This window comes from Arthrobacter oryzae (genome assembly GCF_003634095.1).
Lineage (GTDB): Bacteria > Actinomycetota > Actinomycetes > Actinomycetales > Micrococcaceae > Arthrobacter > Arthrobacter oryzae.
Genome location: NZ_RBIR01000009.1, coordinates 113,488 through 171,158, shown reverse-complemented (window position 1 = coordinate 171,158; position 57,671 = coordinate 113,488). Strand labels below are relative to the sequence as shown.

Sequence of the window (57,671 nt, the reverse complement as noted above, 5' to 3'; positions counted from 1 at the left end):
TCAGCTGGTCATTGGAGAAGTGGTCCGACCAGGTGAGCCAGTTGACCGTCCCGCCGGCTGAACCGGAGCTGCTGGCGCCGGAGGCGCATCCGCTCAGCACGAACGGGCTCACGCCCAGGGCCAACGACCCGAGGAGCAATGAGCGGCGATTGATGTTTACGTTATTCAGATTTGCCATTGGGGTCTTCCTTCTTCTCAAGCTGTTCTACGAGTGGGTGGGCGGCCTTGATGGACCATGCGAGCGACACCATCTGGCCAATCTCAAGCCCGGTTCGGTCATGGTCCTCGAGCGCGTGATCGCTAAGCGATGAGACGACAAGTTGTTCACTGCCGGAAAGTCGCATCACGATCCGCGTGGTTGCCCCGAGGTAGGCGCGCGAAACGATCTCGGCGTCGAGGAAGCCGTTCGCGGTTATCCGGAGGGATTCGGGCCGGATGACCAGCGACGTCGTGTCCTCGGGTGCGTTGGCGGTAATGGGCACGTGTGCACCGTTTTCAAGGTGAAAGACTTCGCCTTGCTTCCGGCCCCCCAGGATGTTGGATTCGCCGATGAACTCCGCAACATAGCGGCTGCAGGGCCTGCGGTATATTTCCTCCGGCGTCCCGATCTGCTCGATCCGCCCGCCGTTGAGGATCGCGATGCGGTCCGCGAGACCCATTGCCTCCTCCTGGTCGTGGGTGACGAACACGAAGGTGGTCCCGACCTGGCGCTGGATTATGGAGAGCTCGGTCTGAAGCCGCTTCCGGAGCTTAAGATCCAGTGCACCGAGGGGCTCGTCCAGGAGCAGAACCTTGGGTTTGTTGACCAGGGCTCTGGCAACGGCCACGCGCTGGGCCTGTCCGCCGGACAGCTTGGTGACCGCGCGGTCGGAGAAGGTGCCAAGACCGACCAGGTCCAGTGCCTCCTGCGCCCTCTTGAGACGCTCGGGTTTTGGCACCTTCGCCATCCGCATTCCAAACGCAACGTTTTCTATGACGCTCAAGTGGGGGAAGAGTGCGTAGGACTGAAACACGGTGTTGATCGGTCGGCGGTTGGGCGGAAGTTTCGTCACGTTCACCCCCGCAACGCTGACGGCCCCTGCCGTGGCTCCTACAAAACCGCCGATGATGTTCAAAGTGGTGGTCTTGCCGCACCCGGACGGGCCCAGCAGGCAGAAGAATTCGCCGTCAAGGATGTCGAGGTCAAGCTCATGGAGAGCGACTTCGTCCCCGTAACTCTTCCGGATTCCCCTTAACTCAATGGCATTTTTTGCTGTCCCGCTGACTGTTGGCTGGGAGCTGGCCGGGCTGTCTTCTACGAGGAGATTAGTCAATGTCGATCGCCTTTCGGGTTTGAGCGCTTTCTTGGATTGCGTGGACTACCGAGACAAGCCGTCGGCCGTCGGCGAAGGTGGGATAGGCCACCGGGTCGCCTCCAATAGCCGCGTACACGTCCCGGATGAGGTTTCTAAACGCGTCACCAAATCCCTCGGCGTGCCCGGCCGGAGTGAACGCGATTCGTCCGGCATCGGCCGAGAGCCGCTCGGGATCCCTGGCGATCGTCAGGATCGAGGCATCGGCACGCCGGTGCCGAAGCACATTCGGATCATCGGCCTGCCAGTGGAAGCCGCCATCCATACCGTCCACGTCGATGAAACAGGCGTTTGGTTCCCCGGCGCATACACCGGAGAAGACTGCGGACCCGGGGGTGCCGTCCGAAAGCTGAAGGAACACTCTGACGTAGTCTTCGGCCTGAACATCGACTTCCCGTCCGTCCTTGACGCGTGTGGGCCGCAGGGTCGAGAACCGAGCGTCCACCTGGCTGATTCGCGAGCCCGTGACGTGCTCGACAAGATCCAGCCAGTGGACACCGAGGTCTGCTGTTGCGTAGGACGTGCCGGCGATCGCCGGGTCAAATCCCCATCCCCAGTTCTCGTGGCTGGAGTCCCAGGACAGGAACCCGCCACGCACCGCCTGAAGCTTCCCGATCTCTCCGGAAAGAATCCGGCCCCGCAACTCGGCGACCATCGGGTAGGAGCGCTGAGTCAGACACACGGCGGCGTGTATTCCCGCAGCTTCGCTCGCGTCCAGCAGACGCTGAGCGTCTTCAACGGTGGTGGTCATCGGTTTTTCACAGATCACATGGATGCCCCGCTTGATAGCTTCCAGTGCATGAGCCGCGTGGAAACCATGAGGGGAACACACATGAAGAACATCCGGCCCGGTCTCATCAAGCATCCGGCCCAGGTCTGCGAACGGTTCGATACCGTCCCGCCTGCGGAACCCGCCCCTGCGACCGGCGGGCTGTAGCTCGGCAGCAAGAGCCTGAGCCTTTGACAGATCCCGGCCGCAAACCCCGACCACACGCGACCCCAGGTCCTGGATCCGCTGGCCATGGATCCGGGCGATACCGCCGGTCCCTACGATGGCGGCCCGAAGCTCGGGCGGGTAGTACGTCTTTGCAACTTCATTCCTGTCCCCGGGCCGGGGCACACGAAGCCGCTCAATCGTTGTTTTTTGCACGCAATTCTCCATTGAATTGATGGGGGTGTGGACCATGGCGCGAATAGCCGGCTTTCCAGCCTGGGTTCGCCTTCAGTGATCCGTATGTCGACCAAGTCTGGACATGGTCTGATTCTTTGTCAAGACATGCTGACAACCGCATTTTTTGGATTGGGCCGATCCTGACGCAGGTTCGCAATTTGTGGAATTACGAGGATTTGTTAGTAAAAGTATGGACTTGTGGGCACGCCAAGTCAAGGGATTTATATGACCGGCATCACATCACCGATCTTGCGGGCAAGTCGAGTCCAGCCTCCCGCCACCCCTCCCTGCAGGAAGATCCAAGGGGCGCTTCGGGGGCCACCACCACGCGGAAGGTTGCTGCAATGTTGTGTTTTTTTGTGCAATCTCCGTATGATCTGAAGCGCAGGGTTGGCAGCTTCTCGCTGATGGGCCGTCAAAGCCGCAGGCTTGCTCAGTTGTCCAGCCATAGATTTGCCAGCCGTTAGGGTGTGGAGAACATGATCCATCCGATGAAGCAGCCGGCCGCAGTGCGGCGCCGCAGGATTGTCGAGCTCGTCGGCCAGGGCGAATATCTCCGGCCGGCCGACATTGCCGCGCAGATGTCCGTGTCCGGGGAAACGGTCCGACGTGACCTCATGGCATTGGAACGTTCCGGCGAGCTCAAGCGGATCCATGGAGGCGCAATGGCCCCCGCGCGGTTGGTCGACAGGGAACCGGACCGCGCAATCCGCTCCACGGAGAACCGGGCGGAGAAGGAAGAAATCGCAGCCGTTGTCGCATCCATGATTTCAGACACGGACACGATCTTTCTCGACGTCGGAACAACTGTCGAGGCCGTCGCGATGGCCCTGCCCGTGACCTTTCACGGGATCGTCATTACGAACAGCCTCTCCGTCGGCTCGATCCTGGGAGTCCGGCCAGGTGTTGAACTCTACGTACTCGGCGGAAGGGTCCGGACAGGCGAAATGACGACCTACGGGCCCGAAGTTCTGGCCCAGGTGCGAAGCTTCAACGCGAACTGGGCCTTCCTGGGCGCCGGCGGCGTTGATGTGACTGCCGGGTTCACCGACTATGCGAGCGAAGACGTACCGACCAAGCAGCTGATGATTCAACAGTCGGCGAAAGCCTATGCCCTCGCAGTCGGCGAAAAACTCGGCCGCACCGCCTTTCGCCACGTATGCGGGCTGGACAAGCTGTCGGGCATCATCACCGACAGCAAAACCAGCCGTACAGACATTGAGGCGCTCCAGGAGGCCGGAATCGAAGTGCTCCAACCCGAGTCCAAAGCACGTGCGAGCTGGCGGGCGGATGAGGAGCCTGCAGTTCGAAACCACAAAACCTGACCGGAAGTTCGGCCGCGCCCGGTCAGAAAGCTGGTTAAAAGACGAAGGCGAATTCCCTGTCTTGGTCGCCATCTTTCTCGATAAAGACAACTGCCAGCGGTTTGTCAGGACGAAGGTGGGTTCATCGGTACTGAGGGTCCGAAAGTGGTGGGCGAAGCCGATGCGGCTGTGGAGCTGGGGGTAGCGGGGGAGTCAAGATCTGTTCTGACATTCTTACAAACTCCGCGCCGGTTCATGGAATCGGACGGCACGCCTCCCCGGCACCGCCGGTGACTCTTCATCGAAATTCTCGGTCGGGCGCCCCGGCGCGCCTTGACATCATTGCCCGCATGCGACGGTTGAGGCTCGAGCCGACCTTCCGGTCCCGATAGTTGAGAGGTTCTGCCAATTGTACGAACTTGCTCACAGCATGGTGTGGGACGAATTAGCTGCCGAATCCATGCCCCTTAGGGACGGACCGACCGGAACGGCCGGCGCCGGTGCAGTCATTGACCGTGAACCAGGGTCATTTTGAATGCGTATGAATCGGCCACGTAGGCATGGCGACCGATTTCTAATCTGCGTCCGGATTCGTCTATTGCGGTGCGTTCCATGGTCACGAGTGCTGAGCCCGCGTCGGCCTGTAGAACGTTTGCCTGATAGTCATTTGCGACCGTGGCACCGATTCGTTGGTTGACCACGCGGATGTCGACTCCCCATGAACGGAGAATCTGGTACAGGCCCCGGGATTCAAGGCTGACTTCGTCCAGGTTCACGATATCGTCCCGGACCCAGTTCTCCATCAGGGCCTGAGGCCTGCCCCCAACCTTGCGCAGTCGCATGAAGTGGTAAACGCGCGCGTTGACAGGAAGATTCAACGATTCCCGGGTCTCGCTGTCTGCTTCCAGATGCGAAAAACTCAGCACCTCCGACGTCGGATCGTTCCCGAGGCGGTGCATATCGTCAAAATGACTCAAAATCCCGCGGGCGGGAGCAGCGTGGGTGGCGATCACCTGAGCTCCTACCCCTCGCTTTCGAACCACGAGTCCGGACTGGACCAGTTCCTCGATGGCTTTATGCAACGTCGGGCGGGAGAGGTTCAGCCTGGTGGCCAGATCCAATTCGCTGTCCAGGCGTGATCCGCCCGGAAGCGCTCCAGCGCGGATCGCGGCCTCTATGCCCTGAGCCACTTGATGGTAAAGGGGGACAGGCGATGCTTTATCAATGACAATGTTCAACGAGGATGCCACCGGCTTCTCCTCCTGTATTGGTCGGTTTGAGCTTGATCGACACGCACCTCGCCTTTGACGCGGATGCCGATCGATATAGCAAGGAATTCCCGCGACTCTTTAACAGCGGAAGCCAAGACGGCGACTCCGCTTTGAGGTGAATTTCGTCCTTCGTCGGGGACGTCTCTTATCTCGTACGTGTTGCCAGCTGCCATTTCGTCGTCCGTGAAGGCCTCAGGGAGAGGCAGCGCATTTATGGGATCCCCTGCATAGGCTCCGGGAATTCGACGGGACCTGGACTGTTGGCACCCGTGACCAAGCACGGCCGCAGGCGTGCCGGTAGGTGTGACTCCTCTGTGGACGTCCCGCCCCTACGGCATCACCGGGTGCCGCTGTTCGCGAACGTTCATCGGCGCGGCAATGTCGGCTGGCCGGAGATATTCGCACTGGCCGACAAGCTTGACAATCCTGCGTCGCCGTACTGCGGCCGGCCGGCTGCTTCATCGGACGGATCATGGTCTCCACACCCTAACGGCTGGCAATCTATGGCTGGCACACCTGAGTAAACCTGCGGCTTTGACGGCCGGTCAGCGAGAAGCTGCGAGCCCTGCGCTTCAGATCATACGGAGATTGCACAAAAAAACACAACTTTCCAACCAAATTTCGTGTGGTGGGAACCTGCGATGCACCCCTGGATCTTCATGCAGGGAAGGGCGGCGGGAGGCTGGACTGGCCCGCACGATTGGCAATGTGATGACAGCCACAGAAACCCCTTGACTTCGCGCGCCCACAAGCCCATGCTTTTACTAACAAATCCTCGTAATTCCACAAATTGCGTCATTCCTATATACGAGGACCAGTGCACCTTCAGGCGCCAGATGATCATCGCGGCTTGCACTGAGGGCTCCCGCCAACACCGCGAGCCGCAGTCTTAGTCCTTTCCAGGGGAATACATCGAAGGAGATTCGTCCCCATGACACACAACTCATTGCCGGGAACTCCGGCCGGGGCGGCCGATGACATAGCCGTCCTCGAGTTCGGCTACGAGCAGGAAATGAAACGCGGCACGGGCCGCTTCGCCTCCTTTGCGGTGGCCTTTGCCTTCGTGTCGATCGCCACGGGCATCTTCACCACCTACGGTGCGGTGCTGAACAGTTCCGGCCCCGCGGGCATTTGGACCTGGCCCATTGTCGTGGTGGGGCAGCTCGCCGTGGCGTTGATCTTCGGTTCGCTGGCAGCCCGCATTCCCGTAACCGGGTACTCCTACCAGTGGATGTCCCGCCTCGCCAACCCCGTGCTGGGGTGGATCATGGGCTGGATCTCCTTCACCTTCCTCGCCGTCGTGGTCGTCGCCGTCGACTACACGATCGCTTCCACCGTCTTGCCCGCGCTCCTCGGCTATGGAGGCACACCGGCCAATGCCTGGGTGATCACGAGTATTGTGCTGGTGCTGCAGGCCTTACTGGTTGCCTTCTCTACCCGCTGGACCGAACGGGTCAACAACTTTGCCGTCTCGGCCGAGCTGATCGGCATGATCCTGCTGGTTGTCCTCCTGATCGTTGTCGGGGCCGTGGCTAAGGAACTGAACTTCGGGAATCTCTTTTCCACCGGTGCGATCCCGTCGGAAAACTATTTTGGTGTGGGAAGCCTGCTGCATGTCGGCCCGTGGATGATGGGCACGCTGCTGGGCGGCTTCACGATCGTCGGTTTTGAGTCCGCTGCGAACCTGGCCGAAGAAACGAAGGATCCGGCGCGGGTTGTGCCCCGTGCCATGTGGCAGGCGGTTCTGGCCTCGGGCATCCTGGGATTCCTGTTTCTCCTGGCCATTACGCTTCTCGCCGGTGACCCGGTGGCGCTGGCCGCGTCCGGCACTCCGGTGGCTGACGTCATCGACCGGGTGCTCGGGCCGGTCGTCGGGACCGCGCTGCTCGTTATGGTCGTCGTGTCAATCTTTGCCTGCGGCATGGTGATCCTGATGACCGGTGTCCGCCTGGTTTGGGCCATGTCACGGGACCGGCGCTTCCCGGGTTACGCGCTCTGGCACTACGTGTCACCGCGGTTTGGAACCCCTGCCGCGGCGACCGGGCTGATGTTCGTACTCGCCCAACTCATTCTCGGGGTCTTCGCCCTTCGGCCCGACGCCCTGTTCAGCCTTTTTGGTGCCGCAACCCTGCTGCCGGCGGTCATTTATGCAGCGACGGTCCTGCTCTACATCATCAAGCGAAAGCACTTGCCCGCCAGTCAAGGCTTCAGCCTGGGCAGGTTCGAGGTTCCGGTGATCATCGTCGCCTCCGCGTGGCTGGTCTTCATGCTGATGATCTTCCGGGACGCATCCTTTATCAGCTCATGGGTGTACGTGGCGATCATGGCGGCCATCGGCGCGGTCTACCTCGCGTTCCTCCTCATCAAGCGCGGGGGACCCTCCGGGATGGCCATGCCCGGCCTGCACTCCATCGATGCGGAACTGGACACGAATGTCCGCCACAAGGAAAGGAACCACCGGAAGTGACCACCGTCCTTGCCATCGACCAGGGAACATCCGGGACCAAAGCCGTCGTCGTCGCGGCCGACGGGAAAATCCTAAGCCTGGCGGAACAGCCGGTCCGCCCGCACTATCTGGACGGCAGCGGCGTGGAACAAGACCCGCAGGAGCTGTTGGACTCCGTCCTGGCCACCGGCCGGGCCGCAGTTGCACGGTCCGGCGCCCTGGTCGACATTGTCACCATCGCCAACCAGGGCGAGACCGTCCTGGCCTGGGACCCGGACACGGGAAAACCCCTGTCCAACATGATCGTCTGGCAGGACCGCCGGGCCGAGGCCATCTGCGCCTCGCTCGCCGGCTTCAAAGAGGACTTCGCCAAACGCACGGGATTGGTCCTTGACCCCTACTTCTCAGCACCGAAGCAGGCCTGGATCCGCAAGAACGTCACGCGGGAAGGCGTTGTCACCACATCGGACAGCTGGCTGGTCCACCACCTGACCGGCGAGTTCGTCACGGACGTCTCAACCGCGAGCCGGTCCTTGACGACCGACTTGGACAGTACCGAATGGGACCGTGAGCTCCTGGAGCGCTTTGGACTAGGAGGTGAGCGCCTTCCGCGCATTCTCCCATCGGACGCCATCGCCGGGACCACCACCGCGTTCGGCGGGATGATGGCGGTCGGCGGACTCATCGTGGACCAGCAAGCAGCACTGCTGGCCGAGGACTGCCTGCAGCCCGGAGAAGCCAAGTGCACATTCGGCACCGGGGCCTTCCTGCTGGCCAACACCGGCAGCAGCGCCGCACGCTCCACGGCCGGGCTCGCAGCTTCGGTGGCATGGACCGTCCGGGGCCAACCGACCTACTGCTTCGACGGACAGGTCTACACCGCAGCCTCGGCGGTCCGCTGGCTCCAGGACATGGGCTTCATTAATCACGCCGCCGAATTGGACGTCATCGCAGCGGCAGATTCAGGCGGAGTCCTCAGCGTTCCCGCGTTCGCCGGTCTGGCCGCTCCCTGGTGGCGGCCGGAAGCCAAGGCCTCGCTGACGGGAATGAGCCTGTCCACCGGACCGGCACACGTGGTCCTCGCCGTCCTTCAAGGCATCGCCGCCCAGGTAGCCGAACTCGGAACCCTCATAGCCACCGACACCGGCCGGCCCCTGCAGCGGTTGCGGGTCGACGGAGGCCTGACACAGAGCCGGGTGCTCATGCAGGCCGTCGCCGATCTCATGCAGATCGAAATCGACGTCTACCCGTCCCAACACGCCACGGCCCTGGGAGCAGCGGCATTGGCCAGAATGGCGCTGGAACCATCACGGACGCTGCAGGACGCCATCGTCCCCTGGAAGCCAAACACAGTTTATGAACCGAAGTGGTCGGGAGACCAGGCAACCGAGTTCCGGACCCGGTGGACCTCCGCCGTCCACGCAACCCGGTGAACAAGGAGAAACTAGGACATGTCTAATACCCAGACCAGAACTTACGACGTAGCAGTGATCGGCGCCGGGATCGTCGGCTCCGCCATCGCACGGAAACTTGCCGGCTATCAGCTCAGCATCGCCCTCGTGGACGCACGCGACGATGTCGGAGACGGCACTAGCAAGGCCAACACCGCCATCCTCCACACCGGCTTCGACGCCAAGCCCGGAACCCTCGAATCCCGCATGGTCCGGGAGGGCTACCGCCTCCTCTCCGAGTACGCGAAAGCCACCGGTATCCCGGTGGAACACACCGGCGCTGTCCTGGTCGCCTGGGATCAGGAACAGGTCAACGCCCTGCCGGGGCTAAAGGACAAGGCCGAAGAAAACGGGTACGACAAAACCGAAATCATGGACGCGGCCGAGGTCTACCGGCTCCTGCCCCACCTCGGCAAAGGCGCCCTTGCCGGGCTCAGCGTTCCCGATGAGTCGATCATCTGCACCTGGACAACCAACCTCGCCCTGGCCACCGACGCCGTGCAGCGAGGAACCGAGCTCCTGCTGGGACGCTGGGTCTCCGGCATAGAGACCGACAAGGCCAACCGCATCACCCATCTAAAGACCGGCATCGACCGTGTCAGCGCCCACTGGGTGATCAACGCCGCCGGACTGGGCGGGGACACCATCGACCAGCTGTTCGGCTACGACAGGTTCCACATCACGCCCCGGCGCGGCGAGCTGCTCGTCTACGACAAGCAGGCACGCCCGCTCGTGGACAAGATCGTCCTTCCCGTCCCGACCGCGCTCGGCAAGGGCGTACTCGTCAGCCCGACCATCTACGGGAACGTCATGCTTGGGCCCACCGCGGAAGACCTCACCGACCGCACCGACACCGGAACCTCAGAAAGCGGATTTTCCTTCCTGCGCGGCAAGGGCGAGAAGATCATGCCCCGACTCCTCGAGGAGGAAATCACAGCCACGTACGCGGGGCTGCGCGCGGCCAGTGACTACCCCGACTACCTCATCGAGGTCGACACCGAACAGCAGTACGTGCTCGTCGGAGGTATCCGCTCCACCGGCCTGACCTCGGGGATCGCCGTGGCCGAATACGTGGACGGGCTGCTGAAACATTCCGGAGCCATCAAGCTCGTCGAACGCGTTGACATGCCGGAAGCGCCGCACATGCCCAACATCGGAGAAGCGTTCCTGCGCCCCTACCAGGACGCCGCACGGATCGCGAAAGATCCCGCCTACGGCAAGATCGTGTGCTTCTGCGAACGTGTCACCGCCGGCGAAATCCGCGACACCTTCACCTCACCCATCCCGCCGCGGACCCTCGACGGGCTCCGGCGCAGGACACGCGCCCAGAACGGCCGCTGCCAAGGCTTCTTCTGCGGTGCAGAAGTCGCCGAACTCCTTGAGACCCGAGGTCAAAGCCTCACCCCGGCAAACACCGCCGCCACACGCCTTTCCACCCCGGGGACCGCAAAATGACAACGAACGGAAGCACCGCGACCCCGCCAGTCCTCACCCCGGCCGTTCTCACCCCTACCGTCCTCATCATCGGAGGGGGTCCCTCAGGGCTGCGCGCCGCCGCAGAACTGGCACCCCGGGTGCCGGGCGAGGTCCTGGTCCTCGAACGCGAGAGCACAGCCGGAGGGATACCCCGGCACAGTGACCACCCCGGATACGGCATCCGCGACATGGGAACGTTCATGGGCGGTCCGAAGTATGCCGGGATCCTGCGCGACCGGGCCCTCAAAGCAGGTGCGCGGATCCTCACCAACGCCACGGTCACAGACTGGGCCGGCGACCGGTCGGTCAACGTCACCATGCCCGAAGGGCGCGTCCGGGTCGACGCCGACGTCGTCGTTCTCGCCACCGGAGCCAGGGAACGGCCGCGGACCGCCCGGCTGATCCCCGGAGACCGGGGCCAAGGCGTCTACACCACCGGACAGCTGCAAAACATCGTCCACCTCAAACACGGCACCGTCGGCAAACGCGCCGTCATCGTCGGCGCGGAACTGGTCAGCTGGTCCGCGGCGATGACGCTTCAGCACGTCAAGTGCAAGACGGTGCTGATGACCACCGAATACCCAAAACCGGACGCCTACCGCCTGTTCAGCGGCCCCGGAAAGTTCTTCTTCAAGACCAGAGTCTCCACACGCACCCGGGTCACCCGCATCATCGGCAAACCCCAAGTCCAAGCGGTCGAAATCGAGAACATCGACACCGGCCAACGACGGACCGTTGCCTGTGACACCGTCATCCTTACCGGCGACTGGATCCCGGACCACGAACTGGCCCGCGCCGCAGGAATCGACATCGATGCCGCCAGCAAGGCGCCGGTAGTCGATGCCGCGCTGCGCACCAACCGGCCGGGCATCTTTGCCATCGGCAACGCCCTCCACCCGGTCGACACCGCCGACGTCGCAGCGCTGGACGGCGCAGCCGTGGCCGACCACGTGATCGCCCACCTTAGCGGAAGACGTCCCTCCGGCACCGCGATCAGCCTCAAGGCCGAAGCCCCATTCCGATGGGTCGCCCCGGCGATCCTCCGCCAGGATGACCCCGCCCCGCCGCGGCGCCGGCTGCTGCTCTGGACCGACACATATGTTCCGTTCCCCACGGTCGTGCTGCACCAGAACGGCCGGGTCATTGCCCGCAAACGCCTGTGGTGGCCCGCAGCGCCCGGGCGTGTCTTCCGAGTCCCATCCAGCATCCTCCAACACATCAACTGGGAAGCCGGACCCGTAACCATCGGCCTCGCCAACTAAACCAATCCCAACCACACCCGTCCGAGTCCCAAGGACTGCCCCGGGACTCCACCCGAATATGGGCGGCACCACCGGTCCTCACGCTGGCCATGCGTCGACTTAGATGGAAACGGACAGGGGCTTTTTGACCCCTTTGGACCACCCCCAGGGATTTGAAACGCCGATAAGGGAGCCTCTGTCCGCGGCGCGGGGCGCCTGTTGCTGCGGCCGTCCGGAATTCTGTTCCGGAAGGCTCCTCGCGCAGAATACAGAACAGCCGCACCCCGGTGTGGGGGAGTGGCGCCGCAATGCCCTGAACTGACCGATTTGGGCTGTGTACATTGTCCACACTTTGGGCGGCGGATCGGGTCGTACTGGTGCCGGACTGGCCCGGATTCCGCATGTTTCCGGGGGTGCCCAGTGTTCGCAAGGGGTGGAATGCAGTTCGAGTCCCACCTCGGGCACGTGTTTTCCCTGTTCAGGGGCTTGTGGGTCGCTGAGTGTGTACAAATCTCCTTTTATGGCCCCTGCGGGGGCCCATTTTTTGTTGGTGGCCGTTGCGGTGTGGCGGCTCCTTCTCTTGTGGACAGCGGTGTTGCTGTGTACTCCTTCATGGCCAGGAGCGCCTGGAACTGCATGACTTGCTGGGACTGGAGGTCAAATCGTCAGGATTGTCCCGGCAGCCCGAACTCCTGGGAAATTTTCGTCATGACCTCGGCGATGTTCGCCAGCATCGGGTAGGGGCAGCACGCGCAACGCGGGCGGCGATCACGATGGCCGTGACGGCCTCCTCATAGGGTGGTTCCCCGTCTTGCAGAATGCCGACATGCCTGGGGACTGGGGGTCCTAAAATTCCAGGGATCAAACGGGCCACACGAGACTGCCCGAAAACAGAAAACAACCGCCGACCGCAACCAACGGCCCTAACCTGAACTCATGAAAAATCGAGGCTGACTCCGTTTGGTTGCGCTCGGTCGTACCTTCCGTAATTTCGCGTCCATGTCGCAGGATGCGTTCGGGCGCGCCGCGACTTTTCCGGTATTACGGCCGAGGCTCGGCGGTCACCCCACCGGTGGTTCATTGGCAGGGGCTGGGCTAATCGGAACTGCGGAGGCAGCGATCTTCGGGGTCAATGGCCCGCATAATACGCCGGCCAATGTCGGTCAGCTGGCGCGTTTGGACTTTAGTGAGGGGGTCGAAGACAAGGGTCCGCACTTCTTCTACATGCCCAGGAGCGGTCTGAACGAGTTTCTCCCAGCCGTCTGCAGTAAGCGTAGCCAGAGTGATGCGCCCGTCGGTGGGGTCGGAAGAACGACTTACCCAACCACGCTTCTCAAGGCGGCCGACGACCTGGGACAGACGAGGAAGTGCTGATTCCGCGAAGTTGGCCAGATCGCTCATCCGAAGCGTGTGGGTCGGGGCTTCCGAGAGGCCTGCGAGGACCTGGTATTCAAAGTGGCTGAGCCCGGCGTCGCGCTGAAGCTGCGCGTCCAGTGCCGAGGGCAGTCGAATCATCATCCCCACAAGGGCGAGCCAAGCCTGGCTCTCTTCGCTGTTCAACCATCGGGGTTCCAGAGGCGCTTCCATGGGTCAAGCGTAACCCAGATAACTTCATGCGTTAACTTTCGGTCGATCCGAATCACTTGCATCGTGAACTATAAAACTGTACGTTTAACTTCAAGCTTGAACTATAGCGGCGATATTACCCGTCGCTCGCCGGCACGTCCGCCCTACTCCTGAGGACCTGAGATGACTGTTCTACCTGAAGCCTTCGCCCCGTTGGTGGGAACCATGGCTCCGGTCGCCGTGCGTAGCCAGGTCACCGTGCCACTGCACTTCCCGGGCGGCCCCACCGCCACCGCCGAGGTGATGACTTTCCATGGCCTGGCTGACGGAAAGGAACACCTGTTGTTGGCTTTCGGCGAGTGGGAGGCCCTGCTGAACCCGGGACCGGAGGATCCGGCGCCGCTGGTCCGGCTGCACAGCGAATGCCTGACCGGCGACGTGTTCGGGAGCCAGCGCTGCGACTGCGGGCCCCAGCTACGAGAAGCCATCGAGAAGATTTCCGCCGCCGGCGGGTTCCTGCTCTATCTCCGTCAGGAAGGCCGCGGCATCGGCCTGTATTCCAAGCTCGATGCCTACGCGCTGCAGGACAACGGCCTAGACACCTACGAAGCCAACGTCGCGCTGGGCCACGGCGAAGACGAACGCGACTATACGCCCGCTGCGCAAATGCTCGGCGCCCTCGGCCTCAACTCTGTCCGCTTGCTCAGCAATAACCCCGATAAGGCCGTTCAACTGGCCGCGCTCGGCATCACCATCACCGAACAGCTTCCCACCGGCGTGCACCTAACCCCCGCCAACAACGCCTACTTGACCGCCAAACGCGACCGCACCGCGCACACCCTAACCTTCCCACCGGCCGAGTAACCCAACCACGCGACAGAGATAGAAAGCCAGGAGAACGCCAAACTCCGGGATCGCCACAGGGGCACCGCCCGGCGTGTCAGGCCAACCCTGAATCCACCGTTCTTCAGACACTCCCCAGCGCGACTCCCAGGACAGCAATCCCGGTCCTCGACCCGGAGCAGCTACAAGGGAGAGAAGTTGAGATAGAGCTGTATGGTCGCATCTGGGCCGCCTCGGAGTTCTCGGACAGTGGACCCCCTTAAAATCGGGGGACTACTGAAATGAGGAATGTGCAGAATGCCTGCATCACGTCGCCGGTTCAGCCAGGAGTTCAAGGACCAGTTGTGCGAGGAAGTCGTCTCGACGTCGAAAACGATCAAGTCCGTCGCCGACTCGTACGGGGTCGGTGCCGAGACGCTGCGTAACTGGCTGAAGAAGTACCGGCAGGAACACTACGCAGCCGCCACCGAGGCTCCGCTGACGGGCGCGGAGCGGGCCCGTCTGAAGGAGCTGGAGCGGGAGAAGCAGGAGCTGCGTGCGGAGACCGCGTTCTAAGAAAAAAGCCGCTGCATAATTCGCGCGGGAGCCACGGTAGTGGCGAAATATGAATTCATCGATTCCCAGACCCGGTCCCCGGACGCGCCGCCGTTGCTGAAGATGTGCCGCTGGCTCGGGTTGTCCCGCTCCGGGTTCTACCACTGGCGCTCCCGCCCCCCTTCGGCCACCGCGGCGCGCAGGGGCGTGCGGACCTTGCCGCGGACGGCACCGAATGCTCCCCGGAGCTGGTCCGCCGGATCATGCGTGCCAACAACCTGGTGCCGTGCCAGCCGCGCCCATTCCGCACCACCACGGAGGCGGATGCTGAAGCCGCGGCGAAGATCCCTGACCTGGTCCGCCGGGACTTCACCGCGGACCGTTTGGGGAGAAGTTCGTCGGCGACATCACCTACATCCACACCTGGCAGGGCTTCGTCTACTTGGCCACGGTCATCGACTGCTTTTCGAAGAAGGTCGTGGGCTGGGCCGTCGCCGACCACATGCGCGCCGAGCTGGTCGAATCCGCGCTCCGGAACGCCGCGGCATCCACGCTCATCCGCCCCGGCGCGATCTGGCACTCGGACCGGGGCAGCCAATACACCTCCGCATCCTTCCGGGCCCTCGTGGCGGGCCTGGCATGCGTTCCTCGATGGGCCGCACAGGGGTGTGCTGGGACAATGCGGCCGCGGAGACGTTCTTCTCGGCGCTGAAGAACGAGCGCGTCCACCGCACGGTCTACGCCACCAAGGCCCAGGCCAGGCGGGATGTCATCCGCTACATCGAGGGCTTCTACAACAGCCGGCGCCGGCACTCCGCCCTGGATTACCGCTACCCCAACGAGGTCCACTACATTTACCAGCAGCCGCCCGCGGCAGCGTAGAGAAAACCACTAATCCGCTGTTCGAAATCTCCTAAGCGGCCCAGTTCGATCCCTCGCGGGAGGCATCGGTCATAACGTGGGACGGCACGAACCCGTCCCTTGTCCCACTGTTGCCTGCGCAAAGACAAAACGTGTCCCCTCAGCGGGGGAGCGCGGTTGGTTTTGGGGTGTGCACAATGTGCACACCCTGGGCTTCGGATGGGGTCGTACTGGTGGCGGACTGGGCCGGATTCGGGATGTTTCCGGGACTTCCCAGTGTTCGCGCGGGTTGGAATGCAGTTCGAGTCCCACCTCGGGCACAGCATTCCCCCTCGTCAGAGGGGGTTTTTGCTTAACGTGTGTACATTGGCCCTGCTCGGGTCCCTCTGACGCTGTTCTTCGGCTTGGCCTGGCCGCCGCGGTGGCCTGTTCAGTTGTGTGGGGGGCGGGTTCAGGTGCCCTGGCTGTAGGCCCTCCGCCTGCTGGGATGTGCGGGCTCCGGGTCTCCTCTCTGGCTTGTTCTGGTGGCCGTGGTTGGTCTTGTACCTATTCATGCCTGGGGGTTGTGGGGGTGACATGACCTGAGGGAGATTTCTTCCAATTTTTCGCCTCGACTAGCTGTCTCCTGGCAGTATGGGAGAGAGCCTGGTGGGCGTTTGTCCGGTCAAAGGGAGTGCGTACAGTGTCCACACCAGGGTGTGTGTCCTGCCATTGCTGCATGGTGACTCCCTCCTTGCCTGCTTCTGCTGACACGAGTTCATGCGGCCGCGAGTTCTGTGTGACATGACTTTCCCGATGGTTCTAACGCCCTTATTGCCGCGGGCATCGTCGGGCCACCGATACGAAGTCAGGCCAGACTCCCGCCGTCGAATACTGGACTGCACCCAGGAGTGTCCGCTGCTGGGCTGTCAGCGGGACCGGAGTTCTGAGGCCACCGAGTCGGAAAACACAGAGACGTCCTCGCCGTCACCGACGGCCTCGCGTTGAGGGCGACGAGCTAAAGGGCGGGCAGGACGGGATGGCCCAGCCCGCCCCTGTTTTGGGTTGCGACTGGAGCGATTCGATCCCTTCTCGCAATCCTTCGTTCATGTGACACCAGCATCCGAAATTGTGGATGCCAGCAACGTGAATCGCGGAGCTATTTGGCGTGGTTTTGGCGTGCCCCTGGTGCACTCGCCGCGGCGTGCTGCCGGCCCGGGTGAGGGTGTTGTTGAAATCGGGCGGGCTAGTGTTTGGACCAGCGTGGACGGGACCGCTCGATGATGCTGGACGCGGCGGCTGCTGCTGTGAGGGCTATCGCCAGCATAAGCGGTGCCCAGAGAGTTGGTGCAATGGTTGCACCCGCGACGGCTGTTCCGGCCGATCCTGCAGCGATCTTGAGTGCGCCTACCCAGATGAAGACTTGGCCGCGAGCCTCGATAGGTGCGTATTCACTGCGCGCGGCGAGTGTTGCCGCGAAGAAAAGCGCGTTGGCAATCCCTGCCAGGCAGAACGCAACAAGGGCGGTCGGGAGTGTCGGAGTAAGCATCACCAGTATCAGCGTTGCCGCGACGAGTGCTGCGAGGGAGCTCATGAGTGGGTCGGCGTCGCGGCGTAGCGGCCGGAGCATGAGAGCTGCTGATCCGAGAAGGTTCCCTATCCCGTAGGCCGCGACCAGTGTTCCGGCGGCTGAGGCCCCGCCGAATGTGGGAGCTGTTGCGACGGCGTAGATCGGCAACGCGGCGACAGAGAATGCGACGGTCACGGTGAGTCCGAGGGTGCGGCGAAGCGGACCACGTTTCCAAATGAGGTTCAGTGTTCGTCCGGGTGATGGCACGTCAACTGCCTTGTCGAGGGGCTTCTGTCTGGGGAGTGCGAGGACCGCTCCCGCACCAACCACGGCGGCTCCGGCCAGAACCAGTGTCGCGGTGAGCGCGTCAGATGCTGCCGCGATCCATGCCACGGCTGCGGGGCCGAGGGTGCCGCTGAGCCCGTAGCTTGCGACGTCCCAGCTCTGTGCTCTGCGTTGGCTGCGCTGCTCGGGGCCGGCGATGGAGGGCAGGCGGCTGCTGATCCCGCCGGTGAGCATCGGCCCGAAGATGCCGGAGGCAAAGAGCAGCAGGGCTGGCCAGATCGGCCAGGCGATCGGCAGGAGGAGTGCAGCGGCACCGAGCAGCACGCCGTGGAGAACGGCGGAGCCCGCGATGACCTTGCGCCCGTCACGGGCTGTGTCGAGTCGTCGTGCGATGAACGGGCCGAGCAGGTGGGGTGCGGTGATCGATGCTCCCATGAGTCCGGCCAGCCAGCCCGGCAACCCGATGGCGTGCGCGAGCAGCACGATGGCGACCACTGCGCCCCCGTCTGCGCTGCGCACCAGCGTCGCGGCGAAGACGTAGCGGGCCAGTGCCCCGGCCCGGCGGTCCTTCCTGCGTGGAACGCCGAGCTCAGCGCTACGGGTTGAGCCCGAGCTCATCGACAACCGTGCCAACGCGGTCGCGCTGTTTCGCGGTCAAGCCCTGGATGGGAAGCGGCAGGCAGGATGTTGATGCCAGTCCGAATTGTTCCGCTATTGCCGCGACGACCCGGAGACTCCCGCCGAACTCGGCGAACAACTGCCACAACGGTGCAAGACGTTCGGACTCGGCGGACGCTTCGGAGAACCGCCCTTCCAGGGCGGCCCGGGTGATCCGCATCGCCAGGGCGGGCAAGGTGCCGCCGATGACCGAGTACCAGGCATCGCATCCGGCGGCCAGTCCGGCGGCGGCCGTGGCGTCGCCGGAAACTCCGATGGTGACGTGGGCAGGGACGGCCGCCCGGATTTCCTGGATCCGCGCCTGTGCCTGCTGGGGATCGGTCGGTACGCCGGGGATTTTGATGGACGCGATCCCGGGCAGTGCGGCGATGCGTCCGTAGAGTTCGGTCGTGAAGGTGATGTGGGTGGTGCCCGGGTTGTCATAGACGATGACGGGCAGCGACGAGTTCGCGGTGACGGTCCGGAAGAGTTCGAAGACATCGTCGTCGGTGAGGGGCTGATAGGTCATGGGGGCCAGCAGGAGCCCGGAAGCTCCCGCCTGTTCTGCCTTCTCGGCGTTCGCGAGGACGTGGGAGGTCCGCAAGGCCCCGACGCCAATGAACACGGGCGTCCCGCTGGCGTGCTCGACGGCAAGGTGGGCGACACGGCTTCGTTCCTCGGCGCTCAGGTACGCGTAGGAGCCGGTGGATCCGAGCACGGTGATGGAGTCAACTTTCGCCTCCGAGAGCCGTTCGATCAGGCGAACGAAGGCCTGCTCGTCAACGGCATCATCTGCTAGCGGGGTCAGGGGGAAGGCGCTCAAGCCGGTGAACATGGTCATAACTCCTTTGTTTGTATTACAGGGAAGCGAAGTCTGGGGCGTCGGCCGCTGCCTGGGGGCTGGGCTGCGCAGGCGCCTCAATCCCGCCGGCGGACGCGCCTGGCTGGACGACTGTCGCCTACTTCGGCCCTTGGTCGATGAGTGCGGGGTCCATTCGGGTACCGGTGTGTTCGCGGGAGCGCGGTTGCCGTCGGCCGCCGCGTTGCGCGGCGGCGCCAGCGAGGATGACGAGCGTGATGCCGCCGATTTGGAATAGTGAGGGTTGCTGGTGGAGCACGAGCAGCCCGAGGAGCACGCCGAAGGCGGGTTCGAGGGCCATCAGGGTGCCGAACGCGGTGGGCGTCATCCTGCGCAGGGCGAGCATTTCGAGCGCCATCGGCAGCACCGGCATCAGAAGGGCCAGTCCGAAGGCGGCTGCGAGGATACCGATGGTGAGGTGTCCGGCGGACTGCGGGATGCCGACGACCGCTGCCGTGGCAGCGGCGATGGGAACGGTGAGCGAGAGCGCGCCGATGCCCGTGAAGCGGTCGCCGATCCGTTGGGTGAGCAGGATGTAGGCGGCCCACCCGATGGCTGCGAGCCCTGCGAGTCCGATACCGGTGAGGTTGATGGCACCGGCCCAGGGTTCGGTCAGCAGGACGACGCCGGTTAGCGCCAGAGCTGGCCAGATAAGCGACCGTGCGCTGTGGCTCCGTACTGCGGCTACGGTCAGCGGACCGAGGAACTCGATCGCGACGGCGGTGCCGAGCGGGATGCGTTCGATGGAGGCCAGAAATGCGACGGTCATTAGTCCGGTGGCGACGCCCAGCCCCAGAAGCACGGGGACGTCGGGGCCGCGCAGTGTGCGCAACGGGGGTCGGGCGATGGCGAGGAAGATGAGTGCCCCCACACTGAGTCTGAGCCAGGCGGTTCCCGCCGGCCCCACCGCGGCAATGAGATTTACTGACAGGGCCGAGCTCAGCTGGACCGAGAGCATGGCGGCAACGGCCAGCCCCCACGGCGGCACCGGGACATTCTTGGGGACATGTTGGCTCACGGCTGGCCCCCTTGGGCCAGCCGGTCAGCGATTGCGCGTATCCGGGGGTGGATGAGCATGTCAGTCTCTTTCGTTAGCTGGCGAGCCGGCGGCTATCAGGCGGCGGGCGACGCGGACGTCGGGACCGAGCAGGGTCAGCCTGGCGGCCAGGTCCTCGGCTGCGGCGTGGAGCGCCTCGTCGGCTATGGGTTCGAGAGCGTCGAGGATGAACAGTGCGGCGGTGGTGTCCTCGCCGAGTTGGGTGCGGCGTGCCTGGCGCCAGTTCCAGCGCCGACAGGTCACCCCGGCATCGTCGCACCACACGACCTCGCCGGGTTCCGGGTGTTCGATCACGGCGGCGCCATCGGCGGAGGTATCGAAGGGTTCCGTGCCGGTGGCGCGGACCAGCCGGGGCGCACCACTGTAGCGGTTTAGGTCCTCCCCGCCCAGCGGGATCTGATGGAGCACCGAAACCGCGTTATAGAGGTCGGTGAGACGGTTCACCCGTGGCAACCCGGATACCGCACGGCGCAGGAGCGCCTCCAGGCTGTTGCGCGTTCGGCTGGGTTTGGCTCCGAAGCCCTGGTAAGCCTCGCGCCAGGCTGCGACGTGCGGGACCTGCTCGGCCGGCCCGTCAGTGAGCAGCTCGCGGGCCGCGGACTCCGCCGCCTGGAGCATCTCTTCACTGGCGTGGTCGCTCGGGCCCGGGACGAGTCCGTCAACGGCCAGCAGCAACGCCCGGTAGTCGGGTCGCAGCGCGAAAACGGCGGGGTCAACCTGGCCGCCGTCGAGGAATTCCTGAAGCATGTCCAGCTCAGGCATCGGACACCTCCGGCCGGTGTCCTGTCCCCACGCCCGGCTCGAAGACGGCCAGGGAGAACCTCGCCGGCTCCGTGCCCGGATTGGCATAAGAGTGGGCCACGTCGCCCGGGAACGTCACCGCATCCCCGGCGTCGAGGCTGACCGATTGGCCTGCGATCTCCACCGTGACCGTGCCCTGCTGGACCTGCAAAAGCTCCTTGGTGCCCGAAGTGTGGGCCTCGCTCACGTGACGGTCACCGGCACCCAGCGTCCAATCCCACAGTTCAACCACGTCCGGTGACTCGGTGCCGGCCACCAACACCCCGCGGCCGCCGGACTCCCCGATCCACAAAGCAGCGCCTTCACCACTGCGGGTGACCTTAACCGGCTTCGGCCGAGGTGACTCGACCAGCGCCGGCAGCCCCACGCCGAGCGCGTCGCTGATCCTCAGCAGGGTTCCAACGCTGGGATTCGCGGCACCCTGCTCCACGTTGACCACCATCCTGCGGCTTACCCCGGCAGACTCCGCCAGCTGATCAAGCGTCCAGCCCCGCGACTGCCTCTCCTGCTTAACACGGGCCCCGATTGCCAGCGCCAAGGTCGTTGTACTCTCATCCATAAGTGCATCATAGTGCACTATGAGTGCATTTTTCGACCGATCTCGTTCGGCGCGCCCTATCAAGCGGACCAATAAGGGCGCACCGTTCACTGGCAGGCCCCGACGGCGAGGCTAGCCTTTCTGGCCTGGGGCACATCAATAACGACCCTTTATGCCTGTGCCGCCATGGAAGCCCGGGACCCCTGTGACTCGCAGCGATAAATGGCGGTCTTTTTGCAGCGCTTTTTGTCGCCCGGCAGGCGTAAGGAGATCCTTCTCCGTACCCCAAAGAGCACATTGATCGGCGCGCTCCGTGGCGGTATTTCAGGCGAACTGGGCGCTGGCTGTGGCGCAGCAGAAGGCTGCTCAGGTTTACTCTTCGATTTCTGCTCCGTGGTTTCGGAGGTGTTCCCGGAACGTCAGGTCAGTGTCGGTGGCCCTGGCGGTGAGGTAGGCAGCGAGGTGGGCCCGGGTTCTGAAGGGTGTGCCGTGGAGCATGAGGGCTGCCTGGTTGCGTTCAGTGTCACGGATGGCGGCTGCGGTCGCGGCTACGGCTTCCGCGTCGGCGAGGGGGATGAAGAGCGTGCCGTCGTCGTCTGCGAGGACGAAGTCGTTGTGGGTGATGGTGTGCCCGCCGACGCTGGCCTGGGTCAGTGCGTCCTGATCGCGGGGTTCCAGTCGTTGCGGGCCCACAGGGAAGGCGCCGAGACTGACGATGGGCAACCTGATGGTGCGCAGCTCGGCTGAGTCGCGGTGGTACCCCCAGATGACGATCCCGGCGAGTCCGGCTTGGTGGGCTTCGAGGGCTATCAGGTCCCCGACGCAGGCCTCGTCATCTCGTCCGCAGTTGTCGACCACCAGTACGTCCCCTGGTTCGGAGTTATTGATTGCTTCGAGGAAGATGTCGACGCTGCCGTAGTGGCGGGTGGGCACTGCGGGGCCGGCGAAGTGGGTGCCTGCCCAGAGTGGACGTGTAGCGGCCGGGGCGCTGCGGACGGGGACCCCGATCCGCATGCACGCATCGGCGACGTGGGGTGTGCTGAGACCCAGGTAGGTGCGGTGAAGCTGGTCGGAGTTCATCGGGCGTCAATTTCCTTTGGTTGTCGCTCTAGTGGTGTGGGGCGGAAGTCCTGCCGTACCAGTGTTTTGCCGTTGTGCAGGGGGTAGCTCAGGCTCAGGACGTGCGCGTAGCCCGCCTTTTCCATCGCTGTCACGAGAGCCGGCGGATCAATATCCGAGGAGATGGCCCCGAGTTCGTCGAAGGCCGCCGCGTATTGAGTGGGGCTGACGAAGCCGGTGGCCTCGTTGAGCTGGGTGACGCAGGAGAGCGTGCCGATCGCGTGGATGTTCACGCCGGCGAAGGCGGCGAATTCTTCGACGCCGACGTATTCAACGATCAGATTCGCTATCAGTAGCCCGACCGGTGCGATGTCCAGTGCCCGGTCGATGCTGGCCCGTACCAGGTGCAGGCGGGGCCCGAGCGTTGGTTTGTGCCGGTCCGCGCAGGCTTGAAGGTAGTCGCCGTTGATGTCGTATCCGAAGACTGCGTCGGTAGTGGCCGGATCGATGAGATCCAGTCCGTTGCCGCCGGCGACGCCCAGGATCCCGATGGACCGTGAGGGATAGGTGGTGAGTTGTTCCCAGGTGATCCGGTGGAGCAGCTGTAGTTGTCCCACGGCGGCGTCGCTCATGTGGTTTTCGTAGATGGCCAGGTCAATGCCTTCCCACGGATGATCCTTGGGGCGTTGCTCTTCAGTGTCGGTCACGGTGTTTGGCCTTTGCCGGGATGTGTGGCGGACATTCTTAGGCCTTCCCTGGGCGTTGAGTGCTGATGAGGTCAGTGGTGCCACCCAGGCGCGGGCTGAAAGCCAGGGCAGCGATGGCGAGTGCTCCGGTGGTGATGAGAGCTGCGACGGTGGCCGGGACGAGGCCGGTCGTGTTGCCGATCCAGCCGATGACCAGCACCACGAGGGCGGCCACGGCGTAAGTGATGGCCGCGTAGAGGGATGCGGTCGCGCCTTGGCGGGCGGGGTCCGATCCGCGGGTCAGCATCACCAACGCTGCCCGGTAGGCGATGCCGATTCCAGCACCGATCACAACGAAGCCGCTGATCGCCACCGGGTCAAGGCGGAGGTAGGCTCCGGCGAGGATGAGAAGCACGCCGGTGGCCATCGTGATCGTTCCGCTGATCCATGGTGCAACTCTGGCCAGTGCCGGGCTCAGTAGTTGCCCTGCGGCGCTTCCGCAGACCAACAGAATCGGGCCAAGGCTTTGCACGGAGGGCATGTTCAGTTCGTTGAAGATGGGTGCCCCGAAAACGGCGGCGATGCTGATGCTGGTCCAGGCGATGGTGCCGCTGGTGAACAGCGGCAGCGAGGACCGTCCCGGGCGTGCGGAGGTTCGGATGCCTGGAAGGGCTGACAGGGCGAGCCTGTTGGGTTCACGCCGTTGCCACAATATGGCGGCGGCCGCGGCCAACAGGGCGAAACTCAGGGCGGCGTGGACGAGGAATACTGTTTGCGGGGCATCAGCACTCAGCACCAGTACGGCCAGTTGGGCGCCACTGACGCCAAGAATCGCTCCGATGGTGTTTCCCGTGGCCGTGACGGCGCGGCCTGTGGCGCCGATCGCGGCGACGACAAGGGCCGATGCGGCGCCGGTGCCCAGGCCCCCGGCGATCCCGGCGAGCATGCGGCCGCCCAGGATGGAATCTTCGTGGGCATGGGCCATGAGCAGGTCAGAGGGGATCATCATGGTCAGGCTCAGGAGGACCAGTGCGGGAGCGTGGCGGGTGAAGCGGGGCCGGGCGAGGATGGAGAGCACGGGAACCAGCACCGCGACGTACAGGGTGAACGTCAGGGAGAGCACCAACGGGTCCAGGCCTAGTGAATCCCTGTAGACCGGCAGGAGCGGATACGCGGCGTTGGATCCGGCCAGGAGCATCGCATACGAGGCGGCGATGATTCCTGCCTGCGCGGAGGCGGCCCGGCGGCTTACGGTGGCCACTGCCGGGGCGCCCATCAGCTGTGCCATCAGCTGTGGTTGATCCGGCGCATCCAGCCGCGGGGGTCTTCTGCCCGCCCGTACTGCAGGTCTACCAGGGCGCGGCGGAGCGTGGGGGTGACTGGTCCCGCTTCACCGGTCGGTGCGCTGTTGACTTCCCCCTCCCTCCATACCAGCCGGCCCACCGGGGTGATGACAGCTGCGGTCCCGCACGCGAATACTTCTGTGATCCGGCCCGAAGCAACGCCCTGGGTCCATTCGTCGATCCCGAAGGGCCGTTCGGTGACGGTGTAGCCGAGATCCGCGGCAACTTCGTGCAGCGAATTTTTGATGATCCCGTCAAGGATTGAGTCCGAAGCCGGCGTCACGATCTGTCCGTCGTCGAACACGAAGTAGAGATTCATGCCGCCAAGTTCCTCGACCAGGCGCCGTTCCTTGGCGTCCAGGAACACGACTTGCTCGCACCCGTGCTTGGCTGCTTCAGATAGCGGCAGCAGGGCCCCTGCGTAGTTGCCGCCGCATTTGGCTGCTCCGGTTCCGCCTGGAGCTGCGCGTGAGTATTCTTCGGCCACCCAGACAGCGAGCGGCTTAGTGCCGCCTTCGAAGTAGCCGCCTACAGGGGAGGCGATGACGGCATAAGTGACTTTCCTGGCTGCTCTGACGCCCAGGAAAGACTCGGAAGCGAACATGAAGGGGCGCAGGTAGAGGGCTTTTTCGCCGCCGGCGGGCACCCAGGCTTCATCAACATTGAGCAGTGCATCAAGGGAGCCCAGGAACCACTGGATCGGCAGTTCCGGAAGCATCAGACGGGCCGCAGATCGCTGGAACCGTGCCGCGTTCTGCTCAGGCCGAAACACTTTAATGGAGCCGTCTTCGTGACGGTAGGCCTTCAATCCCTCAAAGATTTCCTGGGCGTAGTGAAGAGCAGCTGTGGCCGGGTCCAGCGACAAGGGCCCGTAAGGGACGACGCGCTCATCGTGCCAGCCGTTCTCGGGATCCCAGTCGATCAGGACCATGTGGTCTGTGAAGTATCGGCCAAAGCCGGGTTCCTTCAGGATTTCCGCCCTTCGATCTACGCCGACCGGTGCAGGGTTGAGTTCGATACGTGGCTGGAACGACTTCACGGGAGCTGCGGCAGGCATTGGCCGTGCCTCCAATCTGGATCAGGGGCGGCGCAAAACAACACACGATCCCGGCGGGAAAGGTGGGGCCGACGCAGCCTTAAGGAACAATGTGTAACAATGTACCTTATGGATAAACCGCTGGCGACCCCTCCGGAAGACGCCTGTGCCAGTCCGGCGCCAGGCGCGTGCCCAATGGTGACGCCTGTTCCTGTCGTAGGGTTGACGGGTGTCTCCTAGGCGTCGTGAAGCTCCCCCCGGTCCCACTGAAGCCGCTCGACTGGCTGATGATCTGCGGGACCGTATTCTCAGCGGTGAGCTCGCTGCGGGGACCCCGCTGCGTGAGCAGGCCATTGCCTCGGACGAGGGCCTGTCCCGGCACACTGTCCGCACCGCACTGGCTCTGCTGAGCGCCGAACGACTGGTGATCCAGGAGCCGTACCGTGGCATCCGGGTGACATCATTTACCGCGGAGGACGTCCGCGGACTTCAGGAGCTGCGCTGCGCGCTGGAAGCAGAAGCGGTCCGGTTGGCCTGCGCGCGTTACGGCCAGTCGTGGCCGGACGAGGTCACTGCCCCCGTTCGTGCCGCCATGGCGGAACTGGAGTCAACCGCCCGCGAGCATGCAAGGAACTGGCCCGTCGTGGCGGCCGCCCACGCCGGTGTCCACCGGGCCATTGTGGCCGCCGCCAACAGCCCCAGGCTCCAGGAAGCGTATGCACGCCTTGATTCAGAAATGCTGCTGCTGCTGGTCAACCTGCGCCCGAACTATTCGGCCGAAGAAGTAGCCAACGACCACCGGGACTACCTGCGGCAGATCCAGGCCGACGGGGAGGGCGCCGTCCGCCGGCACCTGGACCACGGCACTCAACAGATTTCTCCCCGCTCATCCCGCTAACCCGGCACCGGAGCATTCGCGGGACTGGGGCCGGCTGGCCCGCGGGATCGTATGAGATCAGTTGGCGGGTGTTCGCGCAAAAAAGTCGAGCACGGCCGGGGTGACCTGCTGTGCGAACTCCTCGAAGAATCCGTGCCTGCTTCCGGGATAGATCTGCAGGCCCGCGCCGGGAATCCGGTCGGCAAGAAGGCGGGCATTATCTGCCGGCGTCATCAGGTCATCTTCCCCGTGCAGGACCAGCGTTGGGGCAGTGATCGAGGGTAGGAGGTCCCAGGCGTCGTGGTGCCTGCTTGCTTTGCGGTGCGCTGCCAGCTCCTGCGGAGTCATCGAAGCATCACCGAGCAGGGAACTGTCCTCGGGTGGATGGGGCCAGGCCGGGGTGTAGAACAGGTCATGCAGAACATAGAGCCGGTCTGCCGCAGAGGCCCGGGCAAGTTCCGCGCTGATCTCCCGGGAGCGGTCAACAGCGTTCGGCCCACCGGGGGTCGTACACGCCAGGACCAGCGCTTTCACCCTGTCGGGGTAATGTGCCGCGATCATTTGGGCGACCCGCCCGCCCATTGAGGTTCCATAAACGTACGCAGTGGAGATGCCGGCGCTGTCAAGAATTTCCACAGCATCGGCCGCGAAACTCTCCGTGGTCCACGGAGCGACGGGTCCGCGGCTCGAACCTGTTCCGCGGTAATCCATCGTGATGGTCTGGAACTCAGACTCAAAGGCGCTTCGAACGCCATTCCACCAGGCGTGGGAATTCGCCTGTCCCTGCAGCAGCAAAAGGGCAGGCGAACCGGCAGCACCGCCGACCTGGGCTGCCAGGTCAAAGCCGTCCCTGGCCTGACAGAACAATTCTGCGGGCAACCCTCTAACTCCCTCTTCAACGTGGATCATGATCGGTTCCATCTGAGCACAGATCACGCGAAGGATGCACGGTCTCTACGCGGATCAGGTGCGGACCGCCGACAGGTCAAGGAGGCGGGCGCCGTTTTCCCAGAGAACGGCGCGCAGCCAGTCGTCGCCGAGACCCAGCCGGTCCAGGGCCTCGAGTTGGTGGGCGTAGGGGTACGGGATGTTCGGGAAATCGGAACCGAGGATGATGCGGTCCTGCAGCCCGGAAAGACGGTCCTGATAGCTCTCGGGCATGGGGGCGAATCCGTTGGTGAAATCCGTGCCCACCATCGTGGTGTCGAGAAAGACCCGGGGGTAGTCCAGGGCGAGATCCGCGAAGGCGTCGTACTCCGGCATACCCATATGCGCGATGACCAGCAACAGCCCAGGAAACTTGGCCAACAGACGGCGAACGTGTTCGGGTCCCGTGAAGGTCCCGGCCAATGGAGCCGACCCGGCGTGGATCACGACTGGGACGGCCGAGGCCTCAAGTGCTTCCCAGGCCTCGTCAAGGAGCGGACTCTCGGGAGCAAAGCCGCCGACTTTGACGTGGACCTTGAACAGTCGGGCGCCACTGGCCAAGGCCTCGCGTACATACTGGCCCACCCCAGGCTCGGGGTAGAAGGTGGCACAGTGCAAAGCGTCCGGAACGCGCCGCGCGAAGTCCAGGCTCCAGTCATTAAGCCACCGGGCCATGCCAGGTTTATGCGCATAAGACAACGCCGGAATCGCTTTCAGCCCGAACTCGCGCAGAACTGCCACCCGGGATTGCTCATCAGTGCGGTATTGGATCGGCCACGGCCGCCCATAATTTTCTTCTGCGCTGTCGAAGTATTCCCAGACCTTGCGCATCATCGGCTCCGGGAGGAAATGGACATGTATATCCGCCAAGCCCGGTATCCCCAAGGCGTGCAGGTACTCCGGTATGTCGATGTCATCAAGAGGTCCTGTGATTTTCATGCTCCTTCCACGCGGCGACTCTACATCCCCGGGTATCAGCTGGTAGGCAATTTTCTCCGCCATCAATCAGAGTTTCACTTAGGGTGCGCGTAAGCCGGATCCAAGACCTGTGCGGTGAAATGGACTGCGAGGGGGCGGCGCTACCAGCAACCTAGATTTCCCACGAAGTCCGCCCACTTGGATGCCTCGGAAAACAACAGTTTCTTGAGACAGAGCGCCGATGGTCCAGACGCTGAGCCGGATCGGCGTGATTCGTAATCGCCGCATGGGGAGTGGGTCCGCAAGGCTTCGAACTGGCCAATCCGGGGGTGTGTACAAAGTACACACTTTGGGCGTCGGATCGGGCCGTACAGGTGCCGGATCGGCCCGGATTCCGCATGTTCCGCAGGAGCCCAGTGTTTGCGGGGGAGGGAATTCAGTTCGAGTCCCACCTCGGGCACGTGTTTTCCCTGTTCAGGGGCTTGTGGCCCGCTGAGTGTGTACAAGTCTCCTTCATGGGCCCCTGCGGGGGCCCATTTTTGTTGGTGGCGGCTGGTCTGGCGACTCCTTCCCTGGACTTGGACAGCGGAGTTGCTGGGTACTCCTTCATGGCCGGGAGCGCGTGGAAGTGCATGACCTGCTGTGAGTTGGGGTCATTCGGGCCTCCTTTTCTTGCTGTTTGTGTCGGGCGTGGTTGGCCTTGTACCTATTCATCTCCCAGAGTTGTGGTGATGACATGACCTGTGGAGATTCTTGAAGATTTTCTTCGGATTCCCTTGTCACTGGGAGCCCAGGGGAGAGGTCGGTGCCCGCTTTGTCCGGCAGAAACGGGATGCCCGTTGCTCGTGGGTGGCTTTTCTCATTCCGGTGCAGCCTGGGACACTCCACCTCACCGGGCCGCCGCTGGATACACCTACGACAAACGTCCGCAAGCCGAACGGCGGGCGCTTCCAAACGAAGGACATGTCGTGGGAGCGCCGGAAGGGATCGAAGCCGACGCAAATAACTGAGCCGGGGGCTCAGGCCGCCGAACGCCTGAACGCCTGGTCAGGTGCCTTCTCAGACCTTGTTGCGGTCGCGGAACAAGGTCAATACCTCCACGACCAGGTCGTGGTCGGCTTTTTGTGGCAGTCCGGACACGGTTGCCGTGGCGACATGCCCTGTGTCGTTCACATATATCGGGAAGGCTCCGCCGTGGGAGGCGAAGCGTGTCTGGTCGAACCATCCGTTGTCTTCGAGGCGTCCACCGCCGAGCCGGCCCTTAAGGCCCACAAGGAGTGACGCTTCGGCGTACCGCTCCGTTGTACTGCTCTTTCTCTGGACCCAGATGTCGTTGTCGGGAGTCGCTCCCGGCAGAGAGACGTGAAAGAGGATGTGACTGTTTCGGCGGATGTCGATGGCGATCGGGAGGTTCCTCTGTGTGGCAAGGTCAACGAGCAGGAGGCCCAGTGCGAGAGCGTCCGCTTGGCTGAAGCTGTTCAGGTGCAGGGCGTCGACTTCGTTTTCGAGGCGTTGAATGAGGGATTGCAGCGCGGCTACAGGCTGCTCGTCCTGCGAGTCCGGGTCGAATTCTGTCTCGGGGGCGAGGTTCTTTTCGTGGAGCATGAGTTTCCTGTCTGCTGGACCGGCTGGGCGCCGGGCCTCAAGGCCGCAGCGCCACGCATGGTGTGATCAGGTCCGGGGGCGCCAGGTGGCGGTGGAGGATCGGATCTTCAGCTGAGGCTCGATGAGGGCCAGTTGGTTTTGTATGTCGGCGTTTCCGTCGGCCAGGCGGTTCATCAGCAATTCGGTGCCCTTGGCGCCGATCTGCTGGGGGAATCCTGCCACGGACGTGAGCGGCGGGATCTGGCTGGCCGCAATGCGCGTGTCATCGAAGGAGGCGACGGCGATGTCGCGGCCGGGTTCGAGTCCGCGGCGGCGCAGTTCGTCGTAGATTCCTTGCGCCACGGCGTCGTTGTAGGCGATGAGCGCGTCCGGCAGGCGGCCTTGGTCGAGGAGCCGGCCCACAGCAGCGGTGCCTCCTTCCGGAGTGATGGCGCTTCGGAGCTCGTCCGTGCTCCATACCTCACATCCGTGGGGCTCGAGCGACGTGCGGAGGCCCTCCTCCCGTTCCGAGAGGGATGACGCGGCGCGGCCACCGAGGAACGCCACGCTCTTGCAGCCCAGAGCGGCAAGGTGTTTCCCCAACATCCTTGCACCCTTGACGTTTTCACTACCCACATAGTCGAAACTAGGGAAATGGCGGGCCAGTAGCACGACCGGGACGTTGGCAGCGTTGACCTGTTTGGCGAGCTTTTCCGGATCGGTGTCGGGGGCCGGGAGCAGGAGGAGCCCGTCGACCTGACGCTCGATCATGGAGGCGATGATCTCGTGCTGTCGCTCGGCATTGTCCCGGCTGTAGCCAATAAAGATGGTGTACCCGGCGTCGTGCGTGATTTGGTCGACGGCCATAGCCAGCTCGGCGAAGTATGGGTTGATGATCTCGGTAACGATGAGTCCGATGGTCATTGACCGGCTTTGCCGCAGGTTGGCGGCCTGCCGGTTGTAGACATACCCAAGCGTGTTCATGGCTTCGCGTACCTTGACGGCGGTGGACTCCGGGATCCGGGAGTCGCCGCGAACAACGAGTGAAGCGGTTGAACGTGAGACGCCGGCAGCCTTGCTCACGTCTTCGAGGGTGATGCGCGGGGCCATGCTGGAATCCTGCCGGTGGGTCGATAGGCGGAGAAGCGGCGCTCCCCGCTCCTCGACTTTACCAATCCTCATCCCGAATCCCGGGCAAATCATGCCTCCGGGGCTCTCTGGCGTGCCCGTTCGGTCGCGTCGCCTGCGGCCAGGATAGCGTCCGCGACGCGGAGCGCGTTGGCGGCGATGGTCAGGGCCGGGTTCAACGCTGCGGAGGAGGGAAAGAAGGAGCCGTCCGCGATCCAGAGATTGTCCAGGTCGTGGGCGCGACACTCCGGGGTGAGCACGCTGGAGCGGGGGTCGTGCCCGGCCACGGCGGTGCCGCACTGGTGGGAGTTGGTTTCGATGCCCATGCGTTCGGTGAAAACCACGGGGTAGCCGGCTTTACGTACGGCCCTTTTGACCCGGCGGACCAGCTCCCTGTGGGGCTCGAGGTTGTTCGGCTCCCACCAGATGCGGATTTTGTCGTTGACGATGCTGACACCGTTGCTCCGGCGGGGCAGATCCTCTGTGGTGAGGTAGATATCGATGCTGCGGTCCGACATTGCTTTGAGGACCGGGGTCGGCGCCCAGCTGCGGGCCATTTTGAGCATGCTGGCCCGCAGCTTCCCGAGCATCTGGAGGTTCCCCAGCGGGTACGGGTTGGTGGGTCCGGCTTCGTACCAGTCGTTCAGGCCCAGGGTTTTTTGCCACAGGGTCCTGTTGATCTTGAACGGATTGATACCGATGAAGAAGGTGCTGTTGTGCACCATGTAGTTTCTGCCGACCAGTCCCGAAGAATTGGCCAGTCCACGGGGATGTTCTTTTGTTGCCGATCGCAGCAGCAGCGCTGCCGAGTTCACGGCTCCGGCGGCGAGGATGAACTTGTCGGCTTCAATCCGGATGATCTGGTCATTGCGTTCTGCCAGTGCGGCGACGATGGTACTTCCGTCCGGTCCCGTGATGAGGCGGATGACTTTGGTGTCCGTCATCAGCGTGGCGTTGCTGCTCTCGAGCGCTGGGTTGATGGCGATTTTTTCGGCGTCGGACTTCAGCCCGGCCTCGTTGGGAGCGCCGTCGCTGGTGGCGCAGAGGGCGCGCTTTTCCGGCGTGTCCGCGTCCAGTCCGTTGGCCATCCGGAAGGGATGCAGCCCTTGGCCCCGCAATGAGTCGGCCAGGGCCTGGATGTCCGGTTCATGGTCCAGCGCGGGGTGAGGGTAGGCCTCGGAGTGAACCGGCTCCGTCGGGTCCTCGCCGATCTGTCCGCGGACCTGGAACAGCTGCTCGGCTCGGGTGTAGTACGGTTCGAGGTCGGCGTAGCTGAAGGGCCAGGCCGGGGAAGTCCCGTCGTGGTGTTGAGTTTCTTCGAAATCGCTGGCCCGGAAGCGGGGCAGGCAGGCGCCGTAGACCTTGGTGTTTCCTCCCACCCAGTAGTAGACACCCGGTTTAAAGGGCGCTCCGGTACGCCCGTTGTACCAGGTATCGGCGTTCTTGTAGCGGCCCTTGAGATAGACCTCGTCCAGGTCGGAGTTCTGCGGTTCCGCGGGCAGGCGGTGGCCGCGTTCGATGATGAGGATCTTGGCGCCGGAGTCTTTCAGGGCGTAGGCCATGGTGCCGCCGCCCATACCGGATCCGATGATGGCGATGTCGGTCCGGATCACCTCGTCCGGGAGCACCGGTTCTGCCGGCGCTTGGGGACGGGGTGCCTCTTCGATGGTTTCCCAGGACATGGTGGTCATCGGCTCCGCTGTGCTTCGGCGTGCACGGGGACTAAGGAGGTTGTGGTTGTCATGGTTGGTGATTCCTTCAGGAGTGAGGGCCTTAGGGCAGGTGACGGAGATGATTTCGAGAGGGCCTCGACGACGGCGTTCTGCATGACGTCGACGGGTGCGGGCACGCCGGTGAACTTCTCGAAGGCGAAGGCGCCTTGGAGAACGAGCATGCGGACGCCGTCGATGACGCTCGCGCCGGAATGGGACGCGCGCGCTAGAAAGGGTGAAACGGTGGGCCGTACGACGATGTCCATGACCACTCTCGTGGCGCTGAAGGCGGCGGCAGGCACGGGGACGTCATCGTCGTTGCCATGGCCGGAGGAGGTCGCGTTGATGATCACCTCGCGTGCGGCAGTGCCTGCGTCTTCAAGCGAGCCGCCATATGTGACGCTGAGATCGTCTGGGAGCGCAGTGCCGGTGGCTGAGGATCGGTTGAAGATTGTCACGTCGGCGCCGCTTTTGACCAGGCCGTAGGCAATGGCCCTCGCTGCGCCGCCGGCACCGAGTACGCCGATGCGGGCGTCGCGGAGGTCGCCGTGGTCATTGAGGGCGGCGACAGCTCCAATCCAGTCGGAGTTGTAGCCCACGAGGCGGCCGTCCTGGTTGTGGACGACGTTGACGGCACCGATGGCCGCTGCCACGGGGTCGATCTCGTCGAGACAGGGGATGACGGTTTGTTTGTATGGCTTCGAGACTGTCGCTCCGACGAAGTCCAGGGAGCGGACCGCGTTCATCGCTGCGTCGATGTCTCTCGGTTCGAATGCGAAGTAGCGGAAGTCGATGCCGAGGGCGTTGAACGCCGCGTTGTGCATGACAGGCACCGGGGTGGAGCGATTCGGAAGCGCAAAGCTGCCGCATATACGCGTTGAAGCAGTAATCATTATGGTGTTCCTCTCCGGCAGGAAGATCCGTGTCTTCTTGGCGGCCGCCTTGTCCGGTGTGCGGCTTTCCCGGACAAAGCGGCCCCGTAGGCGTGTCAGCGGAGAAAAATCAGAGCCCTTGATGGGCTTCGGTGAACTGCTGGATCTGGTCCACGGTGTCCAGGAACCAGTAGTCGCCCCACATGACGGATTCGTCGACGCCGAGGTCTTTGCCTTCGTGGTAGCTGCCGTGCTTGAGCACGCCTTCCCATTCCTCGTCGGGGCTGGCGAGGAAGTCACCCTCCGTGAGACGGCGGAGGATGTTCACTGCGTAGTCGGCGTAGACCTGGGCCTTGGTGCGGTCCTGGACGAGGCCGGCGAGCTGCCAGAAGCCTCCTGCTGCGGCTGCCGCGGCCGAGGTTTCGTAGGGCCGGACGGGAGACGGTTCTTCCCAGTCATTGGGGGGAACGAGGCGGTCGCCGGTCTTTTCGATGTAGAAGTCGGCCGCGGCGATGGCTGTATCGAGGAAACGGCGGTCGCCGGTAAAGCGGTAAACCGTGCCGAAACCGTAGAGGGCCCACGCCTGCCCGCGTGCCCACGAGCCGTCGTCGGAGAAGCCCTGCTGGGTGGTCTGCTTCAGGAACGCGCCAGTTTCCAGGTCGAACATGCCCTCGTGGGAGGCGGAGCCGTCCCCGCGCATGAGGAATCGACGAGTGGTCAGGCAGTGGTCCACGGCCTTGCGGGCCATGTCCTGGTCTCCAGTCTGTTGCGCGGCGTAGAGGGCCATGTGAATGTTCATCATGATGTCGATGAACAGGCTGTCGGGCTGCCGGAAGCTGGGCATGTAGTGGCCTGCTTCGCGGTACCTGCTGGCGGTGGTGCGGCCCGCTTCCACCACGACGTCGCGCTTGGCGGTGTCACCGGTGGCTTCGAACCAGCGCCGGTAAGTGGACCAGAAGAGGAAGCCGAGGTCGTGGACGGTGTTATCGCTCTTTCGCTCTTCGATGAGCTCAGAGTAGTGCTCGGCCGCGGCGCGGAAGCGCGCCTGGTCAGTCTGCTCTGCCCGGCGGGACAGCATCCAGAGCTGGCCGCCCAGGAACCCTTCGCACCAGTTGGTCCAGGCCTCGCCGTCGACGACCCACTTGCCGTCCTCGGTGTAGAGGGGGAACCGGTCAGGGTGAGTGGTGATGAGTCCGGTGAGTTTTGCTGAGGCGGTCTTCCAGGCTCTGGCGGCAGCTTCGGCGAACTCTGCCGGGACTTCGTAGCCTGTCGGGAGCGTGAGCGGCAGCATCGTGGGCAGCACGGCGGGCGCGTGTGCCGGGGCGGTGGTGGCGGGGGCGGTCATGTTCGTTTCCTTTGAAGGGTGCGGGAGTTCTGAAGGGTCAGGGGTTTCAGAAGGGTTAGGGGCGCGGGGCGTCGGGGGCGTCGACCCACCGGTTTTCGCGGATGCCGACCTGGAGCTGGATGGTCTTGAGTTCGCTGAACTCGGCCAGGGCCTGGCGGCCCAGCTCACGGCCGATACCGCTGTGTCCGTAGCCGCCGAACGGCACTTCGGGGTACCCGTCCATCCAGCGGTTGACCCAGACCGTCCCGGCGCGAAGGTCCCGTGCCGCGGTCAGGGCTTCGTTGATGTCGTTGCTCCAGATCCCGGCGGACAGGCCGAAGGAGGTGGAGTTGGCGATCCCGATGGCCTCCTCGAGGGTGTCGTAGGGCAGCACGGACAGCACGGGTCCGAAAATTTCGTCTGTGGCGATGGACATCCGGGCGGTGACATCGGTGAAAACCGTGGGCTGGAAGAAGCGTCCGTTGAGGCCGGTGTCGAGCCGGTCACCGCCAGTGAGCAGGTGCGCTCCGGCTGCGCGGCCTTCCGCCACGTAGCGTTCGACGACGGCGAGCTGGGTGTCATTGACAAGGGAACCGACGAGGGTGTCGGCCTTCAGCGGATCGCCGACGCGCATGTGCTTGGCGCGTTCGACGACGGCGGCGGCGAACTCATCGGCAATGGAGCGGTGCACGATGAGGCGGCTGCCGGAGTTGCAGCACTGGCCGACGTTGAAGTACCCGCCGAAGACCCCGGCGTCGACCGCGGCGGTGAAGTCGGCGTTGGCCGTGATGATCTGCGGGTTTTTGCCGCCGAGTTCGAGTTCGACCTTCTTCAGGTCCCGGCCCGCGGCGGAGGCGATGCCCTTGCCGACGCCGGTGGAGCCGGTGAAGCTGATCATGTCGATGCCGGGGTGCTCCGCGATGGCCGCACCGACGATCCGGTCGCCGGTGACAATGTTGACAACGCCGGCCGGGAAGCCCGCTTCACGGATGAGCCGTCCGAGCATCACGGTGGTCGCGGAGGTGCTTTCGCTGGGTTTGACCACGGCGGTGTTGCCAGCGGCGAGGGCGAAGGGAAGTTTCTGGCTGATGATCAACAGCGGGAAGTTCCAGGGCGTGATCATGCCGACGACGCCGATGGGTTCGTGGACGACCATGGCGAGGGTGTCGCGTCCGAGGGCGTTGTGGGCGTCTCCCTGTGTGTTACGGGCGAGGCTGGCCGCGTATTCCCACAGTTCGGCGGTGCCGGCGACTTCGTTGCGTGACTGGGTGATGGGTTTGCCGGTTTCGAGCGTTTCGGCCAGTGCCAGTGCTTCGGCGTCGCGGCGGACGAGGTCGGCGACTTTGAGCAGTAGCTTGGACCGCTCGGAGCCGGTGGACTGCCGCCAGCCGCGGTCTAGGGCCTGCCGGGCGGCGGTGACGGCACGGTTGACGTCGTCCTGTGCGCCCAGGGGGTAGGAAGTGACCTCGACTTCGTGGGCGGGGCTCAGTCGGGTGAACGTTGCACCGTTTTGGGCTTCGGTGTCTTCGCCGTCGATGATCATCGGCCGGTAGGTGGGCTCGACATCGTCGAGCGTGTAACTCTTGGTTTCCATGTCAGCTGTCCTTAGAAAATGTTGCGTGAGTCCGCTGGGCGGTATCAGTTGTCCGTGAAGTGTGCGGCGCGCTTTTCCCGAAAGGCTGCGACGCCCTCGGCCAGGTCATCCGTGGCGGCGGCCAGGCCCCCGGCGAGGGCTTCGAGCACACGGGACGGGGCACCGTCTGCGGCGGCGTCGATCAGCTGTTTGCCCAGCTGCACGGCCAGCGGCGCTCCCGCCAGCAGGTCGGCGCTGAGCCGGTCCACCGCATCTTCCAGGCTGTCCTTGGGAGCGACGGCGGTGGCCAGCCCCCAGGCGAGGGCCTCGTCGCCGGTGAGCTGTCGGCGGGTCAGGACGAGTTCCTTGGCCCGTGCCCGGCCGGCAAGTTCGGTGGCCCGTTCGGTGCCGCCCCAGCCGGGGACGGTACCGAGGCCGGTCTCCGGCAGGGCGATGCGTGTCTCGGCGGCGATCACCCGGAAGTCGCAGGCCAGGGCGAGCTCCAGCCCGCCGCCGAACGCGAGACCGTCGATGACGGCGATGCTCGGCTGGCGCAGACCGGCGAGGGCGTCGAACGCTCGGTGGCCCGTGGCAATCCAGTCCCGCCACATCCCCGCCGCGGACAGGTCGGCGAAATGGTTGATGTCCGCTCCAACGCAGAAGACCTTCTCGCCACCTGTGCGCACGATGACCAGCCGCGCGGCCGAGGCGGCCACTTCCCGCGCTGCCGAGGCCAGGTCGTCGAGAAGTCCAAGCGTAAGGGCATTCAGTTTCGAGGCCCTGTCGATCAGGATGGTCGCGGTGTGGCCGTCCGCGGAGTAGCCGACGGTGACCGTGCCGGTGGCTTCGTTGGTAGCCGGCGTCGTGTCCGTGCTCATGGCTGGTCCTTTCGCTGGCCGCCGAGCTCGCCGGCGAGGTGTTCGGCTGCGCGCATGACGATCGCCCAGATGGTCAGGGTCGGATTGATGCCGGGGCAGCTGGGGAACGCGGCGCCGGAGTACATGTAGAGGTTGCGGGTGTCGTGAACGGCGAGGTTTTCGTCCAGGACGGTGGCCGCGGGGTCGTGTCCGAACCTGGCGCCGCCGAGGTCGTGGCTGGACCCGACTCCTGTGAAGTAGGGGCCCTTCCATGTTTTGGTGGCGCCCATGTCCTTGAGCAGCCCGGTGGCGCGGTCAGCCATCCAGGAGGCGAGTCGGCGTTCATTTTCGCGCAGCCGGTAGGTCACCCGGACCAGCGGCATGCCGAGCCCGGAGGAGTCGCGGTGCCGGGGGTCGATTTCCAGGCGGTGCGAGGCGTAGGGCAGCGCGTCGGGCTGGATCCGGATCACGCCTTGCTGGGACCAGAGCTTCAGGTGGTCCCTGTAGTCGACGCCCCAGCGGCGGACGTCCCCGGGCAGGGTTTCGCGGGCGATCTGCAGGGGCAGGGCCTGCTGTTCCGCGCCGAGGGTGGCGCCGCCGATGAAGCCGTGGTCCAGGGACCTGAAGTCGGGGGAGAGGTAGTCGTCCAGAACGACGCCCTGGGCGGCCGGACCTGTGTGGCGGTTGAATTCGGTGCCAGGGAACAGTGCGTCGACGTGGCCGAACATCTTGGTCATGTAGTGCAGACCGAGCTGGCCGGTGTTGTTGCCGAGGCCGTTCTCGTGGCGGGAGTCTGCCGAGAGGTACATCAGGCGCAGGTTTTCGTAGGTGTAGGCCGAGAGGATGACGGCACGGGCGTACTGGCGGCGCACACGGCCGAGGGGATCGACCCATTCAACGCCGCGGGCGGCGCCGGAGTCATCCATGATGATCCGGGTGACGCGGGAGTGGGTGCGCAGCTCAAAGCTTCCGGTCTCGATGGCGGCAGGAACGGGGCCCAGGCCGGGGTGCCAGCGGTCCCCGCGGAAGGAGCCGAGGCCGTTGTTCCAGGCGCTGTAGCCGGTGGCGGGCCGTCCGCCATAGGACTCGGTGGTGAATCCGACAGGAACAGGGTGCGGATGAAGTCCTGCAGCCTTGGCAGTTTCGGTGAACTTGTTGCCCAGGATGAACGGGCGCGTCGGCGGCAGCGGCAACGGCTTGCTTCGCTTGACGAACGGGTTGGACTCGTCGCCGGCGATGCCGATCAGGTGTTCAAGCTTGGTGTAGAACGGTTCCAGGTCCTCGTAGCTGACGGGCCAGTCGGCCAGCGTGCAGTCTTCAGGCAGCGCACCGGGACCGTACAGGCCGTCATAGTGGCTCTTGGGGGCGAACTGCCAGGGGTGGAAGCGGCGCAGCCAGGACCCGTAGTGCCCCGCGGACCCGCCGACGCCGTTGACCATCCGGCCGAGGGAGAAGGTCGCCTCGCGGCTGTCTTCCTCGTCGGCTGACTCCCGCCAGCGCGGGGTCTCCTGCTGGAATTTCGGGCCCAGCCCGCCCCGGGTGTAGTAGGCGTGTTCAAGTTCGTCGGGGAGGAACTCATCAAGCGGCCGGAACGGTCCCGCCTCCAGACCGACCACACTCAGGCCGGCTTCGGCGAAGACCTGGGCGCTGAGCCCGCCCATCGCGCCGACGCCGACGAGCAGAACGTCCACCTCATCCGTCATCTGCGGGTTGACAGCGTTTTCGTAGCCGAGCTGCTTGAGCCTGTGGCCGTCGGTATCGCGGGGGATTTCCTGCATGGCGTCCGCGAGGGTCTTGATGACCCCGCCTTTAGTCACGTGCTCGGCGCTGAGGTTCTCTTCTACAGAGTTTTCCAGCCAGACGCCGGGGTGCCTGAGGAACTTCCAGCCGGCGGCGTTCCTGTTTCCTCCGTGGGCCGGGTCGGCGAACAGGCCTTCCTGCAGGTGGGCCACGACCTGGCTGAAAAGCTCCCTTTGTTCCTTCGCGGGCAGCGTGCCGGTCAGTTCGCCCTGCTCGAGCAGGATCAGCACGTCCGTGCGTTCGTCCAGGGTCAGCGCAGCGAAGTTCCGTCCGTGCTGCTCTTGGGCATAACGGTCCAAGGCGCCGAAGAGCCACTGGTACTTGGGCAGGTGCTTGCGGCCGTAGCCTTCGAGCGTCAGGTCCAGGTATTCGGTGACCCCGGCCTCCCGGACGTCCGGGCTGTCGCCGTCCGAGGGAAACATCGTCTCGAACAAGGCGTCGGCGAGTTCGGTTTCATACGGGGTCAGAATGCGGAAGCTTTTCATCACAGGAGTCCTTTCAGGCGGTTCGGCCGGGCGTCAGCGCACGGCCGCAGAGGTGTTGCGCTGTTCGATCCGCTCGTGCAGCGGCAGCGTGGGAAGGTGCAGGCCAACCGGGGCGTCGGCGAACAGTGCGAGGTCCATGGTGCGCAGATCTTTGGAAACGATCAGGGGGAATTCGCAACGGTCCAGGACGTCGTTTTGCAGGTCGATGCCCGGGGCGATTTCGGTCACGACCAAGCCGTCGGGAGTCAGTTCCAGCACCGCACGTTCGGTGATGTACTTGACCTTCTGGCCCCGGGCGAGGGCCCGGGGCCCGGAGAACGTGACGGCGGAGACGTCGGTGACGAGCTTGGTGAAGGGCCCGTCGGAGCGGATGTCCAGGCCCGTCTCGCTGGCCCCTATGTCACGGCGCCCGGCGGTGAAGGCTCCCATGAACACGATTTCCGGGGCCGAGGAGGTGATGTCGGCGAAGCCGCCGACACCTGCGGTGACGTGGCGCTTTTTGGGCAGGTGGTGGACGTTGACGTTGCCGTGCCGGTCAATTTCCAGGAAGGAGAGCAGCGAGCGGTTGAACCCGCCGCCCTGCAGGAGCGTGAACTGGTCGATGCTGGGCATGATCGCGTCGGGGTTCTGGGCGCATCCGAACGCGAAATCCAGCAGCGGGATACCGCCGACGGCGCCTTGTTCGATGACCCAGCTGATTTCCTGCCCCTGATTTTCTTCGACCAGGATGTGGGGTACGAGGGCGGAAACGCCGAAGCCGAGATTGACGATTTCGCCGGCCTTCAGTTCCTGGGCGGCGCGGCGGGCCGTGATTTTCTCAAGGGAGAACCCCACGTGGGGCAGCGAACTGAGGGGCCGGCGCAGTTGTCCGGAGATGGCCGGGTCGTTGGGGGTCAGGGTGGTCTGCAGCTGGTCTTCCGCGATGACAATGGCGTCCACGAGGATGCCGGGGACCTTGACGTGCTGGGGGTGCAGGCTCCCGGCCTCGGCGAGGCGCTTGACCTGCGCGATGACAACGCCTCCGTTGTTGTGCGCGGCGTAGGCCAGGTCCAGGGCTCCGAGAGGGGAGCCTTCGTCCTCGAAAGTCAGGTTGCCGTATTCGTCGGCGGTGGTGGCACGGATGATGGCGACGTTCGGGACGACGGAGGGAAAGAACAGCCATTCCTGACCGGCCACGGTGGCAGTTTCGACATGGGCGGCCGGGGTGGCGTCGTTCATCCGGCCGCCCTGAAGACGGGGGTCGATGAACGTGTCGAGCCCGACCTGGGTGAAGACGCCGGGCTGTTTCGCGGCGGCGGTGCGGTGCATCTGGTAAATGACGCCGGAGGGAAAGTTGTACGCCTCCACCTCGTCGCGTTCGATCATCTGCCAGATCAGGGGCGGCTCGGCGCTGGAGGGGCCGGAGGGGTAGGACCCGGCGATGACCTTCCGGAGCAGACCGGGACGGGCGATGTGGTCGATGCCCTTGACGCCGTACATGTCGCCGGCGGCGATAGGGTGCACCGAAGTCAGGTTGACCGGGTGCGAGGTTTCCTCGAAGCGCTGACCGATGCCTGCCAGGACGGCGTCCGGGCAGCCCAGTGCACTGGAGGAGCTGACGGTGATCACGTCTTCGTCGTTGATGAGGTCCGCTGCCTCGCGGGCCGAGAGGATCTGTACTTTCTGCATGATGTTCTTCCTGGCTGTTAGTTGATGTGGACGGTGCGTCCGGAGGTTGCGGATTCCTGGGCGGCGAGGGCGACCTTGAGAGCCATCAGGCCGTCCCGGCCGGTCGCCGTTGGGACACCGGTGCCGTCGACGGCGGCGGTGAAGGCCCGCAGACCGATGACGTAGAGGTCCTCTGAGCAGTCGACGTCGACGGACCTGACGCCGGATCCGGTGGTGAGGACGAGCTGTCCCTGGGTGTCTTGGGTCATGGCATCGATGACCTGAATGGTGCCGTCCGTGCCGTGGACTTCCAGGCTGGTCCCGGCATATCCGACCGTAAAGGAGTCATGGGTCTGGGCCAGAACCGGCGCCTGACTGTTGTTCTCGTAGCGGATGACGGTCATGGCGGCATCTTCCTGACCTCCGGTGTTCCATTCGGCTTGCCGGACGGCCAACGCGGTGACGGCAACGGGCGTGCCCAGCAGGGGGTTCAGGACCGACGCGTCGTGGCAGGTGATGTCCAGGATGACTCCGCTGCCGGGGGTCCCTTGACCGAGCCGCCAGCCGCGCAGCCGTTCGGGCAGCAGGACGGCGTGCGCAATTTTGGCTGAGAGGACGGTGCCGATCGTCCCGGCGGCGACGAGCTCCCGGGTTTTCGCGTGCAAGGGGCTGCCGGGCAGGTGGTGGTTGGCGGCAAGAATCAGGCCGGTTTCCTCTGCGAGCTTGACCATCTCCTCGGCCTGGGCGGCTTCCAGGGCGAGGGGTTTCTCGCACAGGACGTGCTTTCCTGCCCCCAGTGCCCCCATTGCCTGGTCATAGTGCCAGACATTGGCGGACGAGATGTACACGGCGTCGATGTCCCAGCCCAGCAGCTCGTCCAGGTCGGTGGTGAACCGGGCCAGGCCGTGGCTCGCGGCGAAGTCTCCGGCCCGCTCGGGTGATCCGCTGACGACGCCGACAACGTCGCCGCCGCTGGCACGGATTGCGGCGATGACCCGGGTGGCAGCGATATCGCTGGCGCCGATCAGACCCCATTTCAGTGCTGGCATGGTGTTCTCCTAGGTTCGGGGTCGCCATTGGGCGGTGGAGGCCCTGATTTTCAGGGCCGGTTCGACGAGGGAGCGCTGTGGTCGCAGTGAGGGGTCGCGGATACGGTTCAGCAGCAGCTCTGCTGCCTGGTGTCCGATCAGTTCCGGGTACGTGGACACCGAAGTCAGCGGCGGCAGCAGCAACTCGGCCATGGCGATGTCATCAAAGCTGGCCACGGAGATGTCCCGGCCGGGTTCAAGGTTTCGCCGGCGCAATTCGGCGTAGATTCCGATCGCGACCGCATCGCTGTAGGCGATGATGCAGTCCGGCCAGATGCCCTGGTCCAGGACCCGGGCCACACCCTCCGAGCCGCCGGCAGCATTGTTAGTGGTCGCGGCAGCCGAGAGGGACGAATCGAAGACCACGCCGCTTCCGGTGAAACCGGTTTCCAGGCCTTCAATGCGTTCAGTGCGGGCCGACGAGCGTTCCGGGCCGCCAATCAGCACCGCCGAGGCTGCACCCAGGGAGGACACGTGCCGGGCCAGCTGCTGACCCGCGGCAATGTTGTCGGGCCCGACGTAGTCCAATTCTTCTGAGAAGTAGCGCGCAACCTGAAGTACCGGGACGGAGGAGCGGTCAATGATGCCGCAGACAGCGTTCAGTTCAGATCCCGTGGCCGGCAGCAGCAAGATGCCGTCGACCTGTTGCTGCACCATGGTCTCCAGCTGCAGGGACTGTCGCTCCACGTCATCGCGGCTGTAGCCGACAAGCAGGGTGTAGCCGGCTGTATGGGCGGCCTCTTCAATGGTCATGGTCAACCCGGCAAAGTAGGGATTGCGGATATCGGTCACGATCAGTCCGAGGGTCATGGATTCGCTGCGCCGCATGTTTGCCGCATGCCTGTTGTAGACATAGCCCAGTTCCGTCATCGCCAGCCGGACGCGCTCCGCCGTCGTCTCCGGAATCTTCGGGCTGCCCCTCAGTACCAGGGAGGCGGTAGATCGAGATACTCCCGCAGCCCTACTTACGTCGTTCAGAGTCACTGTTTTCATTGCTCTTGCACCTCCTTCCCTGATCATTTCAATATTTCTATCACGTTTCGACGACCTTTGGTAGACCGATCTAATGGAAATCTACCAGACTTAATTCCCTAGATTCAAGGGATACCAGCCGCTCAACTCTGCGACGCTGCCGTCAGCGAGGCCGCACTCGGGCGCTTGGGAAAGAAACTATTGCATCGATCTACTTAACTATGTAATCTGGACCACAACGCAGGCTCTAGCCGGGCCTTATCCGGCGTCTGACAACCCAAAGGAGAGTAGTCATGCGTGCACCAAGCAAGCTCAAGATCTCGCTGGCCGTAACGGCGGCGGCAAGCCTTATTGCAGTAACCGGATGTTCCGCCAACCAGCCCTCCGAAAGCTCCGCCAGTGGCGGCTCCGACAAGCTCGAAATCACCTCTTGGTGGACCTCCGGTTCCGAGGCTGACGCCTTGAATGTTCTGATCGATGGCGTGAAGGCAGCGAAACCGGGGCTGTCCGTGGATAACGCCGCGGTTTCCGGCGGCGGCGGCGCCAACGCACGGCAGGCACTGGCCGCGCGGCTTCAGGCCGGCAGCCCCCCGGATTCCTGGCAGGTGCACCCGGCCGGACAGCTCAAGAGCTACGTTGACGGCGGCCAGGTCGCGGATCTGACTGAGCTGTGGACGCAGAACAATTGGGCCTCCCAGATGCCCAAGGACGTGGCCGCGGCCCAGCAGGTGAACGGCAAGTACTACACCGTCCCGATCGGGGTGCACCGCGGCAACGTGCTGTGGACCAACCCCGCCGTGCTCGCCAAGGCCAACGTCAAGATCGACCCCGCAGCCGGCGTCGACGGGCTGATCGCCAGCCTGAAGCAGGTCCAGGCCAGCGGGGCCACCCCCGTCTGCCTGGGCGACAAGGACATCTTCGCGTCTGCTGAGTTGCTGGAGTCCGTCATCATGTCGCGGACCGGTGCCGATAACTGGAAGAAGCTCTTCACCAACGAGTACTCCTTTGATGCACCAGAGGTGAAGCAGGCGCTGGCGGACTACAAGACGATCTTGTCTCTGGCCAACAAGGACCACTCCGCCATCACCTGGGATGAAGCAGCGAAGAAGATGGCCAATGGGGCCTGCGCAGTCAACCTCATGGGGGACTGGGCCTACGGCGAGCTGGTCAACGGCGGGAAGAATCCCGGTAAGGACTTCACCTGGGTGACCTTCCCCGGAAAGGAAGACATCTTCGACTACGTCGGTGACGGATTCTCCATTCCCGCGAACAACATCCCGCACGCGGACGCGGCAAACGCTTGGCTGAAGACGCTGATGGATCCCAAGATCCAGACTGAGTTCGCGGCGAAGAAGGGCTCCATCCCCGCCTTGAAGTCCGCCGACATCTCCGGTCTGTCCGAGTACCAGAAGGAGGCCGCTAAGAGCTTCGCTTCCGCCGAGGTCGTTTCCTCCCTGGCCCACGCCCAGGCCGCAGGAGCGGAATTCGCCCAGACCTACGCCGACGCTGTTTCCACCTTCAACGGCAGTGGAAACATCGATGCCTTCATCGCCAGCATGACGCAGGCGCAGAAGACCCAGCTGTAATAGCCGGTCATCCAACCAAGTCGCCAAGGGTGTGGCTGCGGCGCACTGCGGCCACACCCCCGGACAGGATCAGTTCTCACATGACAACATCAACAGCACAGCCAACGCCGGTGGATCCCGATCCCCGGTCAAGGAAACAAGTACCGCACAACGTCAGGACTTCCCGTAAGGCAGCCTGGATCTTTGCCCCCAGCCTGCTGGTCAGCTTCCTCTTCGTCTACGTTTTCATCGGCATCACCGCCTATATCTCCCTCTCCAACTGGAAAATCGGCACGAGCCCGAATATGAGCCTCCGCCAGCCGCTGGGGGCCACCTATGGCGAGCTGGTCCAGGAACAGCGCTTCCAGGCCGACATCCGCAATGTGGTGGTCTTCACCGTGATCTTCCTGCTCCTGGCCATCCTTGGCGGACTCGTCGCGGCCCTCTTCATCCACCACGTGGCCGCCGGCAAGGGCCTGTTCCGGACGGTCTTCCTGCTGCCCTATGCCCTGTCCTTCATCGTCACCGGTGTGGCCTGGCGCTGGATCTTCGCACCGTCCACCGGCGTCAATGAAATCCTGCGGAACATGGGGATCCAGAACCCGCCAGGCTGGACCACCGACCCCACCATCCTGGGGGCATTGAATGATCCCTCCGGAACGGACTTCCTGAAAGTCCAGCTCGGCATTCCGGTGGCACTGCTGCCAATCATTTTCGCCGCCGCCTGGCAGCTGGTCGGCTTCGCCATGGCCATGTACCTCGCCGGCCTCGCCTCCATCCCCGAAGAACACCTCGAAGCCGCCAATGTGGACGGCGCCAACATCTGGCAGCGCCTGCGCTACATCGTGCTGCCGCAGTTGTGGCCTTCTACAATCACCTGCTTCGTGCTCCTGCTCCACGTGGCCCTGAAAATCTTCGACCTCGTCGTCGCCATGTCAGGATCCGGCCCCGGCTTCGTCACCGACGTCCCCGGCATCTACATCTACAACTACCTCACCAGCCGTTACGACAAAGCCTCGGCAATGGCGATCATCCTGCTCCTGCTAACCCTCGTGGTGATCGTCCCCTACCTCGTACGCGGATACCGGAAAGAGCGAAAGGCATAGCAATGGCCGTCGAAACCCTCGAACCGACCACGTCCCGGGCCGCCCGCGCGGCGCGCCGCCGCCCCGGAAAACGGGCCCCCAAGCCCCGGTCCTGGAGCATCCCCAAGACTGCAGGCGGATGGATCATCCTGGCAATCTGCTCCATCGCCACCCTGGGAATGCTGGTGCCCGTGTACGTCATCATCGCCACGGCACTCTCCGGAAACACCGGGGCGCCCAGCTTCTTCCTCGCCTTCCCTGACGCGCCGAGCCTGGATGCCTTCAAGGGTGCCTGGACAAAACTCCACGGGTCCCTTGCCAACTCCCTGCAGATCACCATCCCGGCCGCCCTGATCTCGTGCTTCCTTGGCTCGATCAACGGCTACATCCTCGCCAAGTTCCCGTTCAAGGGCTCCAACGCCCTCTTCACGGTGCTGCTGGTCGGCATGTTCATTCCCTTCCAGGCCGTCATCATCCCGGTGTTCCAGTTCTTGAACATGCTGCACCTGCAGGGAAGCATTGTCGGCCTGATCCTTGTCCACATCATCTATGGCATCCCGATCACCACGCTGATCTTCCGCAACTACTACGAGGGCATTCCCAGCGCCATCATCGAAGCGGCAGCCATCGACGGCGCAGGGATCTGGAAAACCTACTTCCGCGTGATGCTCCCGCTCTCCGTGCCCGGTTTTGTCGTCGCCGGAATCTTCCAGTGCACCAACATCTGGAACGACTTTCTCTTCGGGTTCATTCTGGCCTCCCCGGCCGCGTGGCCGGCCACCGTGACCCTGAACAACCTCATTGGCACCACCACCGTCAACTACTCCGAACTCATGGCAGGCGCAGTCCTCGTCGCCGCACCCACCGTCCTGCTGTACCTCGTCCTGGGCAAGTTCTTCGTCGGCGGTCTCACCGCAGGAGCCGTCAAATGATTTTGGACGTGCTCTGTGTCGGAGAGACCATGGCCGTGGTCACCCCGGCAAAGCCCCAGCCGCTGAGCGAAGCCGAGGAATGCCTGTTGGGATTTGGCGGAGCAGAATCCAATGTCGCCGCGCACCTGGCCGAATTCGGCTACCGGGCCGGATGGGCCAGCCGCCTCGGCCTGGACCCGTTTGGTGAGCGGATCCAGGCCGGCCTGGCCGCCCGGGGCGTGGACGTCAGACTCGTCACCCGCGACAGCACCGCCCCAACGGGCGTGTACTTCAAGGACCCCGACCTGGGCCACGGTGCCAGGACGCTCTATTACCGGTCCGGATCAGCGGCCTCGGCCATGGCGCCGGAGGATGCCGGGACCTGGTCGCTGGAGCAGACCGGCTGGATCCACACCAGCGGCATCAACGCCGCCCTCTCGGACAGTTGCTCGGCACTGACCGAGCACCTCCTCGACCGAGCCGAACCGACGGGCTACAAGGTCTCCTTCGACGTCAACTACCGACCCGCCCTCTGGAGCGTCGACGCCGCCGGGCCGCGCCTGCGGGAACTGGCCGGCAGGGCAACGGTGGTCCTCGTCGGACTCGATGAAGCAGAAACCCTGTGGGGCTGCACCACCGCCGAAGAAGTCTCCATCCTCCTGCCGGGCCCCCGATATCTCGTCATCAAGGACTCGGCAACCGAAGCCGTCGAATTCGTCCGGGAACGGACAGGGGAGCAAAGCATCTGCCGGGTGCCGGCCCACCGGGTCGACGTCATCGAGCCCGTAGGCGCCGGGGACGCTTTCGCTGCCGGCTATCTTGCGGGACTTCTCCGCGGAGACAAACCTGCGGACAGACTCGCCCTGGGTCACTCCTTTGCCGCCTGGACCCTGGGCACCCGCGCCGACTACCGCCCCGGCCACGGAACCAGACCCCGCACCTACGGCCCAGGACAACATCACGCAGACGTGAGCTGAACGCACCCGCAACCCCGGGTAAAACCCGCACCGCAGCACCATCTGGCCGCACCATCTGAAAGAGAATACCTTGGCACACACACTGCTCAACGACTGGTTCGACGACGACTTCTTCCGGGTCCCGATCATCGCCGTCCTCCGCGGCCTCACGCCAGGCGACGCCGTGCGCTCCGCCACCCGGGCATGGGACGCCGGCGTCCAGCACGTCGAAGTCACCATCGAAATACCCGAAGCCGTCCCAACCCTCGCAGCAGTGGCCAGCGCCGCCGCCGAGCGCGGAGTGGCGGTCGGCGCCGGCACCATCATCCGAATCGAACAACTGGACGCCGCCGCGTCCGCCAACGCCTCCTTCACGGTCTCCCCGGGTCTGGATGAAGGCGTCATTCAGGAGAGCATCCGCCGCGGCATCCCGCATCTGCCGGGCGTGGCCACAGCGAGCGAAATCCTCCGCGCCAAGGCCTTCGGCCTCACCTGGCTCAAAGCCTTCCCCGCCTCGGCCCTCGGCCCCGACTGGATCAAAGCCATGAAGGGTCCCTTCCCCGACGTCCAGTTCATCGCCACCGGGGGGATGAAAGCCGCCACCGCCCCCGCGTATCTCGCCGCCGGAGTTAGCGTCGTCGGGCTGAGCTCCGACTTCTCCTCCGACGCGGGCGCCAAGTCTGTCCGCGAGCTCCTTGCCTCCGTCACAGCAACGAACGCGGCACCCTGACACCCGGCCACCAAAATCCCCGCCGCCGGAACGGTCGAGGCCCGCGGGCGGCGAGGAATATCATCACAGAAGACGCAGAAAACCGGCTCCAACGCCGGACGCACAGGAACGGACAGCGCCATGACCGCAGAAACCGAACGCGATCTCCAAGCGGTCCTGTGGGACATGGACGGCACCCTTGTTGATACGGAGCCGTACTGGCTGGCAGCACAGGGCGAAATTGCGCGACAGCACGGCCTCAACTGGACGACCCAGGACGCCCACGCAACCGTTGGACAGGCCATGCCCGTCTCAGCGGCACTACTTCAGCAACGTGGGGTTGCTCTCTCGGCAGAGGAAATCATCAACGATCTCCTCGAACGGGTCGTGGCAAAGCTGGAAGGGGGCATTCCCTGGCTCCCCGGCGCGGAAAGGATCCTGGCCGACCTCGCCGCCGCGCACATTCCCTCCGCTCTGGTCACCATGGCCTTCAGCCCCGTCGCCACACGCGTGGCCGCGTCAGCGCCCATCGGGACCTTTCATGCTGTGGTCGCAGGAGACGCCGTCCCGCAGGGCAAACCCCACCCCGCTCCCTACCTGGCCGCAGCAGAACTCCTCAATGTCCATCCCTTCCATTGCGTCGCTGTAGAGGATTCGGTAAGCGGCACCACCAGCGCACAAGCCGCAGGAATGGAAGTCGTGGTGGTCCCTGGAGTCGTCCAGCCTCCCCACGGGCCCGGCCGCCACTTCGTCAGTTCCCTTGAAAACGTCACCGTCGAAAACCTCCGCGACATACTCCGTGGCCCTAATGGCCGCGACGTCAGCCGCGACTGACGATCGGCCCAATGTTCACCACACGAAGATCATTCCAATGGTAGACCGATCTACTAAGTGCTTCAGGCCTATATTTGTTGCGACGTTTGGACTTGGGAACTCGTCACAGCGACGAATTTTAGAGTTTTTTGACAGATTCTATTGCATCGATCTACTAACGTCGATAACGTTAACGCAAACGCTGCGGCGAAGAACAGCCGGACCCACATGAAAGCGGGCCGTTCGGCGGATTCCTCCTCCACGACGGGGACAGCCGGCAGCAGCCGCCCCAGTGCGCTGCCGGACGCAGGCGACACCGTCAGCACGCCTCATCGGCATCGAAACTTCGCCCCTCACGATAGGTAATTCACCATGTCAGTTAACGACGACGTTATGGACACCCCGGTCACTGCGGTGACCCGCACGGACCTGCTCCGTGCAGCCTGGGCAAGTTCTTTGGGCAGCGCCTTGGAGTACTACGACTTCGCCCTCTACAGCTTGGCCTCCGCCCTGGTTTTCGGCCCGCTCTTCTTCCCCGGGACCAACCCCTCAACGGGTCTGATCCTGAGCTTCGGCACGTACTTCCTGGGCTTCGCAGTGCGGCCTCTGGGCGGAATCATCTTCGGTCGCCTCGGCGACCGGGTGGGACGCAAATTTGTGCTGCTCGCAACTATCACTCTTATGGGCGGCGCCAGCACGCTGATCGGTGTCCTGCCGACCTTCAACGGCTCCGCCGGTGACTGGTACGGCGGGGGAGTCGGCATCCTCGCGCCGATCCTGCTCATCGTCCTGCGCCTGCTCCAAGGCCTGGGAGCGGGTGCTGAAATGGCCGGCGCGTCGATTCTCATGACCGAGTACGCCCCGCGAAAGGAACGGGGCTTCTACGCCTCCCTTCCATTCCTGGGAGTCCAGGTCGGAACGGTCACCGCTGCGCTGGTCTACTTCCTCCTCCTCAATGCCAACCAGACGACCAAGATCACCGACACCTGGCTGTGGCGCACCCCCTTCATCGCCAGCGCTGCCATCCTCATGGTCGCCATCTTTATCCGTCTGAAGCTCAAAGAGTCCCCAACATTCACCAAGCTCGAGGCCCACGAAATGATCGTTGACAAGCCCCTCGCGACGTTGCTCAAAACCTCCCGCCCAACCCTTCTGCGCGGCATTGGACTCCGCCTGGCGGAGAACGGCTCGTCCTCGATCTACCAGGCACTCGCCATCGCCTACGTCACCAGCGCAGCGGTAGGAGTAAAGGGTCCGATCAGCGCGTTGTCGCTCGTGTTCGCCGCCGCCCTGGGCGCCCTCGTCGTTCCGATCGCCGGCAAGCTCTCCGACCACTTCGGACGCGTCAAGACCTACCGCGCCTTCGCCATCTTCCAGCTCCTCGCCGCATTCCCCATCTGGTACGTGCTCAGCCTCGGAGACACTGTCCAGACCATCGTCGTACTCTCCCTCGGTCTCGGCATCGGCACCTGGGGCATGTTCGGCGCACAGAGCGCATTCATGTCAGAACTCTTCAGCGCCCGTCAGCGGTACCTCGGCGTTTCCGTCGCCCGAGAGATCTCCGCCGTCATCTCCGGCGGAATTGCACCTCTGGTTGGTGCCTGGATCATCTCTCTGGTGATTGCGGGGGATGGAGGTCCCGGCGTTCCCCAAGCCGGATCGGGCGCATGGCTGCCCATCGCCGGCTACCTGTCCCTGCTGACGGTCATCACCATCGCGGCCACGTTCTTCACCCCCGAAACCATCGGCCGCGACCTCGACGACCCTCGAGACGCCATCAACGACCCCGCAACGCTGCAGGGACACCGGGCCGCGGTGTACACCGACCGGGTTTCAGCGTAGAAAAAAAGATGCTTCCCCTGCCGCGGCTGCGAGCCGCCGCAGGGGAAGGCACTATCGGCCACGGTCCCACGACCCGAGCCAGCAGCGCAACTCACTGCACTGCAACTAATAGCAGGCCATCGAAGGACGGAGACAACAAAATGACTGCAACCCCAAGCGGTGCTTTTCCGGACCGCGACACCTTTACCAGCCCGGCGACAGCCCACCTCGGACAGGGACGCCGGACCGCGAAGGGGGAGTGGATGGCTGTGGACAATTACGGCAGGCCGGTTGCCACGATTTGGTCGCCCTATCTTGGGCACCCGCACACCTTCCGCTGCGATCCACTGCCCCACGCGCGCTACGTCGACGCCGTAGAGGCTGACGACTTTTCAGTTGTCCTCGACTACGCGCTAAGTAACTTCAGTCCGGCACAGTAACGCTGCCGAGCGTTGTTACGCGCCTCTGGAGGGAAAGTAATCGCAGCGGATAAGCGTCGAACTCGTCAGGCGAGCGGTTCCGTCACGTGATCACGGCCCCCGGGCCGACGATGCAACTACAGGGAGATTGTGTGAGCTGTCCGCCTACGGATCCGAACACACCTTCGCTGCCCTCTTGGAATGAGGCCGCGTATCCGTCCACGCGGAACCTTCTTTGAGTTAACACGGTCCCTTTAACACCTGATCACTCCAGGGATTTGCGTTGGGGGCGGGGGCGTAGCGAACGCACGCTACGGGGTGGTGCCGGTTGGGCACTCGGCCTGTGGCGTGGCTTGGTTGGACCCGGACGGGACCCACTGTCCTGGCCGAGAATGCAAGAAGCGGCGACGGCCCGGGTTCGGGCGGGAATGCTGGTAACTGGCCAAATTGGGGTGTGTACAAAGTACACACTTTGGGCTTCGGATCGGGTCGTACTGGTGCCGGATCGGGCCGGATTCCGCATGTTTCCGGGGGAGCCCAGTGTTCGCGCGGGTTGGAATGCAGTTCGAGTCCCACCTCGGGCACGTGTTTTCCCTGTTCAGGGGCTTGTGGGCCTCTGAGTGTGTACAAATCTCCTTTTATGGGCCCCTGCGGGGCCCATTCTTGTTGGTGGCGGCTGGTCTGGCGGTTCCTTCTCTTGGCTTGAACAGCGGTGTTGCTGCTTACACCTTCATGGCCGGGAGCGCCTGGAACTGCATGACCTGCTGAGACTTGGCGATCAAATCCTCAAGTTCTTCCCTCGCAGCCGGAACTCCTGGGACACTCTCGTCGTGGTCTCCATGATGTTCTCGAGCATCGGGTGGGCCCTGGGGGAACCGATGGAGTTTGGTGACGGCCAGGGTGCCGCCGGCCAGGTCAGCCGCCAGGGCGTCGTTTAGTCCCGGCCGCTCCCGTTCCCTCCGGTCACGCCGTGGCCACCATTGGTCGGGCCTTCGGGGTCGTCCAGACCCGCAAGCCCCTGGCGCCGCGCCGCAAGGTCCTGTTCGTGGGTGGAGGTCCGGGCCTAGCCGATGACCTGCGCCGGCAGGTGCACCTGTCGCGGTTGTCGAACCTGAGCGGGACCGTCGTGCGGGCGGGTGTGCGCGAATCCAGGATTCCAGTATCTGTATCGGATTTTGTCAGTGTCAGACGTCGGTGGCCCCTGAGCTCTGAACGAATACGGTCGTTTCCGGCGTGAACGGTCGGCCTTCGGGGGCTGGGGAGCCCCCGATGCTTGTGCACGCGCGACCGATGAAGTAGGGCCGTCAGGCGAGCAGCTGCTCGCTGAGGTCCCAGAGCCGGTGCGCGTCTTCGGGGTTGAGCATGGCCGAGTTCGCGTCGGCCGGGATGCTGTCCGGGGTTAGTGGTCGCTCTTCGTCGTCGAGCACGGCCACGTCGCTGTCTTTGAGATACGCGCCGCCGATGCCGTCGAGCAGCGGGCTGGCTGCACCGAACACGAGGGTGGCGGCGCCCTGCTCGATGGTCTTCTTTCCAGCGTCGGGGTCAATGATCGCGTCACCCTGCTCGTCGACGAGGCCCTGCGCGCGGAGGGAATCGAGGCGCTGGGGGGAGTGCGGGCCGGCTCCGATGATGACCCCGGGGTGCGCGGCGAATGCGCGGATGCCGTCCTCGGCGAACCGTCGGTCCAGTTCGACGGTGAAGAGGACGTTGGCGCGCTTGGATTGCGCGTAGGCAGCCACGGGGTTGTAGTCGGTGGCGAAGCCGAGGTCGTCCCAGTGGATGTCGCCGAACCGGGCCGCGCCCGAGGTCACGTTGACGACGCGAGCACCGTGCGCCGCGCGCAGTGCCGGGAGGAGCGCCCGGGTGAGCTGGAAGTGACCGAGATGGGAGGTCGAGAACGCCAGTTCGTGGCCACGGGCGTCAAGGCGCAGCTCCGGGCCGAACAAGACCGCGGCGTTGTTGACCAGGATGTGCAGCGAGCGTCCGGAGTCGAGCCAGCGCCCGGCAAAGGCGTCGATCGACTCGGGGTCTGTGAGGTCGAGCTGCTCGACGCGAACGCCGTCGATCCCGTCGACCGATTCGGCCGCGCGCTCGGTGTCGCGTGATGCGACCGTCACGGAAGCGCCGGCGGCGGCGAGAGCGCGGGTGACCTCCCTGCCGAGCCGGCTGTGCCCGCCGGTGACGATCGCCTCACACCCGCTCAGATCGACGCCCTCGAGGATGTCAGCGGCGGTGGAAGCGGCGGTGAATGGAGTGTGCAGAGGAGTCTGTTCCGATGTCATGAGTTCAGTGTCATCCACGGCGCGCGGACGCGGAATAGTTGTCAGTGCGCTTTTTATGCGTCAGAGTACAGAGGTGCCGATTAGTGCGGAATCCGATGCCCTGTCCGATGTGTTCGAGCAGGTGGAGGTCCGAGGCATGATGACGGGCGGGTTCGCGGTTCGCGGTCCCTGGGCCTCACGCGCCGCAGTGTCCAGGCCATTGAAGCTAATCGCACTGGTCGCCGGATCGGCACGCATCAGCGTCGACGGGCCAGACGGTCCCGACGGCCCGTTCGAACTGACTCCTGGCGATGTCATACTTCTGAATCACCGCACCTCCTTGGAAGTTCGCGGCGGCAAGGGCGACGGCCCGACAGCGGAGCCCATTCCCGAGGCGAGCTTCGATTCGATGGCGCTGGCCGCAGCCGACCTGTCAACGGATGACGTAGTGATTGGTGGGTGGATTCAGGTCAACCCAACAGGGCAAGCGTTGTTCAGCGCAGCGCTGCCCGGCGTCGTCCACATCCGCGCTCAAACACCAGCGGCATCCCGCCTGGCCGGCCTCGTCGCGCAACTCTTCAAAGAAGCCTCCAGCGGACGCCTCGGGTCTGCGTTCGCCATTCGACAAAACGGACAGCTGATCCTCCTCGAAGTGCTCCGTGCCTACCTCGAACAAGAGGAGCCGCCCGTCGGATGGCTCCGACTGCTCACCGACGAACAACTCGCGCCGGCGCTTCGACTCATGCACGAACAGCCCGGCAGGACATGGGAGCTTGCCGAACTCGCCCGCGCCGCCGGCATGTCGCGGACCAGCTTCGCTGAACGGTTCCGGACGGTCTCAGGCACGCCGCCCCTTGCGTACCTGTCGCGCTGGCGAATGGTGCTCGCGCAACGAGCGCTCCGCAACCGCGACGTGCGCATTGGAACACTCGCGGCCGAACTCGGCTACGGATCAGAGAGTGCATTTAGCAACGCGTTCAAGCGCGAGATCGGCCAGTCCCCGCTGCACTACCGACGACAGCTCCTCGCGGCAGGTTAGGCACCCCGGGCTACCTGTTGATCCCACAGCCGTTAGAGAACCCCCATCGGGACGTTATGACAGTGCAGCCCCTCGCAAAGCCCTGCCGTAGGTGGAGGGATGATTTCGAGTTGCGGCCGAAACTGCAAAGTGACGACGGGTAACTCTCGCCTAGCGAAGTATCCCGCGTACGGCAGCACGATAACAGTGTCCAGGCCGCTCTCCCATGCGGGGATTAGGTCTGATAGGTTCCTACGCTCTGCATCGCTGGGAGGAATCGGGCTCAGAACGTTATGCCAATAATTGAAAGCATCGCTATCCAGGCCGTCCCGGTCGTACTCAGTGGTCCAAAGGGGCGGTATGAGCGGATGAAGTTCCTGCCCCGGCCGCAAAACGCATGAGCTCCTGGGTGGGGTGCTTCATCCGGTCCGGCTCCTGAATGTTGTACCTGTCCCATGCCCGATCCCAAGCGATGTGCCAGCGATCAGCCCACTCTTCACTGCTGGCAGACACTGGCATTTCGGACGCTCCGGGGTTCGGGGCTGGGATGAGTGCCGGAATATCGACGTCCGGCGCAATTGACCAGCAGTGCCGAGCGAACAGCAGTAGATTCAGCGACAAGGGATGATCATCTACTGAGATCACCATGTCAGCCCGGGGTCCAGGGCCCCGGGAGGATGACGGCGAGCAGTGGTTGCTTTGGCTATGCCGCTTCGAGAACGCTCTTGAGGTTGGTCAGTTGGGCGACCTCGGTCTGCATCGTGCGGGCGATCATCGGCCCTGCGATCTTCATCAGTCCTTTGGGTTGCAGGTCCAGGGTGAACCGGACCTTCGTTCCACCGGGCGCCGCGCTGAGGTGATACTCGCCGGAGGGCCGGGCCGGACCGGCTACCACCTGGAAGCACAGGCGCTGTCCCGGGTCGGCGGTTGTGATTTCGTAGTCCCCGGCGATAGGCCGGCCGCCGGGGCCAGTGAGGGTCTGGCTATAGACGGTGCCCAAGGCCCCGGGTGATCCGCTCTTCAGGGTGATGTGTTGAATTCCTGAACGCCATTTGGGGTTGTTCAGTCCGTCCGCGAGGAACGCGTAGACGTCCTCCGGTGAACGGCTTATGGTCGTCTCGTTCTCGGCGTGAGCCATGGCTTCCCTTCAATGGTTCCCTGTGACCGCCGATTTCGGCGCTTGATGATGTCCACACTGTACGTCGGGCCGCTGCTTGCGGCGACAACGCCCGGCGCGCGGTCCAACGGTGATGCCCGGGACTGACTGCCGCTAGCGGCCTATCGAACGCTACGGATGAGAAGGGACCGCCGCGAATTTCCCCCTCCCTCCAAAAGAAGTTGCGGCCAGTTGCATCAGGAAGGGATAGCGGCCGGTGGGGAGGGCTGCCTTCTGTGCGTTTCCCGCCGTCCGGGTCAATGGCGGCGGCCTGGTCCAGTGCGGCATCCGTGACATTTTCAGTCCAAGGAAGAACGGTGAAGCAGGGTCAAGGGCCGCCCCGCCGCAACGCGTTTCGGGGCCCCGCCGGCGCGCCTCCAGCCCTGCTCAGAGTCGGCCCGCCAAGCGCATTGAGAGCAGTACCAGGCGGCGTCAGGGCGCCGGCGCCCGTTTACCGAGAGAGTCAGGGGAGACCGCTTGCACTATACGTTAGTGGCGACTAACGTATTAGTTGTGCCTGATCTTCTGGAAGTTGCTGCGGAGCCGAACAGGCGGGCACTGCTTCGGCTCCTGGCTGAGGGGGAGAGGACCGTGACGGAGCTGTCCGGGCATTTCGCGGTCAGCCGGTCGGCAATTTCCCAGCATCTGCTGCTGCTGTCCGAAGTGGGGCTGGTGTCGGCCCGGAAGGACGGCAGGAACAGGTACTACAGCCTGGACGCGGCAGGAATGGTCCGGCTGCGTGAAGAATTTGACTCTTTCTGGACCAACGAACTGGATCTGCTGGTGGCTGACGCCGGCCGGCTCCACCCACCCACATCGCAAGGGAAAATCTGATGTCATTCAACAAAACTGTCTTCCTCCCGGTCGATCCGGACGCGGCCTTCGCGCTCATCACCGAGCCCGAGAGGCTCCGCCGCTGGAAAACCGTGGCGGCCAGGGTGGACCTGCGCGTCGGGGGTGACTACCGCTGGACCATCACCCCCGGGCATGCGGCGAGGGGGACTTTCACGGAAATCGAGCCCGGAAAGCGAGTCGTCTACACCTGGGGCTGGGAAGGTGACGCCCAGTTACCGCCCGGTGCCTCCACCGTGACCGTGAACCTGGAAGCTGTCGACGGCGGAACGACCGTCCAGCTGATCCACGAAGGGCTGACAACGGAGCAGGAAGTCGGCCACGCCGAGGGCTGGAACCACTTCCTGGAGCGCCTCGTGCTGCTGGCCACGACCGGCGATGCCGGCCCCGACGAATGGTCGGCAGCACCGGACCCCATCGACGAACTCGCCAGCGCCGAAGCCTCCCTCGCGGTGGCCCAACGCGTCCTGCAGGGACTCAAGGACTCGGACATGGTAGCCCGCACGCCCTGCGAGGACTTCACCGTTGACGGTCTGCTGGACCATCTCTTCGGATCGATTGCATCGATCGGCACGGCGCTTGGCGTTACCGTTCCCGACAGGCCGACGGCGTCGCCGGAAGTCCGGATCGCCGAGGCCTCGCAGGTCACCCTGGAGGCCTTCCGTGCCCGCGGTTTGGAAGGAGGCCTGGACATGGGCTTCGCGGAGCTTCCCGCGACGCTGGTCGCGAACATCCTGAACCTGGAACTGCTGGTGCATGCCTGGGACTTTGCCACGGCCACCGGGCAGGAACTCGCGGTCTCGCCAGTACTCTCGGACTACGTGCTGGGCCTCGCCCGGAACACCATCAGTCCCCAGATGCGCGGGGCCAGCTTCGCGGAGGAGACGCTGGTCGATGAGTCGGCGGCGAGCATGGAGCGTCTCATCGCGTTCACGGGCCGCGAAGTCGCCGGGAT

At 64.2% G+C, this 57,671-nt stretch carries 46 protein-coding genes and 1 pseudogene (2 of these 47 only partly in view); 18 read left to right on the top strand and 29 right to left on the bottom strand.

Annotated features, from left to right (window positions below):
- The 3 genes in view from C8D78_RS17085 to C8D78_RS17075 are tightly spaced (each overlapping or abutting the next) and all read right to left on the bottom strand, a layout consistent with a single transcriptional unit that may run on beyond the window.
- Positions 1 to 178 carry the 5' end (the start) of an ABC transporter substrate-binding protein gene (locus tag C8D78_RS17085; protein ID WP_120955053.1) on the bottom strand. It extends 935 nt beyond the left edge of the window, so only the first 178 of its 1,113 coding nucleotides appear in the window; it begins with the start codon at positions 176 to 178; its stop codon lies beyond the left edge, outside the window.
- Positions 162 to 1,313 (bottom strand): ABC transporter ATP-binding protein, encoded by a 1,152-nt coding sequence (locus C8D78_RS17080; RefSeq protein WP_167467943.1) that lies wholly within the window; start codon positions 1,311 to 1,313, stop codon positions 162 to 164. The genes C8D78_RS17085 and C8D78_RS17080 overlap by 17 nt, the downstream gene beginning before the upstream one ends.
- On the bottom strand, positions 1,306 to 2,538 hold the full coding sequence (locus C8D78_RS17075) for a Gfo/Idh/MocA family protein (protein ID WP_120955052.1): 1,233 nt from the start codon (positions 2,536 to 2,538) through the stop codon (positions 1,306 to 1,308). The genes C8D78_RS17080 and C8D78_RS17075 overlap by 8 nt, the downstream gene beginning before the upstream one ends.
- Positions 2,539 to 3,002: 464 nt before the next feature.
- Here C8D78_RS17075 and C8D78_RS17070 point away from each other — a divergent pair, with 464 nt between their 5' ends.
- Positions 3,003 to 3,848, top strand: a complete 846-nt coding sequence (locus C8D78_RS17070; RefSeq protein WP_120955051.1) for a DeoR/GlpR family DNA-binding transcription regulator — start codon at positions 3,003 to 3,005, stop codon at positions 3,846 to 3,848.
- A 485-nt stretch (positions 3,849 to 4,333) separates the two neighbouring features.
- Here the strand turns inward: C8D78_RS17070 and C8D78_RS17060 are convergent, their stop codons facing one another.
- A complete protein-coding gene (locus tag C8D78_RS17060; RefSeq protein ID WP_120955050.1) occupies positions 4,334 to 5,077 on the bottom strand; it encodes a GntR family transcriptional regulator in 744 nt (247 codons plus the stop codon).
- Between the two features lie 952 nt (positions 5,078 to 6,029).
- Here C8D78_RS17060 and C8D78_RS17055 point away from each other — a divergent pair.
- The 4 genes from C8D78_RS17055 to C8D78_RS17040 are packed head-to-tail and all read left to right on the top strand — an operon-like array spanning position 6,030 to position 11,733.
- Entirely contained in the window at positions 6,030 to 7,565 is a 1,536-nt protein-coding gene (locus C8D78_RS17055) for an amino acid permease (protein ID WP_120955049.1), read from the top strand.
- Positions 7,562 to 8,977 (top strand): FGGY family carbohydrate kinase, encoded by a 1,416-nt coding sequence (locus C8D78_RS17050; RefSeq protein ID WP_120955048.1) that lies wholly within the window; start codon positions 7,562 to 7,564, stop codon positions 8,975 to 8,977. The genes C8D78_RS17055 and C8D78_RS17050 overlap by 4 nt, the downstream gene beginning before the upstream one ends.
- Positions 8,978 to 8,995: 18 nt before the next feature.
- Positions 8,996 to 10,450 (top strand): NAD(P)/FAD-dependent oxidoreductase, encoded by a 1,455-nt coding sequence (locus C8D78_RS17045; protein ID WP_120955047.1) that lies wholly within the window; start codon positions 8,996 to 8,998, stop codon positions 10,448 to 10,450.
- Positions 10,447 to 11,733 carry an NAD(P)/FAD-dependent oxidoreductase gene (locus C8D78_RS17040; protein WP_120955046.1) on the top strand — a complete coding sequence of 429 codons (1,287 nt, stop codon included), beginning with the start codon at positions 10,447 to 10,449 and terminating at the stop codon, positions 11,731 to 11,733. The genes C8D78_RS17045 and C8D78_RS17040 overlap by 4 nt, the downstream gene beginning before the upstream one ends.
- Positions 11,734 to 12,807: 1,074 nt before the next feature.
- Here C8D78_RS17040 and C8D78_RS17035 read toward each other — a convergent pair.
- Complete coding sequence (locus tag C8D78_RS17035; RefSeq protein WP_120955045.1) at positions 12,808 to 13,299, bottom strand: MarR family winged helix-turn-helix transcriptional regulator; 492 nt, start codon at positions 13,297 to 13,299, stop codon at positions 12,808 to 12,810.
- A 162-nt stretch (positions 13,300 to 13,461) separates the two neighbouring features.
- On the opposite strand from C8D78_RS17035, the gene C8D78_RS17030 reads away from it, so the two are divergent.
- Positions 13,462 to 14,142, top strand: a complete 681-nt coding sequence (locus C8D78_RS17030; RefSeq protein WP_120955044.1) for a GTP cyclohydrolase II — start codon at positions 13,462 to 13,464, stop codon at positions 14,140 to 14,142.
- 276 nt (positions 14,143 to 14,418) lie between these two features.
- Positions 14,419 to 15,537 (top strand): annotated as a pseudogene (locus C8D78_RS17025) (IS3 family transposase).
- A 1,204-nt stretch (positions 15,538 to 16,741) separates the two neighbouring features.
- Here the strand turns inward: C8D78_RS17025 and C8D78_RS17020 are convergent.
- The 9 genes from C8D78_RS17020 to C8D78_RS16980 all read right to left on the bottom strand — a co-directional run bounded on the left by C8D78_RS17020 (position 16,742) and on the right by C8D78_RS16980 (position 25,407).
- On the bottom strand, positions 16,742 to 17,968 hold the full coding sequence (locus tag C8D78_RS17020; protein WP_120955043.1) for an MFS transporter: 1,227 nt from the start codon (positions 17,966 to 17,968) through the stop codon (positions 16,742 to 16,744).
- Positions 17,946 to 18,842 (bottom strand): dihydrodipicolinate synthase family protein, encoded by an 897-nt coding sequence (locus C8D78_RS17015; protein ID WP_208641998.1) that lies wholly within the window; start codon positions 18,840 to 18,842, stop codon positions 17,946 to 17,948. The genes C8D78_RS17020 and C8D78_RS17015 overlap by 23 nt, the downstream gene beginning before the upstream one ends.
- Before the next feature lie 124 nt (positions 18,843 to 18,966).
- Positions 18,967 to 19,824 (bottom strand): EamA family transporter, encoded by an 858-nt coding sequence (locus tag C8D78_RS17010; RefSeq protein ID WP_120955074.1) that lies wholly within the window; start codon positions 19,822 to 19,824, stop codon positions 18,967 to 18,969.
- Between the two features lie 120 nt (positions 19,825 to 19,944).
- On the bottom strand, positions 19,945 to 20,685 hold the full coding sequence (locus C8D78_RS17005; protein ID WP_120955041.1) for a B3/B4 domain-containing protein: 741 nt from the start codon (positions 20,683 to 20,685) through the stop codon (positions 19,945 to 19,947).
- Positions 20,678 to 21,283 (bottom strand): helix-turn-helix domain-containing protein, encoded by a 606-nt coding sequence (locus C8D78_RS17000; protein WP_120955040.1) that lies wholly within the window; start codon positions 21,281 to 21,283, stop codon positions 20,678 to 20,680. The genes C8D78_RS17005 and C8D78_RS17000 overlap by 8 nt, the downstream gene beginning before the upstream one ends.
- A gap of 351 nt (positions 21,284 to 21,634) precedes the next feature.
- Positions 21,635 to 22,342: an RraA family protein gene (locus C8D78_RS16995; protein WP_120955039.1), complete on the bottom strand. Its 708-nt coding sequence runs from the start codon at positions 22,340 to 22,342 to the stop codon at positions 21,635 to 21,637.
- Positions 22,339 to 23,028 carry a hypothetical protein gene (locus tag C8D78_RS16990; protein ID WP_244208458.1) on the bottom strand — a complete coding sequence of 230 codons (690 nt, stop codon included), beginning with the start codon at positions 23,026 to 23,028 and terminating at the stop codon, positions 22,339 to 22,341. Before C8D78_RS16990 ends, C8D78_RS16995 begins: the two co-directional genes overlap by 4 nt.
- A 37-nt stretch (positions 23,029 to 23,065) precedes the next feature.
- Entirely contained in the window at positions 23,066 to 24,295 is a 1,230-nt protein-coding gene (locus C8D78_RS16985; RefSeq protein WP_120955038.1) for an MFS transporter, read from the bottom strand.
- The gene (locus C8D78_RS16980) at positions 24,295 to 25,407 is read right to left on the bottom strand and encodes a branched-chain amino acid aminotransferase (RefSeq protein WP_120955037.1); all 1,113 of its coding nucleotides are present in this window, start codon (positions 25,405 to 25,407) and stop codon (positions 24,295 to 24,297) included. Before C8D78_RS16980 ends, C8D78_RS16985 begins: the two co-directional genes overlap by 1 nt.
- A gap of 208 nt (positions 25,408 to 25,615) precedes the next feature.
- Between C8D78_RS16980 and C8D78_RS16975 the strand changes: the two genes are divergently transcribed.
- A complete protein-coding gene (locus C8D78_RS16975; protein WP_120955036.1) occupies positions 25,616 to 26,284 on the top strand; it encodes a GntR family transcriptional regulator in 669 nt (222 codons plus the stop codon).
- A 57-nt stretch (positions 26,285 to 26,341) separates the two neighbouring features.
- Here C8D78_RS16975 and C8D78_RS16970 read toward each other — a convergent pair whose 3' ends face one another.
- The 13 genes from C8D78_RS16970 to C8D78_RS16905 form a co-directional block, all read right to left on the bottom strand.
- The gene (locus C8D78_RS16970; protein ID WP_120955035.1) at positions 26,342 to 27,172 is read right to left on the bottom strand and encodes an alpha/beta fold hydrolase; all 831 of its coding nucleotides are present in this window, start codon (positions 27,170 to 27,172) and stop codon (positions 26,342 to 26,344) included.
- A 54-nt stretch (positions 27,173 to 27,226) separates the two neighbouring features.
- Entirely contained in the window at positions 27,227 to 28,129 is a 903-nt protein-coding gene (locus tag C8D78_RS16965) for an amidohydrolase family protein (protein WP_120955072.1), read from the bottom strand.
- A gap of 1,038 nt (positions 28,130 to 29,167) precedes the next feature.
- On the bottom strand, positions 29,168 to 29,713 hold the full coding sequence (locus C8D78_RS16955) for a heme-degrading domain-containing protein (RefSeq protein WP_120955034.1): 546 nt from the start codon (positions 29,711 to 29,713) through the stop codon (positions 29,168 to 29,170).
- A 66-nt stretch (positions 29,714 to 29,779) separates the two neighbouring features.
- The gene (locus tag C8D78_RS16950; RefSeq protein ID WP_120955033.1) at positions 29,780 to 30,802 is read right to left on the bottom strand and encodes a LacI family DNA-binding transcriptional regulator; all 1,023 of its coding nucleotides are present in this window, start codon (positions 30,800 to 30,802) and stop codon (positions 29,780 to 29,782) included.
- An 89-nt stretch (positions 30,803 to 30,891) separates the two neighbouring features.
- Positions 30,892 to 32,511: a GMC oxidoreductase gene (locus tag C8D78_RS16945; protein WP_244208457.1), complete on the bottom strand. Its 1,620-nt coding sequence runs from the start codon at positions 32,509 to 32,511 to the stop codon at positions 30,892 to 30,894.
- A complete protein-coding gene (aroE, locus tag C8D78_RS16940) occupies positions 32,508 to 33,425 on the bottom strand; it encodes a shikimate dehydrogenase (protein WP_120955032.1) in 918 nt (305 codons plus the stop codon). The genes C8D78_RS16945 and aroE overlap by 4 nt, the downstream gene beginning before the upstream one ends.
- Positions 33,426 to 33,534: 109 nt before the next feature.
- Positions 33,535 to 34,749 (bottom strand): glycoside hydrolase family 88 protein, encoded by a 1,215-nt coding sequence (locus C8D78_RS16935; protein WP_120955031.1) that lies wholly within the window; start codon positions 34,747 to 34,749, stop codon positions 33,535 to 33,537.
- A 55-nt stretch (positions 34,750 to 34,804) separates the two neighbouring features.
- The gene (locus tag C8D78_RS16930; protein WP_120955030.1) at positions 34,805 to 36,322 is read right to left on the bottom strand and encodes an aldehyde dehydrogenase family protein; all 1,518 of its coding nucleotides are present in this window, start codon (positions 36,320 to 36,322) and stop codon (positions 34,805 to 34,807) included.
- 44 nt (positions 36,323 to 36,366) lie between these two features.
- Positions 36,367 to 37,179 carry an enoyl-CoA hydratase/isomerase family protein gene (locus C8D78_RS16925; RefSeq protein ID WP_120955029.1) on the bottom strand — a complete coding sequence of 271 codons (813 nt, stop codon included), beginning with the start codon at positions 37,177 to 37,179 and terminating at the stop codon, positions 36,367 to 36,369.
- Complete coding sequence (locus C8D78_RS16920; RefSeq protein ID WP_120955028.1) at positions 37,176 to 39,443, bottom strand: GMC family oxidoreductase; 2,268 nt, start codon at positions 39,441 to 39,443, stop codon at positions 37,176 to 37,178. The genes C8D78_RS16925 and C8D78_RS16920 overlap by 4 nt, the downstream gene beginning before the upstream one ends.
- Before the next feature lie 33 nt (positions 39,444 to 39,476).
- Positions 39,477 to 41,111: an acyl CoA:acetate/3-ketoacid CoA transferase gene (locus tag C8D78_RS16915; RefSeq protein ID WP_120955027.1), complete on the bottom strand. Its 1,635-nt coding sequence runs from the start codon at positions 41,109 to 41,111 to the stop codon at positions 39,477 to 39,479.
- A 17-nt stretch (positions 41,112 to 41,128) separates the two neighbouring features.
- Positions 41,129 to 42,139: a Gfo/Idh/MocA family protein gene (locus C8D78_RS16910; protein ID WP_120955026.1), complete on the bottom strand. Its 1,011-nt coding sequence runs from the start codon at positions 42,137 to 42,139 to the stop codon at positions 41,129 to 41,131.
- A 9-nt stretch (positions 42,140 to 42,148) separates the two neighbouring features.
- The gene (locus C8D78_RS16905) at positions 42,149 to 43,171 is read right to left on the bottom strand and encodes a LacI family DNA-binding transcriptional regulator (RefSeq protein ID WP_120955025.1); all 1,023 of its coding nucleotides are present in this window, start codon (positions 43,169 to 43,171) and stop codon (positions 42,149 to 42,151) included.
- Positions 43,172 to 43,443: 272 nt separating this feature from the next.
- Between C8D78_RS16905 and C8D78_RS16900 the strand changes: the two genes are divergently transcribed.
- The 7 genes from C8D78_RS16900 to C8D78_RS16870 all read left to right on the top strand — a co-directional run bounded on the left by C8D78_RS16900 (position 43,444) and on the right by C8D78_RS16870 (position 51,031).
- Positions 43,444 to 44,736 (top strand): ABC transporter substrate-binding protein, encoded by a 1,293-nt coding sequence (locus tag C8D78_RS16900; protein ID WP_120955024.1) that lies wholly within the window; start codon positions 43,444 to 43,446, stop codon positions 44,734 to 44,736.
- A gap of 80 nt (positions 44,737 to 44,816) precedes the next feature.
- Positions 44,817 to 45,821 (top strand): carbohydrate ABC transporter permease, encoded by a 1,005-nt coding sequence (locus C8D78_RS16895; protein WP_120955023.1) that lies wholly within the window; start codon positions 44,817 to 44,819, stop codon positions 45,819 to 45,821.
- Between the two features lie 2 nt (positions 45,822 to 45,823).
- Positions 45,824 to 46,732 (top strand): carbohydrate ABC transporter permease, encoded by a 909-nt coding sequence (locus C8D78_RS16890; RefSeq protein WP_120955022.1) that lies wholly within the window; start codon positions 45,824 to 45,826, stop codon positions 46,730 to 46,732.
- Positions 46,729 to 47,688, top strand: coding sequence for a sugar kinase (locus tag C8D78_RS16885; RefSeq protein ID WP_120955021.1), 960 nt, complete (start codon positions 46,729 to 46,731; stop codon positions 47,686 to 47,688). The genes C8D78_RS16890 and C8D78_RS16885 overlap by 4 nt, the downstream gene beginning before the upstream one ends.
- Before the next feature lie 70 nt (positions 47,689 to 47,758).
- Positions 47,759 to 48,397, top strand: coding sequence for a bifunctional 4-hydroxy-2-oxoglutarate aldolase/2-dehydro-3-deoxy-phosphogluconate aldolase (locus C8D78_RS16880; RefSeq protein ID WP_120955020.1), 639 nt, complete (start codon positions 47,759 to 47,761; stop codon positions 48,395 to 48,397).
- A gap of 120 nt (positions 48,398 to 48,517) precedes the next feature.
- A complete protein-coding gene (locus C8D78_RS16875; protein WP_120955019.1) occupies positions 48,518 to 49,210 on the top strand; it encodes an HAD family hydrolase in 693 nt (230 codons plus the stop codon).
- Between the two features lie 351 nt (positions 49,211 to 49,561).
- Positions 49,562 to 51,031: an MFS transporter gene (locus C8D78_RS16870; protein WP_120955018.1), complete on the top strand. Its 1,470-nt coding sequence runs from the start codon at positions 49,562 to 49,564 to the stop codon at positions 51,029 to 51,031.
- A gap of 1,702 nt (positions 51,032 to 52,733) precedes the next feature.
- Here the strand turns inward: C8D78_RS16870 and C8D78_RS16855 are convergent.
- Positions 52,734 to 53,711 carry an SDR family NAD(P)-dependent oxidoreductase gene (locus tag C8D78_RS16855; protein WP_120955015.1) on the bottom strand — a complete coding sequence of 326 codons (978 nt, stop codon included), beginning with the start codon at positions 53,709 to 53,711 and terminating at the stop codon, positions 52,734 to 52,736.
- A gap of 73 nt (positions 53,712 to 53,784) precedes the next feature.
- Between C8D78_RS16855 and C8D78_RS16850 the strand changes: the two genes are divergently transcribed.
- Positions 53,785 to 54,729 (top strand): AraC family transcriptional regulator, encoded by a 945-nt coding sequence (locus tag C8D78_RS16850; RefSeq protein ID WP_208641995.1) that lies wholly within the window; start codon positions 53,785 to 53,787, stop codon positions 54,727 to 54,729.
- Positions 54,730 to 55,411: 682 nt separating this feature from the next.
- On the opposite strand, the gene C8D78_RS16845 is transcribed toward C8D78_RS16850, so the two are convergent.
- Positions 55,412 to 55,846 carry an SRPBCC family protein gene (locus C8D78_RS16845; RefSeq protein WP_120955013.1) on the bottom strand — a complete coding sequence of 145 codons (435 nt, stop codon included), beginning with the start codon at positions 55,844 to 55,846 and terminating at the stop codon, positions 55,412 to 55,414.
- Between the two features lie 531 nt (positions 55,847 to 56,377).
- On the opposite strand from C8D78_RS16845, the gene C8D78_RS16840 reads away from it, so the two are divergent.
- Positions 56,378 to 56,698 (top strand): ArsR/SmtB family transcription factor, encoded by a 321-nt coding sequence (locus tag C8D78_RS16840; protein WP_120955012.1) that lies wholly within the window; start codon positions 56,378 to 56,380, stop codon positions 56,696 to 56,698.
- Positions 56,698 to 57,671: the 5' portion of a TIGR03086 family metal-binding protein gene (locus C8D78_RS16835; RefSeq protein WP_120955011.1), read on the top strand. Its footprint extends 4 nt past the window's final position; the window shows 974 of its 978 coding nt (coding positions 1-974); it begins with the start codon at positions 56,698 to 56,700; the stop codon falls past the right edge of the window. Before C8D78_RS16840 ends, C8D78_RS16835 begins: the two co-directional genes overlap by 1 nt.

Excerpts from the sequence above, each read along its gene's own strand:
- C8D78_RS17075 (WP_120955052.1), bottom strand. The coding sequence starts at position 2,538 with ATGGTCCACACCCCCATCAATTCAATGGAGAATTGCGTGCAAAAAACA.
- C8D78_RS17070 (WP_120955051.1), top strand. The coding sequence starts at position 3,003 with ATGATCCATCCGATGAAGCAGCCGGCCGCAGTGCGGCGCCGCAGGATT.
- C8D78_RS17055 (WP_120955049.1), top strand. The coding sequence starts at position 6,030 with ATGACACACAACTCATTGCCGGGAACTCCGGCCGGGGCGGCCGATGAC.
- C8D78_RS17045 (WP_120955047.1), top strand. The coding sequence starts at position 8,996 with ATGTCTAATACCCAGACCAGAACTTACGACGTAGCAGTGATCGGCGCC.
- C8D78_RS17040 (WP_120955046.1), top strand. The coding sequence starts at position 10,447 with ATGACAACGAACGGAAGCACCGCGACCCCGCCAGTCCTCACCCCGGCC.
- C8D78_RS17035 (WP_120955045.1), bottom strand. The coding sequence starts at position 13,299 with ATGGAAGCGCCTCTGGAACCCCGATGGTTGAACAGCGAAGAGAGCCAG.
- C8D78_RS17030 (WP_120955044.1), top strand. The coding sequence starts at position 13,462 with ATGACTGTTCTACCTGAAGCCTTCGCCCCGTTGGTGGGAACCATGGCT.
- C8D78_RS17020 (WP_120955043.1), bottom strand. The coding sequence starts at position 17,968 with ATGAGCTCGGGCTCAACCCGTAGCGCTGAGCTCGGCGTTCCACGCAGG.
- C8D78_RS17015 (WP_208641998.1), bottom strand. The coding sequence starts at position 18,842 with ATGTTCACCGGCTTGAGCGCCTTCCCCCTGACCCCGCTAGCAGATGAT.
- C8D78_RS17010 (WP_120955074.1), bottom strand. The coding sequence starts at position 19,824 with ATGCTCTCGGTCCAGCTGAGCTCGGCCCTGTCAGTAAATCTCATTGCC.
- C8D78_RS17005 (WP_120955041.1), bottom strand. The coding sequence starts at position 20,685 with ATGCCTGAGCTGGACATGCTTCAGGAATTCCTCGACGGCGGCCAGGTT.
- C8D78_RS17000 (WP_120955040.1), bottom strand. The coding sequence starts at position 21,283 with ATGGATGAGAGTACAACGACCTTGGCGCTGGCAATCGGGGCCCGTGTT.
- C8D78_RS16995 (WP_120955039.1), bottom strand. The coding sequence starts at position 22,342 with ATGAACTCCGACCAGCTTCACCGCACCTACCTGGGTCTCAGCACACCC.
- C8D78_RS16985 (WP_120955038.1), bottom strand. The coding sequence starts at position 24,295 with ATGGCACAGCTGATGGGCGCCCCGGCAGTGGCCACCGTAAGCCGCCGG.
- C8D78_RS16980 (WP_120955037.1), bottom strand. The coding sequence starts at position 25,407 with ATGCCTGCCGCAGCTCCCGTGAAGTCGTTCCAGCCACGTATCGAACTC.
- C8D78_RS16970 (WP_120955035.1), bottom strand. The coding sequence starts at position 27,172 with ATGATCCACGTTGAAGAGGGAGTTAGAGGGTTGCCCGCAGAATTGTTC.
- C8D78_RS16965 (WP_120955072.1), bottom strand. The coding sequence starts at position 28,129 with ATGAAAATCACAGGACCTCTTGATGACATCGACATACCGGAGTACCTG.
- C8D78_RS16955 (WP_120955034.1), bottom strand. The coding sequence starts at position 29,713 with ATGCTCCACGAAAAGAACCTCGCCCCCGAGACAGAATTCGACCCGGAC.
- C8D78_RS16950 (WP_120955033.1), bottom strand. The coding sequence starts at position 30,802 with ATGGCCCCGCGCATCACCCTCGAAGACGTGAGCAAGGCTGCCGGCGTC.
- C8D78_RS16945 (WP_244208457.1), bottom strand. The coding sequence starts at position 32,511 with ATGACCACCATGTCCTGGGAAACCATCGAAGAGGCACCCCGTCCCCAA.
- aroE (WP_120955032.1), bottom strand. The coding sequence starts at position 33,425 with ATGATTACTGCTTCAACGCGTATATGCGGCAGCTTTGCGCTTCCGAAT.
- C8D78_RS16935 (WP_120955031.1), bottom strand. The coding sequence starts at position 34,749 with ATGACCGCCCCCGCCACCACCGCCCCGGCACACGCGCCCGCCGTGCTG.
- C8D78_RS16930 (WP_120955030.1), bottom strand. The coding sequence starts at position 36,322 with ATGGAAACCAAGAGTTACACGCTCGACGATGTCGAGCCCACCTACCGG.
- C8D78_RS16925 (WP_120955029.1), bottom strand. The coding sequence starts at position 37,179 with ATGAGCACGGACACGACGCCGGCTACCAACGAAGCCACCGGCACGGTC.
- C8D78_RS16920 (WP_120955028.1), bottom strand. The coding sequence starts at position 39,443 with ATGAAAAGCTTCCGCATTCTGACCCCGTATGAAACCGAACTCGCCGAC.
- C8D78_RS16915 (WP_120955027.1), bottom strand. The coding sequence starts at position 41,111 with ATGCAGAAAGTACAGATCCTCTCGGCCCGCGAGGCAGCGGACCTCATC.
- C8D78_RS16910 (WP_120955026.1), bottom strand. The coding sequence starts at position 42,139 with ATGCCAGCACTGAAATGGGGTCTGATCGGCGCCAGCGATATCGCTGCC.
- C8D78_RS16905 (WP_120955025.1), bottom strand. The coding sequence starts at position 43,171 with ATGAAAACAGTGACTCTGAACGACGTAAGTAGGGCTGCGGGAGTATCT.
- C8D78_RS16900 (WP_120955024.1), top strand. The coding sequence starts at position 43,444 with ATGCGTGCACCAAGCAAGCTCAAGATCTCGCTGGCCGTAACGGCGGCG.
- C8D78_RS16895 (WP_120955023.1), top strand. The coding sequence starts at position 44,817 with ATGACAACATCAACAGCACAGCCAACGCCGGTGGATCCCGATCCCCGG.
- C8D78_RS16890 (WP_120955022.1), top strand. The coding sequence starts at position 45,824 with ATGGCCGTCGAAACCCTCGAACCGACCACGTCCCGGGCCGCCCGCGCG.
- C8D78_RS16885 (WP_120955021.1), top strand. The coding sequence starts at position 46,729 with ATGATTTTGGACGTGCTCTGTGTCGGAGAGACCATGGCCGTGGTCACC.
- C8D78_RS16875 (WP_120955019.1), top strand. The coding sequence starts at position 48,518 with ATGACCGCAGAAACCGAACGCGATCTCCAAGCGGTCCTGTGGGACATG.
- C8D78_RS16870 (WP_120955018.1), top strand. The coding sequence starts at position 49,562 with ATGTCAGTTAACGACGACGTTATGGACACCCCGGTCACTGCGGTGACC.
- C8D78_RS16855 (WP_120955015.1), bottom strand. The coding sequence starts at position 53,711 with ATGACATCGGAACAGACTCCTCTGCACACTCCATTCACCGCCGCTTCC.
- C8D78_RS16845 (WP_120955013.1), bottom strand. The coding sequence starts at position 55,846 with ATGGCTCACGCCGAGAACGAGACGACCATAAGCCGTTCACCGGAGGAC.